Here is a 56,868-nt window from a genome sequence, read left to right on the forward strand (position 1 = left end):
TTTTTGGAAGCAGAAACCGCCACAGGAAATAATAGAAATCAAGGCAAATGCCTAGGAACAAAACTCGGGGCACTTCAAGGGCAACTAGCGCCCCACGCACCAATGATTGGTCCTCAGCAATGAGAACGCGGATGGGATTAGTCATTGCCTGAGCCTCCGGCGGTAGTAAGAGGGAGAAAGTCCGTGTCGCCATTCATAGTAACCAAGGCCAGAGTACAGCCATTGCGGTGCGCAAAGAGCAGCTGTCCGCCAGCATCTGTTATACGTTTGCGCAAACCGACAATCCCACCGTGGGCACGAGAAAGACTTTCGTCAGCGTCAAACCCGCAGCCGTCGTCTACCACTTGGAGTTGGTGGTCTGTCACCTGGACCCAACAGTGCGCTGCGCCTGAGTGGCGGACCACGTTTGTGCTCAGCTCGCGCAGAGCCCAGGAAAATTCGGCGTCGTAAAGCCCAGCGGTTTTGGCCGCAGACGGCAATTGCGCCACAATGCCGGCAGTGTCGAGAGCCCTTTGAGCCGCGTGGATTTCTCCTTCAAAAGTAGGCATGCGCATCCGGGCTACTGTGGAGCGGACTTCCGCCAAGCCTCTCCGAGAAAGCGTGCTCACCTCCTGGAGCTCCTGCTGCGCCCGTTGCGGATCCGAATCTATTAGACGCCGGGCAAGCTCTGATTTGAGGTTGATAACGGTTAAAGAGTGGCCCAAGAGATCGTGAACATCGGTAGCGATGTCCTCGCGTTGGCGTGCCAGGTCCAATTCATGTTCCAATTCAGCGCGGCTATCTTCGCGCTGGGAAATTGTACCTAACAACACTAGTAGTATCGGCCAGACGAAGAGGACTATCAGAGCCCAGTCGGTGCTTTCAGGAGCGAAGAACCACGTGGTGGTGGCGAGCACGGTCCCCATTAGCAGGGTAAGCGCTAATGCTCGGCGTAGAGAAAGGTTAAAGCCGATCAGCGCCGCAAGGTAGGGCACAAACGTGACGGCTATTATCCCGAAGAAACAAATTGATATCGCTGCGATGGCCGCGAGTGACACCCAGTAGAGCCCGATCCGCTGTCCTAACCGCCATCCGCGTGGGTAGTAGCCCACAGCGCCGAAAGAAAAGAAGTAGACGGCACTAAACGCTAAAGCGCACGCAGACGCCCCAATTCGTTCAGCGAGCGTCGTTCCCGGCGCGGCAAAGGTCATCACCAACCCGGGAATGAGGAAGACCAACCATACGCTGGCGAAAAGAGCGCTATTTAGGCTAAAACCGCGCCACGGATCGCGAAAGGGGCCCATTAACGGCGCGCCTTGTCGCGGGAGCGCAGCACCAGGCAAGCGGTGAGAAAGATGGTCGTCCATACCGCGAAGTTTAACCATGCGGCCCACATGGGGTGCGACACGGTGCCTTCCTCCCCGCTAAGAAACTGCATGCCTTCTGCAAGGGGCCACTGGGCGAGCACAACCGGGCCAAAGAGGGGAGTGAAGCGGCCCAATTCCATCAGCGGCTCAGTAAGCGGAGTGAATACATTGGCGGCAAAGAGGAAGAGGACAACGGAGGTCGAGGCGATTGCGACAGAATTGTCGGTGGGCAAAGCCATGGCCCACACCAAGCCATAAAAGCCAAAGGGAATGGAAACTAGGACGCAAGCAATGAAGGCTAAAATCCACTGGTGTGGTTGCATCGAGGCTTGTGTCACGGCGCCGGTGATAAATACCGCGGTGATGGGGAGCAGTGCCTGAAAGCCGATTGATATGAGGTTTGCCCACAGAAGCTGTCGTGGGTGCAGAGGAGTGAGGGCTAATTGACGCGCCCACCCAGTCTTCGCATCTGTCACAGCGGAACCAGAGGCGGAGACGGAACCAGCGACGCCGCCGTAAAGGGCCATGCTGATCATCTCTAAGGCGGCGAAGTTTCCTCCTTTAAAGGGGGCATCACCAAAATCCATCATGGTGCCAAAGAGGAGGTAAAAAAATACCGGCAAGATGGTACTGAAAAAGAGGGGAGTAAGGTTGCGACGAAGGCGCAGCAGGTTGTGAGTGGCAAACCGGAGAGTACGCGCACTGGTCGTTGCAGCTTGTGTGGTCATGGCATGTTCCTTTCGCGAAGTAGCCAACGGAGCGACGGGCTAGGACTGGGACGCTGTCAAAGCAAGAAATGCGTCCTCTAAGGAGTGTTTGCGAATAGTCAGGTCATGGGCCGAGGTGTGGTTGAGAAGGTAATTCGCAAGTACATCGGAGTCACGGGTGGTCATCCGGGCGTGAGTGCCAGACAAGGAAATCTCGGCGACGGTGGGTAGCTCTTTCGCATTTAAAGGTGTGCCGTCGAACTTTGCCTCGACTATGCGCTTGCCTGACTGTTCGCGTAGTTCTGTGGCCTGAGCATCTGCGCGCAGCTTTCCTTCATGCAGGAGGATTATCCTTGCTGCAAAATTGTCTGCCTCTTCGAGGTAGTGCGTAGCGAAGACAATGGTGCGTCCCTGTTCTGCTTGTCTGTGCATGGTGGACCAGAACTCGTAGCGCGCTTGAGCATCCATGCCAGCTGTAGGCTCATCGAGCAATAAAATGTGGGGATTGCCTAAAAGAGCGAGGGCGAATCGCACGCGTTGTTGCTCGCCACCAGAGCATTTTCCTACTGGGCGGTGCAGGATCCGGTCTAGGTCTGCTTGTTTGGCAACTTCTCCGATGGGAAGGGGATGGGGAAAGGCAGAGGAAATCATCTTTAGTGTGTCCAAGACTGTGAGCTCGGGTAGCAGGCCACCGGTTTGCAGCACGGCGCCAATCTGTGCCGCGCGGATCGCGGTGTGCGGTGTGTGTCCGAGCACGGAAACGCTGCCGGAGGTGGGGGTGGTAAGCCCGAGGATGAGGTCAAAAAGGGTGGTTTTGCCTGCTCCATTGGTGCCTAGTAGGCCTACGATCTCGCCTTTGGCGATGCTGAAGGAAATTTCGCTGAGCGCATGGACGGGATGGGAGGATCTCGTGGCGAAGGTTTTACTGACTCCGGATACGTCTATAGCCAGCGGTTGTGCGGTTGATGGATCTGTAGTTCTCATACCTGGAAAGTATCCGTAGCCAGCAAAAATGATGAATAGGATCTGTCAGCACATTTTCATGACAAGTGTCATGACGCGGTAAGGTAGGAAAGTGCTTACTACTCTCGCAGCGGCTACTGGACTATTCGTGGCCACCAACATCGATGACATTGTGGTGTTGTCCCTCTTCTTCGCCCGTGGAGCTGGACGCAAGGGCACGACGCCCGCGATTCTGCTAGGTCAGTATTTGGGTTTTCTCGGCATACTAGCGGCCTCTGCCGTTGTCGGGCTGGGCTTTAATGCTGTTTTGCCTGAGGAATTGATTCGCTACTTTGGTCTCATTCCATTGTTTTTAGGCCTATGGGCAGCGTGGCAAGCATTCCGGGGTGAGGACGACGATGAGGACGTTTCGGGTAAAAGGCTGAGCGCCCTGGTGGTAGCCGGGGTGACTTTTGCCAACGGTGGCGACAATATCGGCGTCTATGTACCAGTGTTTACCACCTCTACGCCGGCTGAGGTAGCGATCTATTGCGTGGTCTTTTTAATCCTCGTGGCGCCCCTAGTGTGGGCAGCGCGGTTTGTGGCCACGCGGCCGGGCATTGCAGAAGCACTGGAAAAGTGGGAAAGCGTGCTGTTTCCCACGGTCCTCATTCTACTGGGAATTGCGATCTTGCTTGCAGTGTAAACGCGGAATAGAAAAAGCCGGCACCTTCACGGTGCCGGCTGAATATTTGTCGGGCTAACAGGATTTGAACCTGCGACCCCTACACCCCCAGTGTAGTGCGCTACCAAACTGCGCCATAGCCCGCCGTCGAACTGTGCGACTTGTCTAGATTACATCAGTAGGATTCTACTGTGAAATTTGGGGTGTAACCTGCGCTAAAACTCGCCGCTGGAGTACACCCAAGCGCCGCCGACGCGGCGAAACGAGGAACGCTCGCGTTGTGAGCCAACGGCCGCGCCTTTATAAAAGGCCTCAAACTCCACCACGCCGGAACTATCGAGCAATCCGCCTGCTTGGGTATCCAGGATATCGAGGCGATAAAACCGGACGGGAGAATCAGCCAAGTCGAGTGTTACAGGGCGAGTATCGGGATCCCACGTACGGAGGAGATAGGCTTCGTCTCCAGTAACAAAGGCGCTAAAGCGCGAGCGCATGAGCGCCTCCGCAGTGGGGGCGTTGGTGCCGGCATGGTACTTGCCACAGCACTCGCCGTAGGTCAGGCCGGTGCCGCACGGGCAGCGGCGCGAGGGATCAAAGGCTGCCATTAGTGCGCGTCCACGTCCACGATGGTGACGTTGCCGAGCATGCGCTCAACATCGGTGTCCTTCGCGGCAGAGCGCAGGGCGGACTTTTCTTCCGCTGACAGTTTTCCGGCAAGCTCGATGCGGCGTTCGAAGCTAGCGGGGCCGGTTTGGGTGATGCTCACGTGGACGTCGTCAAGCGCAAGCCTCTTGCCGGCATCCTTGATTGCTTGGGTGGCGGCCGTAGCCAGCGCGGACATAACAAGGCCCTCTGCGGTAAAGCCCTTACCCTTGCCGCCATTCTTCTTCGTGCGGTCGGCACTGAGGTTGTGGTCATTATGGCGGACGACCACGCCGAATTTGGTGCCGGTGGCCGGCTGCGCAACGGCGGCGTCGGTTCCTACTTCCTCCGGGCGGTAATCAGGAACGATAAACTGCTCGGCCCACGCACCGATGAGATCCGCAGCGCGGGCTGCCGTGCCCTGCTTGGTGAGCAGATGATCGGTCTTGTCCAGGGAAACCAAGGATTTGGGGTAGCGCGTGAGCAGGAAGATATTTTGCGCATTGTCTATGCCCACCGTCTGGTCAATGGGTGAGTGCAACACCATCAACGGCTTGCGGAGCTTGGGCAGGTACTCCTCGGGGTTAGTATCTGCCAAGTCCTCGAGGAACTTGCGGGAAATGATAAGGCCGCGGCCGCCGAGGATTACTTCCACCTCGCCGTTGGCGTCGACCTCGCCAATTTTGTCCGCATAGTGAAGCACGGAGTGGGCAGGATCAAAGGGCGCGCCAATGGTGGCTACCGCCTTAAGTGATTTCATGGTGGTGGCCGCCTTCAATGCAGCGGCGCCACCGAGCGAGTGGCCCATGAGCAATTGTGGGGCAGAGTAGTTCTCCGTCAGCCAGGCGGCAGCGGCATGGATATCATCAACATTTTGGCTAAAGGTAGTATCGCCAAATTCTCCGGCGGACTGGCCAAGACCGGGAAAATCGAAACGCAAAGTGGCGATGCCGAACTCGGTGAGCTGCTTCGCGGTGCGGGCAGCACCGGGAGTGTGGCGCGAGCCGGCGAAGCAATGGGCAAAGATGGCATAGGCGATCGGGGGAGAATCCGGGAAGTCGATGGTTCCGGCCATCTCGGTTCCCCGGCTCGAAGGCAGCTTAACATTGACGGATTGCATGAGAACTACAATAACGGGCCTCTTACCCGCAAGCCATACCAGGTTGACTACAGTCGATAGGAGCAATCCAAATAAGGAGGATGAGGTATGGGCGCGTTCGATTGGTTCTGGAAAGCAATGGGCTCGCAAAGCGAGCGTAACGATAAGAAATCCAAGGCCATCGTGGGTTCAGCCGATGAAGCGGCTCGGGCATTGGGCCAGCAAGACGACGCAGCTGTAGCCCAAGCTGCACGCGATGCCGTTGCAGGCGGCGAGATTGCGGATAAGGCGCAGTTCCTCGCGGCCCTAGCAGTAGCGTGCGAGCGCACCCTAGGGATGCATCCCTTCAATGTGCAGTCCCAAGCCGTGCTGCGCCTGCTTACCGGAGACGTCATCCAAATGGCCACCGGCGAAGGCAAAACTTTGGTGGGTGCCATGGCGGCTACGGGTTTCGCGTTGACTGGCAAACGCGTCCACGTTGTCACCGTCAATAACTATCTTGCCGCCCGCGACGCCGAATGGATGCGTCCTGTCGTGGAGTTCTTTGGATTGAGCGTTGCCTCGGTTACGGAGGGCATGACACCGGATGAGCGACGCGCTGCGTACGCGCAGGATATTATCTACGCACCGGTCAACGAACTGGGCTTTGATCTGCTCCGTGATAACCAGATTACCGATCGCTCCCACACGGTGCAGGCCGCCGGCGACGTTGCCCTCGTAGACGAGGCCGACTCTGTCCTAGTGGATGAGGCCCTTGTGCCCCTGGTGCTGGCTGGAAATCGGCCAGGTGAGGCCCCCACCGGGCACATCACCAATGTGGTATCCCGCCTGCGCGAGAAGCTGGATTACTCCATCTCTGAGGACGGCCGCACCGTTCAGCTGACCGAGAACGGTGCCCGCCGCGTGGAGCAGGAATTGGGCATTGATTCGCTCTATTCGGAGGAAAATATCGGCACCATCTTGGTGAAGGTCAACCTCGCCCTGCATGCCAAGGCCCTGCTTATCCGGGACATCCACTACATCGTGGTCGATGGCAAGCTGCAGCTTATCGACGCCTCCAGGGGCCGCGTTGCCGACCTACAACGCTGGCCTGATGGGCTCCAAGCGGCAGTAGAAGCCAAGGAAGGCCTAGAGGTTTCCGAAGGCGGACGCATCCTCGACACCATCACGCTGCAAGAACTTATGCGACGTTACCCACTTGTGTGCGGCATGACGGGTACCGCGGTGGAGGCGACCGATCAACTGCGGCAGTTCTATGATCTTCATGTATCCGTGATCGACCGCAATAAGCCGCTGCAGCGCTTTGATGAGCAAGACCGCATTTTTGCGACCGTCGATGATAAATCCGCCGCCATCGTGGAGGAAATAGCCACCATTCACGCCACGGGGCAACCCATCCTTGTGGGCACGCAGGATGTAGCCGAGTCGGAAGATCTGGCGGATGCTCTCCGCGAGCGGGGCATTGACGTCAATGTACTCAACGCCAAAAATGATGAGCAGGAGGCACAGATCGTCGCCGAGGCCGGCGATATTGGACGCGTCACCGTCTCTACTCAGATGGCCGGGCGCGGCACCGATATTAAGCTGGGCGGTGCTAACGAAGCTGACCATGATGCAGTAGCGGAGTTAGGTGGCTTGGCGGTTATCGGTACCTCCCGCCACCGCACCGCCCGCTTGGATAACCAGTTGCGCGGCCGTGCGGGTCGGCAAGGCGATCCGGGCCTATCCCTATTTTTCGTCTCCCTCGAAGATGATGTGGTCCAGCAAGGCGGCGACGGCGAGACTGTGCGTGCTCAACCGGCAGAAGATGGGCGCATTGAATCCAAGCGAGTAAGTGATTTCGTGGCACACTGCCAGCGCGTGACCGAGGGTCAACTACTCGAAATTCATGCCCAGACCTGGAAGTATAACCAGCTCCTAGCTGATCAGCGCATCATTATTGATGAGCGCCGAGCCAAGCTGTTGGATACTGATCAAGCGTGGCAGGAACTATCCCAACGTGCTCCGGAGCGTGCAGCAGAGCTATCAGAGGTTCCAGAGGAAGCCCGCATCAAGGCCGCGCGCGAAATCATGCTGTATCACTTGGACTTGGCCTGGGCCGACCACCTAGAGCTCATGGACGATGTGCGCGAGTCGATCCATCTGCGCGCCATCGCCCGAGAGACTCCCATCGACGAGTACCACCGCATTGCGGTGAGGGAGTTTAAGGACTTGGCTCAGAGGGCCGTAGACAAGTCTGTGGAGACTTTCCGTACAGTGCTTATCGACGCCGCCGGGGCACACCTCGATGACGCCGGCCTCGCTCGTCCGAGTGCTACATGGACCTACATGGTGTCCGATAACCCCCTTGCGGGCAAAGGAAATTCCGTGCTGAGCGGCATCGGAAACATTTTCCGGTGAAATAATTCCCCGCGAAGGGGTCACGGATTCAAATGAGTCGCTAGTATTGTTATAAGTAACTCGTAACTAATCCCCGGAGGTAACAATGAGCGAGAACACCGGAACCCCGGAACCACAGGTAGAGACCACATCTGTATTCCGCGCAGACCTGCTCAAGGAGATGGAAAACAGCGCGAATGGCAATGATGCTACCGTTGCCGGCACCGACAATCTGGCGGAAGGTCAGGCCCTCCTCGTGGTAAAGCGTGGCCCGAACGCAGGTGCCCGCTTCTTGTTGGATCAGGCGACTACTACCGCCGGCCGCCACCCTGAGGCAGACATCTTCCTCGATGACGTTACGGTGTCCCGCCGCCACGCGGAGTTTCGCAAGAATGATGACGGCAAGTTTGAGGTAGTTGATGTGGGATCCCTGAACGGAACCTACGTTAACCGCGAGCCCCGCAACTCCCAGGTGCTCGAGGTAGGAGACGAAATCCAGATTGGCAAGTTCCGCTTGGTTTTCATCGCTAACCAGAGCTAATTTTTTTACGTAGACTAGCCGCGCTTCCTTACTAGGAGGGGCGGTGTAGTCTACTTATGGCACGATAAGAACTTTCAGTACCCCTAAGAGATAGACACAGTGAGCGCAGCAGATTCTTCGGCAGCAGCAGTACGCCGCACCAGCCCTAAAGCTAAGAAGCCAAAGACCATGTCCATTGGCGTGGTTTTGGAAACGCTGAATCAGCAATTCCCAGACGTCACGGTGTCTAAGATTCGCTTCCTCGAATCTGAGGGGCTCATCAGTCCACAGCGCACGGCCTCTGGCTATCGCCGCTTCACCCAAGAAGACGTGGACAGACTGCGGTATATTCTCACCACTCAGCGCGATAACTATACGCCGCTGAAGGTTATCCGCGAGCAGCTAGAAGCCATGGATTCCGGCCAGGTGACCGCCATTGTTTCTGCGGGAAATGCAGAAACCCTACTCTCGCCGCAGCAGTTTAGGGCCCCTGTGGTCACGCGCCTGACCGATGTAGAGGTAGCTACCCAAGCTAGTGCCAGCGAAGATGATGTAGCTTCCTTGGTTAAATATGGCCTCATCCGCCCGGATGCCGCAGGCTTTTTCAATACCGACGACGTAGCCATTGTCTCTGCCGCGGTGGCCCTCAAAGCTTTTGGTTTTGGCGCCCGTGAACTCAAGTCCCTGCGTAATAACGCCCGCCGGCAGGCTGATTTGATTTCCCAGGCGGCAGCTCCCGTGGCACACTCAAACTCTGATACCGCGCATCAGAAGGCAGAGGAAATCTCCCAGCAAATGACCGCTCTAGTGGTCTCCTTGCACGCAACTCTGGTGAAGTCGGATCTGCGCGACGAATACCACTCCTAATACACACGTAATCCCGCGTTTGTGGGAGAGTGGTATTTATGAGTGATGTATCCCTAGAGTTTCACGGTATCCACCAGGTAGGCCCCGAAGACGATGTGTGCGCTGTGCTGCGCTGGCCGGAAGAGAACCGGTTGATCCCCGTGTGGATCTCCCCGATTGAAGGCATGCAACTAGCTGCCGCTTTAGACGGCCACCAGCCTAATCGTCCCACCTCGCACGATCTTATCTGCGAGGTACTAGAGGGCACTGGCGGGGTAGAGGCCATTGAAATTGCCAACTACCACCAGGGAACGTTCATGGTAGATATTAAGGCTCCGAACGGAGAGGTTTATGACTCTCGGTTGAGCGACGCACTTGCCGTATCCGAATATTTCCACGTCCCCATTTCAGCCGAGGCGGATCTCCTTGCCCAGGTTTCCGTATATGCCAGTGATGCAGACGTGAAAGAGTACTTCGACCTGGAAATTTCCACCCACGCCGCAGGCGATAATCTACCAGCCAGCGAAAACAATGATTCCTCGACCTCGGCGTCGGGAAATGCCCAGGCAGATGCGGATTTTGAAGCCATGATGAGGTCTTTGGGTATGGAGGAAAAGGATTTCCTATCGGGGGATGACGACGAAAAAAGTTAATGACACGCGTGTGACTAATGGTGACAATGGGGTTGAAGAAGTCTAAAGTTGTACTTGACAGTTGAGCAATCAGCGCTTGACGGGCGTATGCGCTTGGCTTTTAATTGATCTTTAGAACTTCCAACAAACCCCATTGGAGTAATTACGTGAGCATTAACGAGGACTCCCAGTCCGAATCCACCTACGTACAGGAATCGCTTTTTGACGTCGGACCCGACGAAGAGGTGGGCTACCGCGTTCCCATCGCTTGCCAAGTTGCCGGCATCACCTACCGCCAGCTGGACTATTGGGCACGCACCAACCTGGTCAACCCTTCCATCCGCACGGCGCGCGGCTCCGGCTCCCAGCGCCTGTACTCCTTCAAGGATGTACTGGTGCTCAAGATTGTGAAGCGCCTCCTGGATACCGGCATCTCTCTGCAAAATATCCGATTGGCAGTTGAGTCCCTGCGGGATCGTGGTGTGAACGACCTAGCAGAGCTCACCCTCGTATCCGACGGCACTACCGTTTATGAGTGCCGTTCCAACGATGAGGTCATTGACTTGCTCGCCGGCGGCCAAGGCGTCTTCGGCATTGCAGTTCCGGGCATCTTGAAGGAGCTGTCCGGCACCATTTCTTCCTTCCCTTCGGAGCGCATCGAAGACTTCGCCGAAGACAATGTAGTCGGCCTCGACGAGTTGGCCGCTCGTCGCAAGCGCAAGAGCTCCTAGGCTCGTCCACACCGAATCCACCCTCCTTCCCAGCTCACGGGGAAGCAGGGTGGATTTTTGATCTCTTTCGCAATGAGTGCACCATCCAAGACAGCCTATTCCGCGCTGTGTGGCCTCGCGGGATCGAAGTCCAGCCCAGGCTTAGTACCCGAGCCGACTCTGTGTTTATATCTGGTGCAGTGCCCGTAGTTCCGCGGTGTAGGAGAGCACTAGTCACAATAGGCTGACAAGAAAGGCACCGAACGAGGCGTCGTTCGGTGCCATAGGCAAGGAAGAGTTGCGTATTAGACCCCTGCGGCCTGATTAATTGCTCCAGAGACCGTCGCCTCATCGGCTGAGTCAACAGAGGTGAAGCTATCAGCTGCGGACTTCAGTGCGGCATCGACATTGCCTTCACCGACATGAACGACGCTGAGGGAAACGGCCCTGGAGGCGGCGTCGTCAAGAGCGGACGTGAATTGCGCATCATCCATGTCCTGCTCGGTACCAGTAGTTACCACGACCACGCGTGCTTTCTCGCCAGTTCCTGCTGCTTGATCGGCGGCATTGGCGATAGCTGCTACAACGGCGCTGCGTGTTTGTGGAACACCGCCAGTTCCAAAGCCACCGAGCGTTCCGGATACAGCGTTGCCATCACCAAAGCCCAGGTTTTGGCGAAAGCCAACCGTGGCGGTCTCAGCGATAGGAGAGGAGTAGTTCCACAACGAGACTGCCCCGCCGTCTGCGGCTAGATCAGAAGCAGTGGTACCCAAGGCTTGGGCCACAGGGCCGTACATCGGCGCCATGGCCGAAGATGTATCCAGAAGCAGGAGCGTATTCGCCGCCATCGTCACATCGGCCTTGGGAGCTGCTGCGGAACTCGTCGCTGCAGCGGAGCTCTTCGGGGAAGAACTCTTGGGGGCAGCGGAGGTGGAAGCACTGGAAGCAGCTGTCGTACTGGTCTCCGGTGCGTCCTCGGTGCTGCTTTCCACTGCGGCGGGTGCGGCGGAGTCTTCGCCGTCGCCGTTGCCTGCGCCGCGCAAGAGGAACGCAACCAAAGCGACTATGGCCAGCAGTGCGACAATAGCCACCGCAATAACCCATCCCGCTACTGCGAAGCTATTTTTCCCGTTTGAATGCCGTGCCATGTGGTGTCTTCCTCCCAAACAAACTGCCGTTGTTAGTGGCTCATTCTAGCGGGGCAAGTGCTTGATCTATCACAGCGACAAGCCGGTCTCGCAGTGGTTTAGCTGTGAGCGCCAGCGTTCTTTGCCTCGAGACGTACTCGGCCTTGCCCTCAGGGGTCTCGATGGGTACCACGCCAAGTCCCCAATCACGGCAGTCATAAGGAGATGCCTCCATGTCAAGGATGCGCGCTTCAATCGCCAAATCCAGACATTCAAGGAAAAGTTCGCCTGGTACGAGTGGTCCCAGCTTCCAGGCCCACTTATATAGATCCATCGTGACGTGTACGCAGCCTGCCTGGTCATTGTTGGGCTGATCTTCACGATGCAGGACAGTGAGGTTAAGAGGCCGAGCGGGAGGGGTAAAGAACCGGAAAGCATCATAGTGAGAACACTTAATTGAGTGCGCATCGACAACCCGGTTGGTGCCGTCCGCACCGAGCCGCAAGGGCAACGAATGACGCGGGGAATCCGTGTGGTAGACCATTGCCCATTCATGCAGACCGAAGCAGTCAAAGTGGACCGGATTGGTAGCGGAACGCCGAAGCAGATTGGAGATATAGCGAACCGAGTCACCTCGACGCTCTAGAAAGCTGGCGAGGTCGACGGTGATGCCTTCTGAGGTGTCGTGGTAATCCCGCCATTCAGCGTGCGGAGGAGTGCCTGCTAGCGCAGTTCCTACACCCGGGTGCCAGCGCTTTAGGTGAGAAGGACGTACGGGGTAGTACTCAAAGAGAAAATCGAAAACAGGGTGGTAGCTGCCAGGATGCCGGAAGCGCTCCAAGCGGTCTGTGGCTTGCTTTTCGTGTTCATGCTGTTGAGCACTCCAGTCCTCAGGGCTCAAGATGCGCATGAGCGTTCACCTCCTTGAGTTAACGGCGTCGGCGGCGGGCGACTTTGCCGCCCGAGCGGCGGCGTTGAGAGTTGGACTTCTTGACAGATTTCGCCGGTTTCTGGGGCGCGCCCTGCCCGGGTGGGGGAAGGGCAGGGCCATTGGGCTTGCGAGCGCCCGTAATCTCCTTAAGGATCGGTGCGCCAGCAGGATTGTCACGGTGAGAAATATCGTGCTCCGTAGCCGTGACCCCGGCTTTCTTAATGAGAGCGGCTACTTCTTTGCGTTGTTCATCCATGACCAAAGTGATCACGGTACCCGCAGCACCACCGCGTGCCGTGCGGCCGGCGCGATGGAGATAGGCTTTGTGCTCTGCGGGCGGATCGACGTGAACGACGAGTGAAACGTCCGCAATATCGATACCGCGGGCGGCAATATCGGTGGCGACCAACACTGGAATGCTGCCATCGGCGAAGCCTTCGATTGCGCGGGTACGCGCGCCTTGGCCTTTATCGCCATGCAATGGATAAGCGTTGATGCCGGAGCGACGCAATTTCTTGACCTGCCTGTCCACGCCGTGCTTGGTACGCATGAACATGATGGTTTTGCCTTGGCGGGCAGCGATGCGCAGCACCACCTCGTTGCGGGCGGGACGCTCGCCGACGAAAAAGAGGTGATGGGACATGGAATCCACTGCAGCTTGCACCGGGGCTGTGGAGTGGACCACCGGGTCATGGAGGAATTGCTCCACCAGCTTATTGACTTCGCCGTCAAGCGTCGCCGAAAACAGCAAGCGCTGGCCTTGCGCCGGAGTTCGGCGCAGAAGCTTGCGTACCTGGGGCAAAAAGCCCATATCGGCCATCTGATCGGCTTCATCTAGTGCAGTAATCTGGACCGCATCCAAATGCAGCTTGCCCTGGTCAATGAGATCCTGGGCACGGCCAGGGGTAGCAACAAGAACATCAACGGGGCGGGCGAGGGAGCGGATATGGTGATTAATATTTACCCCGCCCACGACAGCGAGCACTCTTAAGCCCAGCGTTGCCGCAGGTTCATCAAGGCGCTGGTGAATTTGAGTAGCCAACTCGCGGGTGGGGGCGAGGATGAGCCCACGGGGATGAGCAGGCTTGGATGCACCTGTTCCGGCAAGGCGGGCGAGCATGGGCAGGCCAAAGGTATAGGTCTTGCCCGACCCGGTAGGGCCGCGGCCGAGTACGTCTTTGCCTGCGAGGGCGTCGGGAATCGCGGCTTTTTGAATAGGAAACGGTTCGGTAATGCCTTCGTTGTGCAGAACGTGCACCAGGCGCTGGGGAAGGCCGAGATCGGCAAAAGTAGTCATCGCTTTCCCATCCTATCGGCAGCGTGACGGATTGCCGCATTCAACGGGAAAGACCTGCTCGGAAACGTGATTGGGGCCCCGAAGGGCCCCTGAACACGTCACTGCGAATCTAGTCGGTCTGGGTCAGGCTGCGGTCACCGGACCACTCAATGTGGAAGGTGCCCGGCTTGTCGGTGCGCTTGAAGGTGTGGGCGCCGAAGAAATCGCGCTGGCCCTGAATGAGAGCGGCCGGCAGGCGCTCGGCACGCAGGCTGTCGTAGTAGGAGAGGGACGACGCAAAGACCGGTGCCGGGAGTCCCAGCTGGGTAGCGGCGACGACCACGCGGCGCCAAGGGTCGATGAGGTCTTCCAGCTCGCCCTTGAAGTAGGGATCGAGGATGAGGGCGGGCAAGTCCGCGTTATTGTCATAGGCTGACCGGATGCGATCCAAGAACTTGGCGCGGATGATGCAGCCGCCGCGCCAGATGGTTGCTAGATCGCGCGGGTCAACGTCCCAACCAAATTCTTCGGATCCTGCCTTAATCTCGTCAAAGCCCTGGGAGTAGGCAATAAGCTTGGCGGCATAGAGCGCGCGGCGTACATCCTCGATGAACTCGGCCTTGTCCACGTCCAGGGCCTTGATGGTGCCGGCGGGAAGCTGGCCTTCCTGGGCGGCGCTGCGCTGCGCGGTGGAGGAGGACAGCGCGCGGGCGAAGACGGATTCGGCAATACCGGTAATCGGAACGCCGAGCTCCAATCCATTGATGGCAGTCCAGCGGCCGGTGCCCTTCTGGCCTGCTGCGTCCACGATGACGTCGACAAGCGGGGCGCCAGTCTCCGGATCCTTTTGGGCCAGAACCTCGGCGGTAATTTCAATGAGGTAGGAATCAAGGTCGCCGGAGTTCCATTCGCGGAATACCTCTGCGATTTCGGCCGGCTCCATGCCTGCGCCATAGCGCAGCAGCTGATAAGCCTCGCCGATGACCTGCATATCGGCGTACTCGATGCCATTGTGGACCATCTTGACAAAGTGGCCGGCGCCGTCCGGACCAATGTGGGTTACACACGGGGTGCCGTCCACATTCGCAGCGATGGACTCAAGAATCGGGCCGAGGGTCTCCCACGACTCCTTGGGGCCGCCGGGCATGATGGAGGGGCCATTGAGCGCGCCCTCCTCGCCGCCGGAGATTCCGGCGCCGACGAAATGCTTGCCGCGGGCGGCTACGTCCTTCTCGCGGCGAATGGTGTCAGTGAACAAGGCATTTCCGCCGTCGATGATGATATCGCCATCATCCATGGCCTCGGCCAGCTGATCGATGACCGCATCGGTGGCCTTGCCAGCCTTGACCATGATGATTGCCTTGCGTGGGCGCTCCAAAGAAGCCACAAAGTCCTCGATGGATTCCGAAGGCACGAAGTTGCCTTCTTCACCGTGGGTCTCAATGAGCGCATGGGTCTTTTCAGGGCTGCGGTTATACACCGCTACGGTATTGCCGTTGCGGGCAAAGTTACGGGCCAAATTAGAACCCATGACCGCCAATCCCACGACGCCAATCTGAGCAAGTTCATTCTTATCAGTCATGCTGCCTATCCTACGTCACTAGGATGCGAGGCTGGCATCAATGGCTAGGCTGGTGGACTATGTCGGATACGCAGAAACTCAATGACTTGCTCCACCTCGCGCACACGCGAGTGCTCAATGCAGAAGAACTGGAGTCTCTCAATGCCTTAAACGGCGGCCTTGCGGCATTGCTAGGACTGCAGTTCACCTACGTGGGCCCGCGCGAGGCCCGGGCGACACTGCAGGTGCTGCCGGAGCATCACCAGCCCTGGGGAGTAGCCAACGGCGGGTTGTATTGCTCTATCGCAGAAACCGTGGCCTCCATTGCCAGCGTGGCGGCTGCCGACGCTCCCGCGGTCGGCGTCAATAACTCCAGCGACTTTATTCGATCCACAGGTGAGGGCGAGTTAGAAGCCGTGGCTACGCCAGTGCAGCTAGGCGGCCGCACCCATGTGTGGAGCGTCGAGATGCGGCAAGGCCGCGAGCTTATCGCCCGCACCACCTTGCGCACAATGATTCTGCGCTAGTTTACCCGAGCGGCGGTAAAAGACATGCCGTGGGCGGAAAGCCGCTGCAGATAAGGCTTTCCAAGTCCGGTGGCCGGGGTGAGTACGCCGCCTGCGCGGTTAGTACCGGAGCGCGAATCGAGCAAGCAGAGCGCAGCCTGGCTCAGCATCATGGCGGTGACTTCATAGCCTGGGTCGCCTTGTGCTGACACAGTTGCTCGCCAGCGTTCGCCATCTTCGGTAATGCCGTGGTGGCTGACTTGGAAATGCGCACCGCTAGGTCCGGGTGTGGGCAGAACCTTTTCCACCAGTGGGCGCAGGCGCGACTGAGTGCCATCAAAAAGTAGCTTGGTGGCGAGCGCCAGCCCATAGGCGCGTGCGCGACCGAGAAGACCGGTGCCAGCCCACCATGCTTCCTTGTAAAACAGGCGTGTGCCCCACGCGCGCCCCAGCAGAGCGTTAGAGCGGCGCACCACGCGGGTATTGAACATGGACATGAAAAAGGGGCCTACCCAGCCCACACCGTCGACTTCTTTAATTTCGAAGTCCTTCTGGAGGCCGTCTAAGCGTGGCCCGGCCTTGGGATCCGGGTCCAGGGAGTAAGGATTGTGCAGGTTGCGGGCTACCTCTTTATCCGCGTGCGCGGCATGCGAGACCTGCAGGGAAGACTCGATGGTGCCCGGAGAGATTCCGCCTTTGAGCTTGTCGACGACCATCTGTACTCGTGCAAACGGCTTTCCTGCCGCCTGGTAGAGATTGAGCATGCCAATATCTGAGGGCACGGAATCAAAGCCGCAGGAGTGAACGATGCGCGCACCCGTGGATTGGGCGGTGGCGTGGTGGGAATCGATGCTGCGGCGAATAAAGGGAACCTCACCGCAGAGGTCAACATAGTCCACGCCATGGCGCGCGCAGGCGGCAACGACGTGGCCGCCATACAGGCTGTAGGGGCCGACCACGGTGATGAGCACCTTGGTACCTTCCACCATGCGCTCCACAGCGGCGGCATCATCGGCGGCGGCGATGGCGATGTCCCAGTGCGGATTGAGTTCATCGCGCAGCGCGGCTAGCACCGGTCGGTTCCGGCCGGCCAGAGTCACAGAGGGCGCGTTAATCGAGGCAAGGTAGCGCGCCACCAATTGGCCGACCAGCCCGGTAGCGCCATAAACAGTGATATCGCTCATAGCGCACCAGCGTACCGGAGGGATTAGAGCCAGTGGTTCTTTCGGAACCAAGCCCACAGGCCCACAACGACCAAGATCATGATGATAATCGCCATGGGGTATCCCAGCGCCCAGTGTAGCTCCGGCATAATGTCGAAGTTCATGCCGTAGATACCCGCCACCAGGGTAGGCGCGGCCCACATGCCTACGACCGCGGAAATGGTGCGCATATCCGAGTTCTGTTGCATCGTTACCTTGGCTACCGAGGCGTCGATAAGCGAGGTAAGGCGCTCATCGAAGCTGGATACTTGGTCCTTGACCACGAGCTCATGGTCGTTGACATCGCGCAGGTAGGAGCGCAATTGCTTGGAAATTAAATCCTTGTGGTCCGAGACCATGGATTTCAGTGCCACCGAAAGTGGGTCAATGGCATGCTTCATCTCCAGCACCTCACGCTTGAACATGTAGATGCGGTCTACATCAAACTTGAGGTTCGGGGTAAAGATTTCTTCTTCCAGCTCATCGACCTCGATACTGATAAGGCGGGAAATCTCCGAGTAGCGGTCCACCATCATGTCCAGGATCTTCCAGGCCATGGCCACTGGGCCGAGCTCCACCAAGTCCTGCTCATCTTCCACCGTATATGCCAGGTTGGGTAGCTTTGCCCCGTGGCGGACGGTGATGATGAAGTTGGAGCCCATAATCATCTGGATCTCGCCGGTAGAAATGATCTGGCGCTTATCCGTGACCTCATCATGATCGCGGTAGTTCACCGAACGCGCGACCACGAAGAGCTGATCATCGTAGCGTTCGAGCTTAGGGCGTTGATGGGCCATAACGGCGTCTTCTACGATGAGTTCGTGGATGCCAAACTGGGAGGCCACCTTGGTCATCTGGGACTCATAGGGCTCATGCAGGCCTACCCAAATAAATCCGCGGCCGTATTCCTCTATGGCTTCCAGAGCGGAGCTGGTGGAATACTCCCCGGGAAGCGCCTCGCCATCCACAAAGACGCGGCAATGTTCGATGGCGCGCTCCGGTGGTACCAGCAGGGAAGTGGGCTTACTAGGAGGCTCGGGTTTCTTGCGGCCCCTAAAGGGTGAAGGTACGGATGGCATCTTTTCAGCCTCCTTTGCGCGGTAGTGCGGGTATTTTCCCAATGGGCAGGCGGCGATTTTACGCAGCGGGTAAATCTTACACCGAAGCCGGGTAATATAATCGAATCTATGCCTACGTGGAAAGAAGTAACCGAAGCTAATCCCGAGCACTCCCATAACTTTGCTCGCAAATGGAAGGTGCTGGCTGCACAGGGTAAAGACATCAATGGCGAGGCCCGGCTTATCGACGCCATGGTGGAGCGCAACTCCACCATCCTCGATGCCGGCTGTGGCACCGGCCGCGTCGGCGGCGAGCTGCTTCGCCGTGGCCATAGCGTTGTAGGCGTCGACGTAGACCCCATTCTCATCGAGCACGCTGAGCACGATTTCTCAGAGGGGCAATGGTTCGTGGGAGACCTGTGCGAGGAAGAGGTGCCAGAAGGTCCCTTTGATATCGCCGTGTCTGCCGGCAATGTCATGGGCTTTCTAGCAAAGGAAGGCCGCGAGCCCGCTCTGCGCAATATCTATAATTCTCTCAAGCCCGGTGGTCGCCTCGTCACCGGCTTCGGCGAGGGCCGTGGGTGGGAATTTTCTGATTTCCTCGACATGGCGCAGAAGGTGGGCTACCGAGTCGACTTCACTTTCTCCTCGTGGGACATGAAGCTCTTCTCGGAGCATTCCACCTTCTTAGTCGCCGTTCTTTCGCGCCCTGGGTCGGACTTGCTGGCCTAAAAGCGCCTATCGGCTTGGTCGAAGAAATCCACCTCATGGTGGCTGGCGGTGATATAGGCGCGCTCGGCCCGCAGGCGGGTGCGCTCATCCGCCCCGGCGAGGGCTTGTTCGACGATGTCGAGGCTCGCGCGAACCCCGTTAAGGAAGTCCTCGCCGCCGTACATGGAGAGCCATGAGTGATAGGGGTGCTCAGGGGAATCAAACTCTGCAAGGTGGAGGCCTACCTCTGCATACAGCCAGTAGCAGGGCAGTACCGCCGCAGCGCCCACCACGTAGTCATCCGTATGCGTCGAGCGGATGAGGAAATCCGTATAGGCGCTAGTAACCCGGGAGGCTGCGGTTGTGATATCGCTTTCGAGCCAGCCGCGGTGCAGCTCGGCCTCCACCGCCAAGCAATCATGCGCTCCCTCAGCCCAGTGCAGCTGCTGTGCCGCTTCTGGGGCTTGGCTGGCGAGGCGAGCCAATGCCTTGGAGTAAGCATTAAGATACTGGGCATCTTGGTCGAGGTAGAAGCCAAAGGCATCCTTTTCCAACGCTCCCGTGCCCAAGGCCCGAATAAAGGGCAGTGCCTTGATAGCCTCCCAGTGATCCCTGGCTAGGTTCCACAGGCGTTGCGTGTGTGGGCCGGCCGCGGGAACGCGGGGCTGGTCGACGCTTTCCAGTTCTACCAGCTTGCCGGATAAGTACGGCTGGGGCAGGGCAGAGGCCGCCTGCATGAGACGCTGCGAGCGGTGCAGGTGGTCCACGGGTCCGTGTCCCTTGCCCACGTGAAGCGCATCCGCATTAGCAATCGCCTCGTGCAGCCATTGGGTGGACCACGCCAGAGCTGCTGCGGGGCTATCGCCGGCTCCCAGGCGGGTGGCTAGGGCAGAAGAGAGGGAACAGCCAGTTCCGTGCGTATTCTTCGTGTCCACTCGGCTTGCGGCAACGCGGTGTACCAACCCATCCGCATTGACCACCGCATTGTCGGCGATGTTGGCATGAAGGTGCCCGCCCTTGACGACGACCGCGGTATTAGCAGCCTTTGCCCACGCCTTTGCCGTGGCAATCGCCTCTTCTAGGTCGCTCGCCTCGTCCGTCTGGGTAAGGACTGCCAATTCCTTCAAGTTCGGGGTGATGAGATCCACCTGGGAGCAGAGATCGCGCACGGCCTGTTCTGCTTCCTTCTCCAGCAGGCGATCTCCGCTGGTTGCCACCATTACCGGATCAAGTACCACGGGGACATCGTCCGGCAGGCGCCGCAGGAAGTCTGCGACCTTGGCGGTAATGGCGGAGCCGGCAAGCATGCCAATCTTTACCGCATCAATCTCCACATCGTCGATGACGGAGTCTAGCTGCTCCTGCAGAAAGTCCACCGGTGGTATGTGGACGCTGCGAACACCCTGAGTGTTTTGAGCCACCAACGCCGTCACGACGCTCATACCGTAGCCGCCTGCGGCAGAGATGGATTTCAAATCGGCTTGAATGCCGGCTCCGCCGGTGGGATCAGTACCGGCAATGGACAGTACTCGGGGATAGATCCCTTTAGCCATGGAAAGCCTCCTTAAGGTGGGCGGCGGCTGCTGCGGGGTCCTCGGCCGCCATGATGTCGCTGACTACGCAAATTCCGGCAAACTCGCTGCCCGCCAGCTCGTGCGCATTATGGGTCTTGATTCCGCCGATGGCGACGGACTCGATGCCACGCTCATGTGCGGCGTGAGCGAGTGCTGCGGCCGCAGCCGTACCCATGCCGGCTGGGGCGTTTTTCTTCGTTGCAGTCGAATGCACGGGCCCGATGCCGATGACGTCTGGGCGCGCATCGTCCGCAATAGCAGCAAGCTCCTCGTTACTGCCGATGGACAAGCCAATAAGCTGTCCCTCACCCAGCTTCTCTCGGGCCTCGCGAAAAGCCATATCATCCTGCCCAATGTGCAGGTGGCAGCCGAGCTTTGCTGCCACCTCTACGCGGTCATTGATGAATAGCGGGACATCGCCCAGTACGTCAAGCAATTCGCGTGCGGTGCGCTCGATCTGTTCATCGCTGGCTTCTTTGTCCCGGAGCTGGACAACGGTAACACCGCCGCGTACAGCCTCCTGCACGATGGAAACCACGTTGTCTCGCCCGCCAGCCAGATCTGGATCGGTGACCAGGTAGAGCGTCCAGTCAATAGACACTTAAACCTCCTCTAGGTCAGTGAGCTTGACCAGGCCCTCGATATCCGCGGTCGGAACACCATAGAGCGCATCCAGCCAAGCAACGGCAAAGGAGCCGGGGGCGTGGTGCTTCTCGGCGGCCACGCTTCCCGCCGCACCAACGTGCGCGTGGGCGGCGATAATCGCTTCGAAAGGATCCTCCCACGCTGCCAGATATGCGGCGCAGATAGCACCGAGGGAACAGCCAGTACCGATGACGTTTTGGAGCATCGGGTGCCCTGATTCGAGGTAGACGGCACGCGTTGTAGCGCCGACGTGGACGATAAGGTCTCGCGGGCCGGAAATGGCCACGACGGCGCCGGTATCCCTGGAAAGTGCTACTGCCGAATCCAGGGCGGCTTCCACGCCATCGGTAGATTCGACGCCTCGGCCGCCCCGTCCGGTGCCTGCGAGGGCAATGATTTCTGAGGCATTGCCACGGATTGCGCCCGGGCCAAGTGGCAGCACCTCGCGCATGAAATCGGTGCGGTGGCTCAGGCCGCCGGCGCCTACCGGATCGAGTACCCAGGGGGTGTGGGCGGAGTTCGCCCCAGCGATGGCCTCGCGCATGCCGCCGTATTGCTCTGAGCTGGGCGTACCGCAATTGATGAGTACGCCGCTGGCTACCTGCGCAAATTCGCGCGATTCCTCTGGCGTATCGACCATTGCCGGGCTAGCCCCGATGGCCAGCAGGGCGTTGGCGGTGACGTTGCTGACGACCTTATTGGTCAAACATTGAATAAGCGGCGTGGACTCGCGCACAGCGTCGTGTGCGCGCAGAAAAGCATAATCCACAACTATCCCTTCGCTAGTTCTAACTGAGTGCAGGTTCGATGGGTATTTCTCAGCCGCACCGTGTGTGGCACCCCATGTTGCGTGTCTCAGCCTAACAAAGGTCACGGAAACTATGTGCGAAAACCAGCGTCCGGGTATCCAGTTGTGGAATCGCCGGCGCTAATAACGGGTAGTCCGGGAAAATAAAAATCGCCGCCCGCAGCCTGCGTGCAGCAGGTGGGGCGGCGATGCGAGCGATGAGATATTACTTCTCGTTCTTGTTAATGATATTGCGTGCGATGCGCTGCTGGGTGGTGATTTCCAGATTGCCGCGGTCGCGGGAGAGGATATTGGTTGCCCAGTTAACCAGCACGGCCAAACGGCTGCGCAGACCAATGACGTAGGTCAGGTGCAGGCCGAGCCATGCTACCCAACCTGCAAAGCCACCGAATTCGGTCTTGCCCAGCTTAACGACGGCGTTGAAGCGCTTGACGATGGCCATGGAGCCCTTGTCAAAGTAGTCGAAGGCTTCCTTCTCATTAGCGGTAGATTCCTCATCCACCTTGGCCTGAATGAGCTTAGCGACGTGCGCGCCACCCTGGATTGCAACCTGTGCCAGACCCGGCAGGCGGTTGAGGGAGATCATGTCACCGACCATGTAGACGTTATTGTGCTCGCCTACGGTCAGGTCCTCGTTGACGGAGACGCGACCTGCGCGGTCTGCCTCGACACCAGCCTGCTCTGCAACCATCTTGCCCAGTGGGGAAGCGGCCACACCGGCGGACCAGATCTTGGTAGCACCCGTCAGGGTGGTCTCTTCCTCGGTCTTCATATCCTTGTAGGTGACAGTATCCGCGGTTACGTCGGTCACCATGGCGTTGAGGTGAACCTGTACGCCTTCCTTTTCCAAGGTGCGCTGCGCCTTGCGGCCTAGGCGCTTGCCAAATGGTGGCAGTACCTGTGGGGCGCCATCGAGCAGGTAGATCTTGGCGGAGGTGGTGCCGTAGTTGGAGTAGACATCGTTGAGGGTACGGTTTGCCAGTTCGGCAATCTGGCCGGTGAGCTCAACGCCGGTTGGGCCAGCACCAACGATGATGAAGGTGAGCAGGCGCTCGCGCTCTGCGGGGTCGTCAGTAAGCTCAGCCTTTTCAAACGCCGAGATGATGCGGGAACGCAGCTCCAAGGCATCGTCCAAGGTCTTCATGCCAGGGGCGAACTCGGCGAAGTGGTCGTTGCCAAAGTAGGACTGACCGGAACCTGCGGCGACAACCAGGGAGTCATAAGCATAGGTGCGGGAGAACTCGTCCTGCTCGGCGGTCACCGTCTGATCCGCCAGATTGATATCAGTTACCTCAGCGTTGACGAAGTGGACGTTGTCCTGATCGCGCAGCAGCTGGCGGGTGGAAGGGGCAACCTCACCGGCGGAAATCATGCCGGTAGCTACCTGGTACAGCATCGGCTGGAACAGGTGGTGGTTCTTCTTATCGATGAGGGTGATTTCCACATCGGCGTTCTTCAGCTTCTGAACGGTGTTGAGACCACCGAAGCCGGCGCCAACCACGACGACGTGGTGGCGGCCACCGTTGGGGCGATAAGGGGTATCAGTCATGGATTTAATGCTACCTTCCTTAAGAAAGCTAATGTTTAGTACCCATACAGTCTAAACACTTCAAACAGAACGCGCATACTTAATGACTGATAAACTTCCGCCGCTGCGTTGCAGATTCCGCGGGAAGAACCGGCGCGGCTGTGCGGAGCGCCTAAACCGGGGTGCGCACAAAGCTGACTAAGGTTGTTCCGGATAGTGACTTCCTCCGCCCACCAAGGAGCGCACCTGGCATTATGTCTTTTACCCGCCCTGAGCATTTGAGCTCTATCGATGCAGAATCCTGGCCCAATGTGGCTACGGTTCCCGCACCTCGTTGGCCTGGAATGAAAGCCCGCCGGGCAGAGGCTGAATTTGCCAAGGCCTGCGATGATGCCGGTCTAGAACTTGACCTCGAAGCCAAAGGTGGACCAGATCTCAAGGTGGGGCATGATGCCTTGTTCGAGCGTATTGCCGCTAGCGGTTGGCTGGGATTTGCGGAAAGTTATATGGCAGGAGAGTGGACCGTCACCTCCTCCTCGCAGCTGGTAAAGGTGCTCGGCCGCCTATTGGGAGCAGGCTACCTCCCCAAGGCCAAAATGCTTGGTACTGGTAAGTCGGAGCCAGGGGAGCTGCCGCTGGAATTGGTTCGGCTTTATGCCGGCGATGGATTAAGCCATGTAGGTGGGATATTTTCCAGTGGTGTACCGACCACCATTAGGGAAACGGTGGAAAGCTATAGCCCCAAGGCCGGCCGCAAGGAACCGAAGAGCCACTTCGTCGATGTCACGACGCTGAGTGAGCCCACAAGTGTGGACAGGGATGATCTGGGAGATGCACAGCGCCGCGCAGCGGATTGGCTGCTAGACGCTACCCGTACCGGCGCCGGAACCCACCTGTTGGTGTACCCGGCTGCCGGAATGCAGCCCGCGATGCGGGCGACTAAGCGGCGCGCTACAGTAGACGTTTTGACAAGTGATGTGGACCAAATGAGCCACATGCGCGAGGCCCTCGTACTAGAGGGGGCAGACGATTCCATCCATGTCGAGCGCATTCCCGGCGTCGTCCCGAACCCCAAGCAGTGGCACGGGCACTATGACGCCATCGTCACCGTAGAAAAGATAGAACAACTCAGCCCTAGTGAGCGCAAGGAGTACATCCGCGCAGTCGACCGCTTCTTGACGCCTAATGGCCGGGCAGGAATCCAGTCCATCGTGGCGACCGAGTCGATGACTGAGGCCGGTAGGGCCTCGCTTCAGGCTTTGCGAGCCTATGTGTGGCCGGGGTTGGACTATCCGCTCACCACCGAAATGCACCAGCTAGTAGATAAGAACTCGAACCTGCGCATCGTGTCCGAAACACACGTGGGCACCCATTACCTGGAGTCCCTGCGTCAGCAGCGATCCTTTTTTGATGGGCACCTACGGGAGGCAGCGGCCGCTGGATTCGACCCAGTCTTCCGCCGCTTGTGGACCTTCCAATTTGCCCTCCGCGAGGCCCTTATGACGCTCGGGATGATTGACTCGGTGCAATTTGGGTTGGCCCACCGCAACCGCGGGGGTCGGCGTTAGGCGGGCGGCCGTAAGGCGGGTGGCCCTTAGGCCAGCGGCAGCTCGTCGAAGTTCTTCATCAGATCCGCGCTGGGCACAAAGAAATTGGTGCCTGTAAGCGCGGTGGAAAAGTCCAAGATGCGGTCGTAGTTTCCCTCCGGCTTGCCAATGAACATATTGCACAGGCGCTCCATGACGTTTTCTGGGTCCTTGGCATAACCGATGAAGTAAGTACCCATCTCACCCGCGGCGAAAGAGCCAAAGACCATGTTCTCGCGGTAAATATCTTCCTCTAGGTCATTGAGGGCTACGTGAGAATTAGTGGGCTTGGTATCGTCATCCAACTCGATATCGTCGGCCTTGGTGCGGCCGATCACCTTTTCTTGCTCCTCGGTGCTCAGCTCGTTCCACTTGGCTAGGTCGTGGATATATTTTTGGACGGTGACATAGGAGCCACGGGGGTAGTCGGCGTCGTCGCCAAGCAGCACGGTATCTAAAGCCTCTTCGGCGAGGGGATTGGCGGTGCCATCCACAAAGCCCAGCAAGTCGCGCTGGTCTAGGTACTTGAAACCTTGGGTCTCATCGATAACCCTGGCGGCATCGCCCAGCTGATCCAGTACTTGGCGGGCCATCTCATGACACAGGTCATAGTTATTTGCACGGAAGTGGAGAAGAATATCGCCTGGCGTGGCCGGGGCCTTATGCGCGGCGTCAATTGCCTCAAATTCCTTGAGGCGTTCCGGCATCGGTGCGCTGGTCAGACGCGGCCACATGGAAGCACCAATGCCGACTACGGTATAAAGCTCGCCTTCGTTGTAGCGGAAGTTAACGGACTTAAACAGTCCGGCAAACCCCGTGAGCATATCGCGAGTGGCTTGCTCACCGCCGTCCTTGATCTCAAGGACAAGAAAGAGAGCTGCGCGGGAAGGCTTATCTACTACGTGCTGAATTGTCATGGTGTCAATTTTACGCACTCGTCTGCCTTTCAGGACGCCAGCGGGGTGGGATTGCCCCTTGGTGGAGGCCATCTCAGGACCGCGACAGCAAGCCATGTACGACGATAGAGCAAAGAGAGGGAACCGCACCCATCTTTAAAGTGACATAATGTACATTATCGGACAATTACGGATATCCGAAGGCCATCGTGTATCGCTCCCATATGCGCCCGAGCGCTAACTCATCTTTCCGGCCCATCTATTGGACCCCGGTTCAGCCTCCTTCAATTTCCACGCGATGTTACGGCGCTTTGCTTGGCGGCGCCCCGCGGCCTTTGCCGCGCCCTCCGCCGGCTGCCAGACTCAGGCGCATGTATCGATTCCGGCTTGTAGCTCATTGGAGTTCAGCTCTGTGACAGCCGGCCCCATCTGTCTTTCCGGACCTCTTCATTCCGGGGCCAACTATTAGTGGCGGCGTTTTGCTCGGCGACCGAAAATACTGATATCGGCAAAGATATGCCCTTCTAGCGGGGTCAACTACACCACTATATAACGTCACACTGACGTTATTCGGGGAAGTTCCCCCAACACCGTGAAGGCCTAACTAGCGATTCCGGTAAGCACTCCACAGCTGCCATATAGTCAACAGCGCCAAAAGAACCGAGATGGCCACAATGACCCACATATGTTGAACGGCTACGAAAATAGTAAAGCCGATGACGACGACGAGGCGCAGCCACATAAACGGGATAATCTGACGGGAATTCACAGGCTAAGCCCCCGCTAGTTCTTCTCGAAAGAAATGCGGAGATTTACTTCGCCGTCTTCCTCGACCTTTGCGGCGAGCATCTCCGGGGTCTCTACGCCGTAATCAAGGCGATCAACTGGCACGGTACCGCCGATAACTATCTGGTCTCCATCGCGAAGGACGTCAAAATCTTGAGTGATCTCGTGCGTCTTATTCTTGATCGTCAGATCGCCGGTGAGCTCAACCTTGCCAATGGTGCCGTCATCAGGGACGTCGGCAAGCGAAGCCGGCTTAGTCAGCTCAAAAGAAGACTCTGGGAACAGCTGGGTCTCAAAGAGCTTGGACTTCATGTTCTGATCGCGGACCTTCTTATCCGTGGTCAGCTCGTCCATATCAACAGTGACCGTGGCGGTTTTCAGGGTGGAATCAGAAATATCCGCCTGGCCGGTTACCTCCGTGGTTGAACCCGATGTGGTGGTCTTTTCCGCAGGTAGAACCTCATTAAAGGTAAAACCAACCGAGGTATGGTTATTAGCACGGCCCTTGGCTACCTCCCAGGCGCCATCGAGCTCCGTTGATGCGGCCTTTGCGCCGTCGGCGGAAACTGGTTCGGTCTTTACTCCGGCGCCCTTGAGGAGCGAATACACCATCGGGCCAATGGCCACGGCGGTGAGCAACACAATCAGCACCACAAAGATTGTGATGACGAGCTTGCGGTTATAAAAAAGCTTTTTCATCTTCTATCGAAGTCCTTCTAGGCGTCGCGCCAGGGCAACAAGCTCTTCGCACAAACCGGCAAGCTCCTGCGCACTAGCGCCTTCCTCCGCGGCGGTATTGATATCTTCTGCGGAACAACGTAGTTCAAAAAGTCCGTCGCGCAAACTCTCTGCCTTGTCTGGAGTAAGGATCACGGCATTGGCGGGAATTCCCGTGCCACTGACGTTATTTCTTTGCTCATAAGCCCGCTGCTTGCAGGAGGCGCTGCAAAACTTCCGTGGCCGTCCCCTACCGCCTTGGTCAATGTCCTTCCCACACCATTGGCAGGAACCGACGTTGCGTTCACGACTAGCTGTACGGATCACCCGATACACTTTAGTTCATTTTGGGCGGGCTGGGAACAAAGACGCGTGGGTGTTCGTTATAATTAGTAGCTCTTAGGCGAAGTTTTGCTTCGCACTCAATCAGGGATCTCTTTGAAAAGGATGATGTTGCATGGCAGATCGCGTACTCCGTGGCAGCCGTATGGGCGCAGTCAGCTACGAAACCGACCGCGACCACGACCTCGCACCGCGCCAGATGGTGAAGTACCGCACCGAAGACGGCGAGATTTACGAGGTGCCTTTCGCGGATGATGCTGAAATCCCTGAAGAATGGATGTGCAAGAATGGCAAGCTGGGCCACCTGGTAGAAGGTGAAGGCGTTGAGTCTAAGCCCGCTAAGCCACCACGCACCCACTGGGATATGCTGCGTGAGCGCCGCTCCATTGAGGAGCTCGATGAGCTGCTTGAAGAGCGCATTAACCACCTGCGCTCCCGCCGCCGTTCCGCAGCCCGCCTCCTGAAGGAACAGCAGGAGCAGCAGCAAAAGAACTCTTAAAGTTCTGCGGCAGCAAAAGGCCCGTACCTCCCTACTCTAACTAAGGGACGGTACGGGCCTTATGCGTTGCGGTTGCGCCTACTTCTTGAGCTGCGCAATCTGGTGCTTTGCCAGATGCCCGATCTCGCTGGCGAAGTCAGAGACCCAGCCGGCGCCCTTACGGGCCTGAACGCCTAGATCGTGAATGGAGCCGTCCTTGACTTCACGGTTGACCAACTGGGACACGGCGCCACCGAAGTCCTGCAGCTGCTCAGCGCGATGGGCAACGCCCCACTTGGTGACCTCGAGCAAGGAATCCTTCACGAAGGAACCATCAAGCTTAGATTCGCCATATTCGCGCTCGGTAAAGGTAATGGGAACCTCGCGGACGTCAAAGCCAGCCTTGACGGCACGGAAGGCCAGATCAACCTGGAAGATGTAACCGGCCTTGGACAGCTCATCAAAGTCGATGGACTCGAGCAGCTCGCGGCGGAACGCACGGTAACCGGCGGTCATATCGGACAGCCCAGCGCCCAGCGCTACGGAGATGTAAATATTGCCCAAACGGGACAGGTATTCGCGGGACGCTGGCCAGTTGACGGTCTCGCCACCTGGAATATAGCGGGAGCCGATAACTAGGTCCGCGCCCTTGTCCACCTCTTCCAACAACAGGTGAAGCTGTTCCGGGGCGTGGGAGCCGTCTGCATCCATCTCACACAGCACCTGGTAGTCGCGCTCCAATCCCCACTCAAAGCCGGCGATATAAGCGCCTAGCAGGCCACCTTTGCCCTCGCGGTGAAGAACATGGATGTGGTCATCTTGCGCTGCGAATTCATCGGCCTTGTCACCAGTTCCATCGGGAGAGTTATCGTCCACGATGAGGATATGGACCTCTGGGACGGCCTCACGGACGCGTCCAGTAATGAGAGGAAGATTTTCGATCTCGTTATAGGTCGGGATGATGACCAAGGTCGAGGATTCAAGCGTGCTCACAGTGTTTATGCTCCTACGTATGTATCTGTGCCGGAGCGGCGCGGGGTGCGTCGCAGGCGGTTTGTGCGCAAAGCTACCAGTGCGCAGACTGTTCCAATAATAACCATGAGCCATTGCAGGGGCGAACCAAACCTCACGGAAAAGGTCTCGCCGCTACGCAAGGGCAACTGTTCTACTAAGGCGTCCGCCGTGAAAATATCCGTGGACTGGCTAACGCGTCCATCCGGGTGAACAATGGCGGATACACCAGAAGTCGCCGCCACCACCACGGCTCGGTCCGTCTCCATCGCACGCAACCGGCTCATGGCCAATTGTTGGTAGGTCATATCGGAATAGCCAAAGGTGGCGTTATTGGTAGGCGTCGTCAGCAGTTGCGCGCCATTTTTCACCGACTCCCTAAAGGCGTTATCGAAGGAGACTTCGTAGCACGTTGCCACGCCAACCGGCACGCCCGCCATGGAGACCACACCTGGGCCGTTACCGGGCTTAAAATCGCCGGCGAGGTCCACATAGTCAGAAAACTTGGCAAAGAAATCCCGCATGGGCATGGTTTCACCGAAGGGCTGCAGGTACTTCTTATAGTGATGGTCTCCCACCGTATGTCCGGGAGCAAAGACCTGCATGGTGTTGCGGGCTCCCACCTCATCCCGCGTGGCGGTGCCAACCAAAACAGGTGCGTCTATCGCATCGACGGCACCACTGATCGCCGTGGCTGCCTTGCCGTCACGGAATGGGTTGATATCGGAGGAGTTTTCGGGCCAGATGACTAGGTCAATGTCCTTTTCGCGTGCGGCCAGCTTCTTTGTTTCTGCAACGTGGTTGTTGAGGACCGCTTGGCGTTGCCCGGCAAAGTCTAGGCCTATACGAGGTACGTTTCCTTGGATTGCGGCAACCTTTGCTTCCCCGACAGTGGAATCGTCTCGGTTGATTCCCAAGCCTGCCACCGTCGCGCTTGCAAGGGGAAGGATAGCCGCCAAGAGAGCGATACCCTTAGTCTTCCAACCGCGTTGAATTAGCAGCGCAGCGAGACCGCAGCCGCACAAAACTGTGGCCGCGGTAATGAGCGAGGTTCCGCCCCACGGCGCCAGGTTGGCTAGCGGTCCGTCGACTTGTCCCCAAGCCAATTTCACCCAAGAGAAACCGCCGAAAGGTACCGAAGAACGCAGCACCTCCACCGCGAGGTAGAAGAACGGGAAGGCAATAAAACCGTATTTCCACCGCGCTACCGCCGCGCCGCCAAGGCCCAGCACAATGGCGTATACCGAAAGCCATACGGCCAAAGCGATGTATGGCCCGCTGCCCACCAATTCGCCGATCCAAGGCAGTGTTAGCAGGTACAGCACGAGCGAATGCGCGACTGCAAGAAGCGCGCCTACGCGGGCGGAAACGTGCCTAGTTCCCCACGGCAGCAAGCTCGCGTACAGCAAGCCCACGCCCACAATGGCAGCCCACCACCAGCCACGGGGCTCTATGGCGGCATACGTGAGCAGGCCTGAAAGACCCGCCACTACGAGGCGGGCAAGAGTCAGCATCACTAGTTCTTTCCGCCCTTGGACTCGCCTCCGGAGGGTCCGAAGTCATCTGGATCCAGGTTCTCACTCCAGCGGCGAATTTCCTCCTCATCCAACACCTCATGCGGGCCAGCATCCTGCGTGCTGGGGTGCCCATTTTGGGTTGCTTGGCCACGTCCAAAGGAGCCAAAGTCGCCATAAGAGTCGTGCTGCTGCGCCATTGGGGTGGCCTCGTAGATTTTAACGCCCATGTTTTCGATCTTGCGGTACAAAGAGGCCGCCATCATCGTGCGGAAGACGGCGCGGGTCGGCGAGAAGATAAAGAGGGCTCCGAGGATCGTCGTCAAGAAGCCCGGCAAAGAAAGCAACATGCCGCCTACCAAGGTAAGGCCCACATTGCTGGCGGTCTTGCCCACATTGCCGCCGCGAACCACGTATGTACCGTCTCCAGTGCGTTCGACCTGCTTTCCCATCAAACGGCGCACTTCAATGCCAGCGATGGACATTCCGAAGAACATGGTGACAAAGAGTGCGATAAGCGCCCAGCCAACACCGATCCATTTAGAGACGGCCCAGAAGGTCAGGGTCTCTGCGACCATGTAGAGAGCAAAATACATAAACGGCATGGTCTCAGTCTAACGAGGCAGACTGATAAAGTGCTGGCAACACTCATGCGCGAAGCTGCAGCCGTGGCAGGTTAGACTAGTGCGCATGTTTACTCCTGCGCTTTTTGAAGACCCCCAGTACGGCACGTGCATCCGCATCCACGTTGCCGGCGGCAACACCCACGCCCAGGATTGGGTCACTTTGGCGCAGTGCGCCAGTGCTTGTGCGGATGGGTATGTCTACATCGACCGGTTTTCCGCAATCGAGCTGCGCGGTATTAAGGATGCAGAGGCACTCAATCAGCAGCTCCAGCAGTTGCAATTGCGCGCCACGGCGATGCCGGTGCTGGCTTCGCCTTTGTCGGCGGAGGCCAAGCAAACGGCCCAGGACATCGCCGCTGAGCTGGGAGCGGCGGAAGGCGGTCCCGGACTGGCCGTTATCGCCCACGACGACGTACCGACCGGCGCGGCCGCAGTCAGCCTTAGCATCGGCGGGGACGGAGCCCTGCGCCTTGAGTGTTCCCCGCTTGGCGACGCCCCCTCTGCCCCACTGACTCCACAGGCTGCTGCCCAGCACTATGAGGAGGTACTCCAGAACTCGGATTCCGCTGAGCATAATGCCTCCGCTTTGGCAGAGCCCGGCCCTATTGGTTGGCTGGATCAGCATTCGCCCGCGGGCGTTGTCGATCTGGGTGCGGGCGTGCACCGCGGCGCCATCCCTGCCGAGTTTGCGCAACTTATCGGCCAGTTGGAGGTAGACATCACCGTCACCCCGTGGGGCGGATTAGTCTTTCACAATATTGCCGAGGGTGATGCCGAAGTGGTGCTGCGCGTACTCGCCCCACGCGGTTTTATCTTCGACATCAACTCTCCTCTGCTACGCGCAGAGTAACGAGAGCGCAAGGTTTAGCGCGGCATGTGCCGCCAGAGTGGGCGCGGTACAAGCCGCATGACCCACGCTAGGCCCTGCAGAGCCCGAGGAATCCACACGGTGCGCGAACGCGGCTTACCGCGCCGTGCATCGCGGTCAATGCAGTCGACTACTGCCTCGGCCACATCTGCCGGACGCACGGAAAGTGGCGCCGGCTTCATTCCTTCCGTCATGCTGCCAATGACAAAGCCAGGGCGCGCAGTAATAAGGCCTACCTGGCTGCCGTGCAGCTTGTCCGCCAGCCCCTGACAAAAGGCATCAAGACCAGCCTTGGTAGATCCGTACACGTAGTTTGCCCGGCGGGCCCTCCAGCCTGCTATCGAGGAAAAGGCAACGATATGGCCGCGGTCCATTCGCTGCGAAACCAGCGTAAGCAGTGAAATCTGCGCGGCATAATCGATTGTGGCGATGTCGACCGCGTGGGAAGCATCGCGTTCTGCCCGCTGCTGATCGCCCAGGATGCCAAAGGCGACGACAGCAAGCTCAAGGGGGCCTGCCAGCTCTATGGCGCGATCGACCACACCGGCATGGGACGGAAAATCTGCGGCGTCGAAATTAAGCAGATGCACGCTGCGCGCACCTGCCGCCCTGAGCTGGCCTTCCATGCGCTCCATTCCGTGAGTGCCACGAGCGGCGAGCACAATATCGTGGCCTGGGGCTACTCTCCTAGCGATTTCTCCGCCAATATCGCTGCGGCCGCCCAGAATCAGTACGCCAGCCATTAACGGACGTCACGCGGAGCTTGGTTGAGGGACTCGTAGCCATCATTGGTCAGCACCACGATGTCTTCCAAACGCATACCCCACTTGCCTTCCAAGTAAATACCCGGCTCAATGGAAAAGGCCATGCCCTCTTCCAAGGCGAGATCGTTGCCTTCCATAATGAAAGGCTCCTCGTGCGTGGACAGGCCGATGCCATGTCCGGTGCGGTGGACAAAGTAGTCGCCCCAGCCGGCTGCCGAGATCGCCTGGCGGGCAATGGCATCGATGTCTGCGGCGGTGCTGCCGGGGTGGGATGCTGCGCGGGCGGCAGCTTGGGCGTCGGCAAGCACGGCATAGGCATCCTGGAAATCCTGCGGGGCCTTGGAAAACTCCCCGCCCACAACGTAGGTGCGGGTGCAATCGGAGTGGTAGCCGGAAGGCAAAGTGCCTCCGATATCGACGACGACTGGCTCGCCCTCAGCCAACACGCGATCCGAAAAGCTATGGTGCGGGTTGGCGCCATTCGGGCCCGAGCCGACGATGACGAAATCGATAACGGAATGCTCCTGCAGAATGAGCTTTTCCAGTTCGTGGGCCACCTCGGCCTCGGTGCGACCGGCCTGCAAAAGCTGCGGTACCTGCGCGTGGACCGCGTCAATGGCATGGCCGGCCTTGCGCAGCTCAGTGATTTCAGCCTCGTCTTTGCGGGTAAAAAGCTCGGCTAATGCATAAGTGGCCAGTTCATAGCTGGCGTGTGGAAGCAGATTTTGGAAACGCAGCACGTGGTCTGCAGTCAGCGACTGTCCCAGCGCTACCTTGCCTAGTCCGTCGCCTGCGCCATGCAGTGCAAGCTCATAAGGATTTTCTCCGTCATTCCAGCCACGCAACTCTACATCTAGCTCACCTACTGGAGCAGCCTTGATATCGGTGATATCGGTATTAGGCGCGGCGATCCATGCATTGCCCTGCTGCGGCACGACCAAGACCGTCAAGCGTTCGTGGGAAGAAACCCAGGAGCCGGTGAGGTAGGCAAAGTCTGGTCCCGTACCAATGAGGAGCAGATCGATGCCCTTGTCTGCAGCCGCCTTTTGGGCGGCGTGCAGACGCTGGGCGTAGACATCAGCGGAAAAAGTCTGAGTATCAGTCATACCCAAGAGTCTACTCGTCCGCGCCGCGGATTTTAGGCGCCTATGGCTACGACACCGCGCTGAATTGCGTCGATGGCCCGGCGGGCGTTGCGCTGAATTTCCCCGTCGTACCCCGTCTTAGCCACCTGTTGGAGCAGGTCAATAACTTGGCGGCACCAGCGGACAAAATCACCGGGGGTGAGCTCGGCGCCGGCTTCATTTGCCGCAGCCATGCAGTAGCCCAAAGGCGCCCCAGCCGCCCATTGGTGTACGGCCAAAGCGAATCCGGCCTCTGGTTCACGGGTGGGCGGCAGCCGGTGGCGCTGCTCATCAGCGGTAAGTTCGGTGTACACGCGCCACGTGGCATTCATAGCGTCAGCCATGCGCTCGGTGGCTGCTTCCGGTTGCCCACTGGTGGCCTTGCGGTTTTCGAAACAGCACAGGGAGGCAACGCCGGCCAGCTCTGCAGGATCGAGTTCATCCCAAATTCCGCGCTTGAGGCATTGAGCCACGAGCAAATCGGATTCGCTGTGAATTTTGGCAAGGCGCTCGCCTTCCTCCGTGATCACCGGCGTGCGATCGGCACCGGCCCCGGTGAACTCGACGTAGTCCATCTCTGCGAGGAGGTCCACGATGCGCTCGAAGGTGCGGCCCAATGTATCCGTGGCTTTATTGACCTTGGACTGCAGCTTGTCCCGATCACGCTCACGCCGTGCAAGCTTTTGTGCCAGGCCCGCCAGCTGTTCGCGGTCAGTAGCCGGCCACTCGTGAGCTGGATGAGCACGCAGTGCGTCGCGCAACTGACCTACCCGCTTATTTGGCCGAGCGCGGGTGTGCGACTTCATGCGCTTAGGACGGTCAAAGTGTTCGCGGTGCAAAACATCCTGCACATATCGGGTATTGCGGCGCGGGTTCTTGCGCACCGGCTTGGGGATCTTGATGCTACCGACTTGGATCGGTGGGTTATTGATTCCGGCTGCATCGATACGGCCAGACCACCCGGACTCAGTGGTAATCCACGGGCGGGGATCCGCAGTTTGGTTAGCGGGAGTAACAACCGCGGCGAGAATAGGACGCTTCTTGCCGGGCATGGCAATAACATCGCCCAGCTGCAGGCGCCCCAGTACCGCGATAACCTCTTGGTTTCGTTGATTGGCACTATCGATTTTTGATTGCTTTTCTTCCGCTGTGAGCTCGCGGCGCAGGCGGACATAGTCCATGAGAACCTCGGCGGGATCCTCCCCGTCTTTAGCAGGTGGTGCAAGCGAGGCCACGGCATCATCGAGCTGGTTGCGCAGTTCTTGCACGCGATGCTCGGCGCGTTCAATCTCGCGAGTTTCCTCCACGACGGATCCATCGGCCTGGAACTGCGCGAAAGACTTTTCCAAAAGGCGGAGAGAATCCTCGAAACCAAGCATTCCCAGCAGATTGATCGCCATATTGTAGCCCGGTGCAAAAGTGGAAATGAGAGGATACGTACGGGTAGAAGCAAGGCCAGCTACTTGACGCGGATCCATGGCGGGAGCCCACTGCACGACTGCATTGCCCAACGTATCGATGCCACGGCGTCCTGCCCGGCCAGTCAGCTGCGTGTACTGGCCTGGGGTGAGATCGACGTGCGCCTCACCATTGAACTTGATGAGCTTTTCTAGAACCACGGTGCGCGCCGGCATATTGATGCCGAGTGCGAGCGTTTCAGTGGCAAACACGGCGCGGACGAGCCCGCGTACGAATAGGTCTTCCACGATGTGCCGGAAGGCGGGCAGCATACCTGCATGGTGCGCGGCAAAGCCGCGGGACAGGGCTTCGCGCCAGCGCTTGAAGTCTAGGACCTGCAGATCTTCTTCAGGGATACCCTCCACACCCGCATCGACGATCTCCTTGATCTGCTGCGCCTCCTCTTGAGAGGTAAGCACCATGCGGCTGCGCAGGCACTGATAAAGAGCGCCGTCGCAGCCGGCGCGGGAGAAAATGAAGGTGATCGCCGGAAGCATGTCCTGCGATTGCAATACCTTCAATACCTCTGGGCGGCCTAAGGGGCGATAGCGATCCTGCTGCCGAGCGGCGCCGGAGCGTCCCTTTCCCTTACCGTGGAATTCGCTGCGTCCGCCACCCTTGTGACGCGCACGCGCACGAAAGCCCTTGCCGGATTTATAGTCTGCGCGACCATCGTCGGTATCGCCGGCTTCAAGGCGCTGGATCCTACGCTCTAGCTCGGAGTTGACCTGGCCGCCAGATTCTGGCTCGAAGAGCGGATAAATCTTGCGCCCCAGCATCATCCACTGGTCGAGGGGAACTGGGCGGTGTTCGGAGACGATGACGGTGGTATCGCCGCGCACGGTAGAAAGCCAATCGCCGAATTCTTCCGAATTAGACACTGTGGCAGATAGGCCGATGATGGAGACATGATCCGCGAGATTGAGTATGACCTCTTCCCACACTGCGCCGCGGGAGGCGTCAGCCAAAAAGTGGATCTCATCCATGACCACGTGGGTTAGACGATCCAGAGCCGCGGATTCTGCGTAAATCATATTGCGCAGCACCTCTGTGGTCATGACGACGATCTCTGCATCAGAGTTGATCGATACGTCACCGGTGAGCAGGCCTACGGCTTCTTCGCCATGCTCTTCCACCAAGTCGTGGTACTTCTGGTTACTCAAGGCTTTAATCGGCGTCGTGTAAAAGCACTTGGTTCCCCGGCTCAGCGCCAAAGAGACAGCAAATTCGCCCACGATGGTTTTGCCGGCGCCAGTAGGCGCGCAAACCAGTACGCCATGACCGTCCTCCACGGCCTGGCAGCCCTTTACCTGGAACTCATCCAACGGGTATGGCAGGGCTGCGGTAAAAGAATCCAGATGAGTTTCAGTCATGACTCCCCAGGCTACCCGTGCCTAGAGTACATCGTCGAAAAAGCCGCCGCTGGTCGACGAAGTCCCACTGGCGCCGGTGCTCCATGTCTGCTGTGGCTGCTGCTGTGCCTGTTGTATTGGCTGTGAAACGGGTTGAGTAGATCCCGGTGAAGGGTTTACTCTGCTCGGCGCCTCGACAGGGGTTGGCCCGCCGATGACTCCTGGTCCAGCACCAAGCGGCGAAGCAGTCTCATCATCGAGATCCATCCACTCGGGGCGTTCGCGTTGCATGCGCTTGTCATGGAGGCGGCAGAACTGGAATGCGATCTCGATGAGTAAGATGAGTGAACCAGCCAGTACCACCATCGAGAAAGGGTCCTGGCCTGGGGTGACGAAGGCGGCGAAAATCATCACGACGACAATGATGATGCGACGCTTGTCTTTGACGTGTTCATATTCGAGCACGCCAATAAGGTTCAGAGACACGATAAGCAGTGGGATTTCAAAGCTAATGCCAAAGATAAGCAGCAGGGCCAGGAGGAAGTAGAAATATCGCTCACCGGTCAGGGCCGCTGTTTGATACTCGGCGCCGATGCCCATGAGGAATTCCAAACCCACGGACAAGATGAAATAGGCCAGCACGGCACCGGCAACGAATAGGCCCACCGCGGCGCTGACAAAGCTCAACGTGTAGCGGCGCTCGTTCTTATGGAGACCAGGCACAACGAAGGCCCAGACCTGGTACAGCCACACCGGCGAGGACAATACGGTGCCAGCCAAGGCACCTACTTTTAGGCGCAACAGGAGCATTTCAAACGGGCTGGTGGCCAATAGTCGGCACTCGCCGTCCGCGCTGAAGGATGCTCGCTTATCGGGGGGCAGCGCACAATACGGTTCTCGTAGAATTTCACCCAACGGAGATAGCCCGAATGGTGCTCGCTGGTACCAAATGAACCCAATGATGGCCCCGACGACAACCGCTAACACGGAAATAATGATGCGACGGCGCAGCTCCTGCAGGTGCTCCACCAAGGTCATCTCCCCGGTGGGGTTCTTCTGCTTGCGCGAAAAGCGCAGCTTACCCTTCACGCTCTTGTTTGCTTTCTGGGGAGATAGAGGCTGTGACTGTGACGACATCAGTGTGGCTCTTTCAACGCAAAGAAGCGAACACTTCCCTACTGCACGGATTGCGGGTGCATATCCGCGCGCTGTAGGGGTGTTCGCGCGGCGACAGGTTAGGGGCGTTTACTGCTGAGTGTTGGTGTTGTTCTGCTGGCCCGGCTGCATGTCTGGGCGGTTCCAGAACTCCTCATCAGACTGCTGCTTCTGGTTCAGCTGTGCCTGAGACTGAGAACGCTGGGCTTCCTCGGAATGCATCTCATTGACCTCAGACTTGAAGATGCGCGCGGAACGGCCAATAGAGCGTGCCAATTCCGGCAACTTCTTTGCACCGAATAGCAAGACGATGACAAGAACGATTAGGCCAATTTCCATAGGTCCTATGCTCATGGAGAAACCTCTTTCAATTAGTGCACCAGCATGCCGGGAAGCATCACCGCCAACTTATCTGCCGGCGGGCGGGCGCAGTAAACGGGCAAGTAACTGGCTACTGAGTATAGCCGCTCAAGGCGGTGTTTCCTCGCTCCGCAATGAGGTTTACCACGGATTGAGGAGCCACTACCCGCAACCTATCAGCTTGAGCAAGGGCAAAGCGAATAAGCCAATCCACTGATCCCATTGGCATCGTTGCAGCTACTTCCCCATTTCCTAAGTCTTCGCCTAGGCGCATATCGTAATATTCAGCCAGCCACGTGAATTCTTGGTTAACTGCTAGTTGCACGGTGTCCCCATCGCCCAATTTAAAGGGTGAAGAAGCATCAAAGTCGAGGTCTTTCAGGTGCGGTTGGGATTCTTCCTCCACGATGCGAGCATTACTAATGCGGTCGATGCGGAAGGTGCGATGCGCTTGCTTTGCTTCCTCCCAAGCGGCCAAGTAGGCCTCGGAATCGACGATGAAAATGCGGGCTGGATCCACTACCCTTTCGGATTCTGCATTCGAAGAAGCACTCCAGTAGTGCAGCCGGATCCGCTTTCGTTCATCAACCGCCTGGGACAAAAGCGCCTGGATATCCGTCTCTTCAGGGGCTGGAGTAGATAGCGAATCATAAATGGCAACAGTTCTTTCATCCATGATGCCGCGCAGCTTAGCGGCGGCGGATTCGACCGCGCGGGCGTCGATTAGCCCTGGCATCGCCTGCAAGGACTCCAAGGTAAGAAGCAAGGCACCGGCTTCGGTTGGGGTGAGCCGCAGTGCCTGGCTTAAGCCTTGATCATTATGGATGGTTACCCCATCGCGATAGCTAAAGGAGAGATCGATGAGGTCTTCGGTATTGCGCCCCGTGCCGGAGCAAAAGAGGCGATCGAGAGCTTCCTTCAGCTCGCCGGGTTCCATACCTAAGTCCTTGGCCGCTTCCATGGGCGTCTTGTCGGGATGATTCTTGAAGTACGGAATCAGGTTCAAAGAGCGCACGAGCGCCTGGAGCTTCTGTGATCCATCAGCCATGACTAGCGTCCTTCCTGCGGATGTGCTGCCCTGCGCAAAAGGGAAACGACCTCCTGGCGTACTTCGGCTGGTTCCACCACTTGTACCTCCGGCGCATACCCAGCCGCGGTGCGTACGAGCCAGTCCTTATCCACTTTGCGCAGCATCACCGTGCCGTCGGGCTGCTGCTTGCCAGCATCCATGAGCTCCCGCGCCTGCCCCTCCGGGATGACAAGGCGTGCATCCACCTTTTCCCCGCGTTGCAGTGCACGCTCTACCAAGACCTGCAGGTCCACTGTGGGGCTGGTGTGCTCCGCGGGATCGTGCGAGCGTTTGATGTCAGAGACGCGGAGGGCGCGAAAGACGCGCGGTTCGTTGCGGTCCACATCGAATCCCACGAGGTAGATGCGGCTGTCCCGGTTGACCACTCCCCACGGGTCCATGATACGGCGTACCGGCTCAGTAGCCGGATTAGCACGGTAGGAAAACGTAATGCGGAGCTGATTGCGCACCGCAGCGAGCACCGCGGTGATGATTTCTGGGGCGAGTCGCGTGATGTCATTGACCGCCGTGTAAACCGGTGCGCCTGCGAGGTTGCGCGAGGCGCCGCTGGCAGCAATCTTTGTCCAACCCGACAGGGAAAAATCGCTTAAGCCTCCGGTGGTACCCACGCCTCCTGCAATGCCTAGAACCATGGCCTCCTCAGGGGAAAACTCCACCGGAGGAAGCTGGTAGCTGCTCGAGTCAAGGCGATAACGCGCACCATCTTCGCTACCGGAATGCACAATGGGCACCCCGGCGCGCTGGAGGGTTGCGATATCTCGGGCCAGTGATTTGGCGAAGGCTTCATCTGATTTATCGCCGTATCCTGCCACATGCCGGCGAATCCAGGAGGCGGTGCGATCCGGGCTACCGCCGGAGTTGGCGGCGCCCTGTAGCGCGAAAGAGAGGTTGGTGAGTCTTTCTACCGCCTCATCATGCCGTTTCGGCGCGGGGTTGTGTGCTGCCACGTGTTGTGTTGTCTCCCTGGTGCGGCTCGTGTGCTTCTAGCTGTGGTGTAGACGCATATAGTCTAGCAACGCATCGACCCGCTCTTCGTGGGCCACGAAGGGGTCTAGAAGCTCCTCGGTGCGTGGCTCAGGCCGGTTGACCTTAAGGCGCGTCCAGTCAACGGTGACGTTGGCCCCGAGGCTACGGGCAGCGGACAGGAACTGCCCGCGCAGCGCGGCGCGAGTGGTCGCGGGCGCGGTGTCCATGGCGCGTTCGATGTCGGCGTCCGAAATCCACCGATCAATAAGTCCCTTACGCTGCAGTACATGAAAGAGCCCGCGGCTCGGCCGGATATCGTGATAGGTCATATCAATCTGGGCGAGCTTGGGGTGGTCCCAGTGTCCGCCCAGCCGTGCACGGTAGCGCTCGAGCAGTCCCAATTTGATGACCCAGTCGATTTCTCGGTCCACGCCGGAGAAGTCTTGAGTCTCAATGGCGTGCAGCGTGCGCTGCCAGAGATCCACCACGCGCCGCATTTCTGCCGTGGGAGTTCCGGCGTCTTCGCGTTCTTCCAACCATTGGGTTGCGCGCTGGCATAGTTGCTGCTGGACCTCGAGTGCGGTGACGGATCCCCCTCCTGCGAGCGGTAGTTCGGTCGAGCCCGTCATATCGCGCGCGATGGCGCGGATATGGTGAATGGGTTTTTCGATGTCGAACTCCGGTAGGTCAAATCCGGCTTCCAGCATTTCCAGGATGAGCAGCGTGGAACCGACTTTTAGGGCCATGGTGGGCTCGGCCATGGTGGAATCGCCCACGATGACGTGCATGCGGCGGAAGCGCTTGGAATCGCCGTGTGGTTCATCGCGGGTATTGATGATGGGGCGTGAGCGGGTGGTGGCAGAAGATACGCCTTCCCAGACTTGGTCCGCCCGCTGCGAGAGCAGGAATTGGGCGGGCTTATCGCCCTTAGCGGGCTGCACCATGCCGGCGCCGCAGATGAGCTGGCGGGTAATAAGGAACGGAAGGAGTGCCAGCCCCAAATCCTTGAGCACCATGTGGCGGCTGATGAGGTAGTTTTCGTGGCAGCCGAAAGAATTGCCGGCCGAGTCCACGTTGTTCTTAAACAGGTACACCGCGCGCGGGTGCCCTTCTGCGGCAAAGGCCTGTTCAGCTTGTTCGCCCAGCCGGTTGACTATCGCATCGCCAGCGCATTCATAGGCCAGAAGCTGGCTCAAGCTATCGCACTCGGCGGTGGCTACCTCGGGGTGGGATCCGACGTCGAGATACAGGCGGCTCGCGTTGGTGGAAAAGATATTAGAGGAAGAATGTTCCTGAACGATGGGCCGGAAAAGCACGCGCGCCGCTTCATCAGGGCTCAGGACGCGTTCTCCTGGGCCCGCGCTGGTGGTTAAGCCATATTCCGTCTCGATGCCCATGATGCGACGGGCGAAGACGGGGCGCTGGTCACCCACCATTACTGCCCGCCTTTTTGGACATAAGAGCGCACGAATTCCTCGGCGTTGTTTTCTAGCAGCCCATCGATCTCATCGAGCAATTCATCGGTGCCGGCAGTATTGATGCTCAGCTGTGTGGAGGTAAACTCCTCCTCCCCCGTGGAGTCATCGCCGCCGTTACCGCCGGTGACCTGCGACTGGTGGGTTGACATGGTATGAACGTCCTTTCCTTCGCTTCTGCCTCGATGTCTGACTATTAGTTACGGTACTCGGGCTGGATACCGCTGTCAGTTAGTCCCTGAAGAAGATCCTCCACCGTAGGTGCGGCGTCGATGATCTCCTCGCACTGGGCGCGAGTCAGGCTGGTGGTCTCATCCATCGGAACCGTGGCCCAGGGTGCCGCGGTTTCCTCGCCTAACCGCACCGTGAGGCTTTGCCAGCTCGCGGCAATGATGTCTTCGCCGAATTTTTGCGTCACTCGGCCGCGGAAATACGCGCGGGTATCCTCCGGAGGGGTGCTGGCGGCGTCTTCAATCTCTGCAGCGCTAAAGAGCTGCCGCATCTGACCTTTACGCACCAGCGCGTGGTGTAGCGACTTGGCAGGATCGATCTCTGCGTATTGCAGGTCAATCAGGCGCAGCTTTGGGTCGGCCGGATCGATACCGCGGTCGAGGTAGCCCTTGATCAAGCGATACTTCGCCACCCAATCCAACAGGTGCGCGGCCTGCATCGGGTCCTTTGCCAGAAGTGCTACGGCCTCGTCCCAAGCCGCAAGCACCTTGTGATCGGCTTCTGTGCGTGGGGTTACGCGGGCGCGGTATTCAGCGAGGATTTCTAGGGCGGTGAGCTGGCGGGCGTCGGCAAGCTCGAGGCGATGCTGAAGGGAGAGATCGCGGCTGACGCGCGGGACCTCCGCCACGGCATCCTGCAAGCGGAGATCGCTAAAGTCCACACCCTGCTCAATCGCATCGAGCACTAGCGAGGTCATGCCTAGTTTGAGCAGCGTGGAGGTCTGCGACATATTCGCGTCTCCGATGATGACGTGGAGGCGCCCATAGTCCGCGTGCACCGCATGCGGCTCGTCGCGGGTATTGATGATGCCGCGATTGAGGGTGGTCTCCAGCGAGATTTCCTGCTCAATATAGTCAGCGCGCTGAGAGATCTGGAATCCCGGCTCCTCGCCAAATTCGCCGATCCCCATACGCCCGGCACCGATGACTACCTGGCGGGCCACGAAAAACGGGATAAGGGCCTGCGCCATAGTGTCAAAATCCGTGGCACGGGAGTACTGATAGTTCTCGTGCGAGCCATAAGACGCGCCCTTGCCGTCCACGTTGTTCTTGTAGAAACGTAAAGCAGGGCACGGGTCATGGTTGGCAAGGACAGACTTTCCTTGCTCAGTAAGGCCCGCTACGGCCGCTGCTGATTGCAGGAGCGTGGCGTCACCGGCGGCGTCGTAAAGCGTGGCGTCCCAGGCATTGGTGCACTCTGGGGCGGAATATTCTGGGTGTGCGTGGTCCACATAAAAGCGCGCGCCATTGGCCGTGACTACATTGGCTACCCCGATGGCGTTGGGGTCCACCACGGGCACGGTGTGGTAGCGCTTGAGATCGAAGCCGCGGGAATCGCGCAGCGGGTGTTCCTCGGCAAAATCCCAGCGCGAGCGCGCCCCAGTGTGCATCGCGGCATACGCTACCACCGCGTGCGTGGAAGAAATGATGGGCGAATACTCCGGCAGCTCCGGGGTGGCAATGCCGTACTCAGTCTCGGTACCTACAACGCGGCTCATGCGCTCCTCCTAACGGTCAGTAGCTCCACCCGCTCAACGCGGGCACCTGCATGGTCTTGGGAGATGATCTTGGTCCACTCCTCGGGGTTGGTAGAGGTGGGCACGTACTCGGATTCCGCGCGCTCGGTCGCGATAGCCTGGAGCAAATGCTGCTTGGCGATGCCCCCCTCGCGCCCGCCTATCCCCTGCTCACTGCCCGCACGCTGTTGCAGTTCGTCCTTGATAGCCAGCTTCTTGGCGCGGGAGAGGATATTGGCAATCATCGCGCCGGAGACGAAGTCCCGGTAGTGCAATACCTCGCGCTCGCCGCTGGAAAAGTGCAGCTGCACAAAGGGGCGATCGGCATAAAGCTCGTCCACCGCAGTGCCGATAAGTTCCTCTAGCGTGCCCTGGTGCGGCACGGATTCTGCAAAGTGGCGGGCGAAAATCTCGCGGGCACCCTGTTTACTCGGCCGGTTAACCCGGATCTTGATATCGAGCCGCCCGGGGCGCATGATGGCTGGGTCGATGAGCTCCTCGCGGTTGGTAGCGCCAATAACGATCACATTGGAAAGGCTCTCCACGCCGTCAAGTTCTGTGAGCAGCTGCGGCACCACCGTGGTTTCCATATCCGAAGACACGCCTGAGCCACGGGTACGGAAGATCGATTCCATCTCATCAAAAAAGATGACCACCGGCCGGTCGGAACTCAGCTGGGCTAATTCACGAGCGCGCTCAAAGATGAGGCGGATGCGGCGTTCCGTTTCCCCTACGTACTTATTGAGCAACTCTGGGCCCTTGATATTGAGGAAGTAACTCGGCCCATCACTGCCCAGTTGCTGCGCCAAAGAATGGGCCACGGCCTTAGCAATAAGCGTCTTACCGCACCCAGGCGGGCCATAAAGGAGGACGCCCTTAGGCGGCTGTAGCTCGTAGTGGTGATAGAGGTCCGGATGAATAAACGGCAGTTCCACGGAATCGCGGATCTGGGAAATCTGCTCATCGAGCCCGCCGATGTCCTCATAGCGCACATCGGGGACCTCCTCAAGGGAGAGCTGGGAGACCTCCGTCTTTTCCACCTTTTCCAGCGCGATGGCGGCCTTGGGGTCGACCAACACTATCTCGCCTGCTGCCACGCGGGTTTCCTCGCGCAGTGCCTGCGATAGCAACACCACTTTTTCCTCGCCGGAGGAATTTGCCACGATGAGGCGGCTCTCTCCCAGGCGCTCCACCACGGTGGCGAGCTCACCCGTGCGCTCGGGTGCGCACCCTTCCACCACTACGAAGCCATCGCCCAAGCGAACCTGCTGGCCGGCCACTAGGCTGCCCGGTTCCACATTGGGCGAAACCTTAAGCTGCATCACGCGGCCGTTGGTGTAGACCTCCGCGGTGGTTCCCACCTCGCTGTGGGTAGGCGAATAGCCTAAGAAAACGCCGTAGGTCGATGCCGGCTCAGCTAGCGCGTTAAGCTCCGCAAAAAGCTGTTCGAGCTTCCCACGCGATTCTTTTAATAAGCCCGCCAACTTCTGATTGCGGGCAGCAAGCTGGCTAATTTGCCGCTTATAGTCCGTGGCTTCATCCATGCCCACTACTCTAACGCGGCCCAGTCGGCGAAAGAGGGTACTTGCGCTTTAAATTCTGGGCGCTGAGGTGAGCCTATTTCCAGCTTTACTTGCGGGCGCGGCGCTGCGGGCGCGGCGGGGTCACGCCATCGGCCAGGCGGCGGGTCCAGATAAGGAAGGCGGTATGCGCATTCATACGGTGCTCCGGGCGCGTAGCCAGGCCTTCAACCTTCCATTCGCGCACCAGTGATTCCCAGGCCTTAGGCTCGGTAAAGCACTTGAGCTCGCGGATTCCTTCCATGACCTTCATCAACTGCGGCACCGTTGCCACGTAGGTCATGAAGACACCACCTGGAATGAGAAGATCGCGCACGGTCTCCAAGTGCTCCCAGGGCTCGAGCATATCGAGGATCACGCGGTCTACCGGCCCACCCAAGTCCTCGGCGGTGACATCTCCTAAATCGCCGAGGCGCGGCGACCACCACTCGGGCTGCTCGCCAAAGTATTCCTTGACGTTATCTACCGCATACTCGAGGTGGTCATCGCGCACCTCATAGGAATACACATGCCCCTCTGGCCCCACGGCGCGCAGCAGGGACATAGACAGCGCACCGGAGCCAGCGCCGGCCTCGAGCACGCGCGCGCCCATGAAGATATCGCCCTCTACCAAAATCTGCGCCGCATCCTTGGGGTAGATCACCGCGGCACCGCGCGGCATGGATAGCACGTGATCCACCATCAGGTGGCGGAAAAGCAGGAAGGAGGAGCCAAGGGTGGACTCAATGACCGAGCCCTCGTCCATACCCACGATGTCATCATGGTTAATGATGCCCTTGTGGGAGTGGAACTGGCCTCCTTCTTCCAGAATAACCGTGTAGTGGCGCCGCTTGGCGTCGGTAAGCTGCACGCGGTCGCCATAGGCAAAGGGGCCGGAATAAGCCATGTCTCAAGACTCCTCGAGGTTGCGGTTACTATCCCACCAAGTATGCCTCAAGTGCCTGCGCGAGCCATACTTGGTCCCGCTCGCCCACCATTTCCCGCGCCGAGTGCATAGACAGCATGGGCACGCCCACATCCACAGTATCGATGCCCAAACGCGTCGCCGTAATGGGACCGATGGTCGAGCCACAGGGCACATCATTATTGCCCACAAACCGCTGCACCGGTACGCCTACCTTCTCGCACGCTGCTTCCCACAGCGCCACCGTGGTGGCATCGGAGGCATAGCGCTGGTTGCCATTGATCTTGGTCACCGGGCCCTTGCCGATGATCGGATGGTGCGTGGGATCGTGCTTGCCCACGTAGTTGGGGTGCACCGAATGGGCTGCATCGGCCGAGACACAGCTCGAGTGCGAGAACATCTGGAAGCGTTCCTCCTCGTTGGCCCCCAGCGCTCGTGCAGTGCGGGTAAGTACATCTGCCAGGATGGGACCGCCCGCGCCGTAGCGCGAGCTCGAGCCCACCTCTTCATGGTCAAAGGCCATCATGACCAAGATATCCTTGCCTTGGTAGACCTCGGCGGCCTTTTTCATCGCTTCCAAAGAGGCGTGTACGGAAGAAAGGTTATCCATGCGCCCAGCCGCAATGAACTGCTCGCCCGCGCCAAAGACTTCGCCGCGAGCGGCATCGGCCGTAATCAGGTTGAAGGAAGCAATATCCTGCTTGGCGACGCCCGCCTTCTCCCCCACTACCTGCAAGATGGATGCCTCCGGGTCACCCACGCTCAAAACCGGCTGCATGTTGTGCTGACGGTCCGGCTTGAACTCATCCTTGCGGTAGAGGTGGATTGCCAGGGACGGAAGGCGCAGTACCGGGCCAGTATTGACCAGGTGCCGCGTGCCGTCCTTGGTGACAATCTGCCCGGCAACGGTCAGCTCCCGGTCAAACCAGGTATGCAGCAGCGCACCGCCATAGATTTCTACTGCCACCTGCTGCCAGCCGGCTGCGGAAAAGTCCGGCGTGGGCTTAAGAACCAAGCCCGGCGAATCTGTATGGGATCCGACGATACGGAAACCAGAATTCTTATCCGCGCCCTCTGGCACGTACCACGCCGCTACCGCGCCGCCGCGCACCATGACGTGGCCGCCTGGCGCAGCGGACCACTGCGTTCCCTCATCCTGTACCTCAAATCCCGCCTCGCGCAGCTGGCGGGATACCTCATCAGCAGCGTGGTACGAAGAAGGAGAAGTAGCAATGAAATCTAGGAAATCTGCGGTATAACTCATACCTCCTAGCTTGCCACGAATCGCGCGGCGATAGGCTAGATACACCATGGCTACTTCATCTACACCCCGCCCACTGGCCCTGTCGCCCTCGCGCGCCTCCGACTATAAGCAGTGCCCGCTGCTCTATCGCTTTCGCGCCATTGACAAGTTGCCCGAGCCCAAGACCATCGCCCAAGTCAAAGGAACCCTTGTGCACGCCGTTTTGGAAGAGATGCACAAGCTACCGCGCGAAGAGCGCACCTATCCTGCCGCGGTGAAGATGATTAAGCCCTCCTGGGCAGAGATGACTGCCAAAGACGAGGAACTTTTAGAGCTCGTGCCAGAAGAAGACACCTACGACTTCTTCGTCGCTGTCAGGGAACTGCTCAAAGGCTATTTCCAGATGGAAAATCCCCAAGGCTTTGATTGCCAAGAAACAGAGATGTACGTCAATACGGTCCTGCCCAATGGCGTCCCCGTCCGCGGCTTCATCGACCGCGTGGACCGCGCCCCAACTGGCGAGGTCCGAGTCGTGGATTATAAAACCGGCAAGAAGCCACTTCCCCGCTATTCCCAGGATGCACAATTCCAGATGCGCTTTTATGCGCTGGTCTACTGGCGCATTCTAGGCACCATTCCCCACCAATTGCGCCTGATGTACCTCAAGGTCTTGGACTCGATGTTTCTTAGCCCAAACCGTGAGGAACTCGAATACTTCGAGCGCGATCTCGGCGAATTGTGGGCCAAGATTGAGGCCGATGGGCGCGCCGGGGACTTCCGCCCGAAGCCATCCAAGCTCTGCGGCTGGTGCGCCCACCAGGATCTCTGCCCCGAATTTGGCGGCACTCCGCCGCAGTACCCGGGCTGGCCGGGTTCCGCGGCGGATACGAAGGACTAGCGCCCCACCTGCCTAGAAAAGGCCCGAAATGGTGCCCTGCTTATCGACGTCGATATTATTGGCCGCAGGCTTCTTCGGTAGTCCCGGCATCGTCATGACGTTGCCCGTGAGCACGACGATAAATCCCGAACCGGTGCGTGGCAGCAATTCGCGCACGTGCAGCGTATGGCCTTCCGGCGCCCCCAGAGCAGAGGCATCATCGCTGAAGGAGTACTGCGTCTTAGAGATGACCACCGGCAGCTTGTCCCAGCCATTGTCTTGGATGTACTTGAGATCCTTGAGCGCCTTTGCCCCGTATTCCACACGGTCTGCGCGATAGATCTCGCGCGCGATGGTCTCGATGGAGGCCTCGATTCCCTCCTGCGGATCGTAGAGCTGCTTGGCTCCTCCCTGTAGGTTCTCCAGCAAGGTCTCTGCCAGCTTGGTAGCGCCCGCGCCACCCTCGGACCAGACATTGGCTTCCTCCAATGCCACCCCAAAGTCTTCGGCCCACTGCCGCATGAACTCGCGTTCTGCCTCGGTATCGGACCAAAATAGGTTGAGCGCAACAACTGGCTTGATCCCGAACTTGCGCAGGTTTTCTACGTGGCGCTCTAGGTTGACTATGCCCGCCTTGAGGGCATCCAGGTTTTCCTCAGTGAGCTTATCCTTGGCCACACCGCCGTTGTATTTCTGCGAGCGGATGGTGGCAACGACCACGGCGCCAGCAACATCTAGGTCGCCAAAGCGCGCCTTAATGTCGACGAACTTTTCTCCGCCGAGGTCGGAGCCGAAGCCGGCCTCGCTTAAGACGATATCGCCAAATTGCAGTGCGGTGTGGGTTGCCAACAGGGAGTTGCAGCCGTGCGCAATATTGGCGAATGGCCCACCGTGCACCAAGGCCGGCACGCCGCCAAGGGTCTGTACAAGGTTCGGGTTGAGGGCATCACGCATGAGCGCCGCGAGCGCACCTTCCGCATTCAAGTCACGGGCGGTAACGGGGCGCTGATCATAGGTGAACCCAATAGTGATATCGCCGAGGCGCTTCTTTAGGTCCTCGAGGTTCGTGGCCAAGCACAAGATGGCCATGATTTCGGAGGCCGCGGTAATGGTGAAACCGGTTTCTGCAGGCACACCGTGAGCCGGCCCGCCCAGGCCGGTCACCACGCTGCGCAGGGCACGGTCGTTGACGTCCATGCACCGCTGCCACGTCACGCGCCGCGGGTCGATGCCCAAGGCGTTGCCTTGATGGATGTGGTTATCAATGATGGCGGCCAGGGTGTTGGTTGCAGAGGTAATGGCATGAAAATCGCCGGTGAAGTGAAGGTTGATGTCCTCCATGGGGACAATCTGTGCATAGCCGCCACCAGCCGCGCCGCCCTTAATACCCATCACTGGTCCTTGGGAGGGCTCACGCAGGGCAACGATGGCCTTCTTACCCAACTGATCCAGGGCGTCGGTAAGGCCAATGAGCACGGTGGACTTGCCCTCGCCGGCAGGTGTGGGCGATACGCCGGTGACAAGCACCAGCTTGCCTTGGTTTTCCTTGGAATAGTCCACCTTGGTGATATCGACTTTGGCTTTGGTGGTGCCATAGGGAATCACGGCGTCGGCAGGAATGCCCGCCTTGGCCGCAATCTCCGCGATTGGCTGCAGGTGGTGGGCTTGGGCAATTTCAACATCGGATGGCTGAGTAGTCATGGTCTTAGCTTACCGAGCTCGGGAGTTAAATAACCCGCATTTTTCCAAGAAAGTGAATTGAATCAATCTGCCTGTCCACGCTGCGATCCAAAAAGGCGCCCTACAGGGCGCCTTGCGGGTGGACTTGTCGTCTATCTCTTACAGGATGACGAGGCCAAATGCGTACCCCAAGAGGACAGAAACCACGATGCTGACCGTGCCTGGGATGAGGAATGGGTGGTTGAATACAGCCTTGCCGATTCGAGTCGAACCTGTATCGTCCATCTCCACCGCTGCCAGCAGCGTTGGGTAGGTCGGCAGGATAAATAGAGCCGAGACGGCCGGGAAAGCAGCGACTGCGGTAAGGGGACTTACGCCCAAAGCCAGGGCGGCTGGCATGAGGGCCTTGGTTGTAGCGGCCTGCGAGTACAGTAGCGCTGCGGCGAAGAACAAGACCACCGCGAGCAGCCACGGCGAAGACTCAATAACGCTACCAGCCATAGACTGAATATCGTCCATGTAGTGGTTGATAAGGCTGGTACCCAACCAAGCAACGCCTAGCACACAAATACATGCGGACATACCGGACTTAAATACCGGCGTATTGAGAACATCCCCCGCCGGGAACTTCGACATCATGACGATGATGGTGGCCGCGGTGAGCATAACCGTCATAATTGCCTCATTACGTGGCAGGGTTGGCTCTGCAATTAGCCCGACCTGCTCCGAGGTCAGCGTGGCCCATGCCATCACGATGACGATGGCTACCAAGAACACCAGAACAGAAGCCTTGGCGCCCTTCTGCGGCTGGAAGTTCTCGGCGCCCAGTGGTTGCTTAACCAAGCCTTGCGCCTTGCGCTCCTGGTACACCGGGTCATCATCTAGTTCCTTGCCAAACTTATTAGCAATCCACGCAGCTGGGAAGATAGACAGGAAGGTTGCCGGAATGACGACTGCTAGCACCTGCAAATAGCCCGCTCCGGCTGGCTCCAACAGACTGGCTAGGAGAACGACTGCGGCAGATATAGGCGAGGCACAAATTGCCATCTGGGAGGCAACTACCGCAATGGAAAGCGGGCGTGACGGGCGAACCTTGCCTTCTTTAGCTACCTCAACAATGACCGGCAGCGTAGAAAATGCAGTGTGGCCGGTACCGGCCAGCACCGTCATCAACCAAGTAACGATGGGCGCGTAGAACGTAATCCGCTTTGGGTTTTTACGCAAAAACTTTTCTGCAATGTGCACCAGGTAGTCCATGCCACCAGCCCTCTGCATTGCGGCGATGGCGGCAATGACGGTCATGATGATACCGATGACGTCGAACGGGATGTCTTCCCTAGTAATGGGGACACCGGTGAGACCAAGGGCCAACACACCGAGGCCGCCGGCCATACCGATACCAATTGAACCAATCCTCGCGCCCAAGAAGATGGCGGCGAGAACGATGACTATATGAACAATAACCATGGACATACTCCATACGCTCTGTATGCAAACTAAGGGCACGCGTCTCCATACAGAGTGCATGCCGTCCTCAACATCTTCTATTGTGCACCTATCACGTCGATTAATTCACTCGAATTGTCCGTTTGTGTTGATTCCCACATGTATTAAGCGTCTCGTTATAAGACGGTCGGTATCCTTCTCCGCATTCGCCCAGCACAGGGCCGTAAAAGGACACTAGCTACCGCCGATTCCATGCACACAAAAGACCCCTACAGCCTTCGCCAGTTTTCCTTGTACATCAAGAGAAAATGGCAGAGACCGTGGGGGTCTACTATGCGGGGCGCTATGCCCTACTGCTTCTCAAAAGCCGAGTCTTTAGTCCTCGTCGATGAAGAGCTGACCGCGGAACTCTGGGTGCATGAGGTTTTCAACGGACAGAACCTTGTTCAAGGTTGCCTCATCGAGCAGGCCCTTCTCCAGGACGAGTTCCTTGACGCCCTTGCCGGTCTCCAGGGACTCCTTGGCAATCAGGTCACCGTTGTGGTGGCCGATGAACGGGTTCAGGTAGGTGACGATACCAATGGAATTTTCCACGTACGCACGGCACACGTCTGCATTAGCGGTAATGCCGGTGACGCACTTTTCGTGCAGGGCATCCACGGCGTTACCCATGATGCGAATGGACTGGAACAGCGCCTCGCCGATGACCGGCTCCATGACGTTGAGCTGCAGCTGGCCAGCCTCAGCGGCCATGGTGACGACATGGTCATTGCCGAAGATCTTGAAGCAGGTCTGGTTCACAACCTCCGGGATAACCGGGTTGACCTTACCCGGCATGATGGAGGAGCCGGCCTGACGGGCAGGCAGGTTGATCTCAGCCAGGCCAGCGCGTGGACCGGAAGACAGCAGGCGCAGGTCATTACAGATCTTGGCAAGCTTCATTGCTGCGCGCTTGATGGTGGCGTGCAGCAGCACGTAAGCACCACAGTCAGAGGTTGCCTCAATGAGATCGCGGGCGGTCTTCATCTCCAAGCCGGTGACCTCAGACAGAGCTGCGGTGACCTGGTGGCGGTAGCCGGCCGGGGTGTTCACGCCGGTGCCGATTGCGGTTGCGCCCAAGTTGATCTCGAGCAGGCGACGCTGTGCATCGCGCAGCAATGCCTGCTCCTCGTTCAGGTTATTGGCAAAGCCCTTGAACTCATCACCCAAGGTCATCGGAACCGCATCCTGAAGCTGAGTACGACCCATCTTCAGGATGTCCTGGAACTCATTGCCCTTGACCTGGAATGCGGCACGCAGACCATCCATGCGCTCAATGAGGTGATCCACTGCTGCATGCAGACCCAAGCGGAAGCCGGTCGGGTAAGCATCGTTGGTGGACTGGGACATGTTCACATCATCATTCGGGTTGATGATGTCATAGGAGCCCTTCTCCTCACCGAGGTACTCCAGCGCGAGGTTGGCAACAACCTCGTTGGTGTTCATGTTCAGCGAGGTACCAGCGCCACCCTGGAAGACGTCCAGCGGGAACTGATCCATGCAGCGACCCTCTTCCAGGATCTGGTCACAGGCCCAGATGATGGCTTCAGCCTTCTTCTTTGGCAGAACGTGCAGGCGGCGGTTTGCCATGGCGGCCGCCTTCTTGACCTGGACCATGCCGCGGATGAAGTGCGGGATGGTGTTGATGGTCACGTAAGAGATCTGGAAGTTCTCCATGGCGCGTACGGTGTGCACACCGTAGTAAGCGTCAGCGGGAACTTCCAAGGAGCCAAGAAGGTCGGTCTCGGTGCGAGTCTTCTTGCTGGAGTTCTTAGGTGCCTTTTGTTCGGCCACCTTCTGCTGTGCGGCGTGAGTGGAAGTGTCAGCTTCCTTCTTCTTCACGTCCTTTGCTGCAGACTTGGTGTCCTTTTCTTCTTTCTTAGAGGACTTTGCCATGATGGCTCGGCTCCTTTGCCTGTCGAGACTTATATTCGAATGAGTAACCTCAAGCGCTAATGTTAGCCACGACTGAATCTATTTGGGCCGACCCAGAGAAATTGATCCCCCTAAAAGCGGGCGATGCGTAAATCGGAAGCCAAAATCGCTTCCGCACCGAGTTGGGAAAGTCGGTCCATGACTTGGTTGGCTTGTTTCTTCGGAACCATCGCTCGCACTGCCACCCAGTTCTCACGCGCTAACGGCGACACCGTAGGACCGGTCAATCCTGGAGTAATACCAGCGGCTGCGTCGAGGTTGGATTGAGCGATGTTGTAATCGATCATCAGATAGGTGCGAGCGTGCAGAATTCCCTGAATGCGGTCGAGCACTACCTGCTCTTCCTCGGTGACCTCTACCCCCGTGCGCTTAATGACTACCGCCTCGGACTCGATGATCGGCTCCCCGAACGGCGCTAACCCTTGCTGACGCAAAGTAGTACCAGTTGACACGACATCAGCAATAACATCGGCAACTCCTAGCCGGATGGAAATCTCTACGGCCCCGTCCAATCGAATAACATCGGCCTCAATCCCATGTGCGGCGAGGTTTGTGCGGACAAGATTGGGGTACGACGTCGCGATCCGCCGCCCGGCCAGTTGAGAGATATCCCACTCCTCCCCCTGCGGGGCTGCGTACCGGAACGTGGAGCCACCGAAGCCTAACGGCAAAACTTCATCAAAGCTCGCTTTAGAGTCAAGTGCCAAGTCCCGGCCCGTAATGCCTAGGTCTAAGACCCCGCGGGCGACATAGATGGCGATATCTTTCGGCCGTAGGAAAAAGAATTCTACCCCGTTATCGGCATCTACCACGTTGAGCGCCTTGGAATGCCCGCGGCCCTTGTAACCGGCCTCTGTAAGGATTTCCACGGCAGCTTCTGACAATGAGCCCTTATTCGGTACAGCAATCTTGATCATGCGGATCCTTCCATCCTGTGGGGTGTTGCCTAGAGGTACTTATAAAGGTCTTCAGGGGTAAGTCCGCGCTTGAGCATCATGACCTGAGTCCAATAGAGCAGCTGGGACATCTCTTCCGCCAGCTCATCGTCGGACTGATACTCAGCGGCGATCCATACTTCCCCGGCTTCTTCGATGATCTTTTTACCAATGAAATGCTCGCCTTTATCCAGCGCGGCAACGGTGCCAGAACCAGCTGGACGCTGGTCGGCCTTCTCGGCTAGTTCGGCGAAAAGAGTCTCAAAGTTCTTCACGTCTACCTATTGTTCCACAGGTAGATAGAGAATGTAGTGGAACTCTGAATTTCTATTGCCGCGCCGAAATCTTAGCGAACCACTTATAGATGTCAGTGGCCTTAGCTCCCGCGAGGTGCCGCGAATCGCGGAGGCGAGAAATTTCGGTGACCTCGGTCGGTACCTGAACCTGGTCATCTTCGGGCAAACCGATAACCGCACAGCCGGCATCAACTGCGGCGCGCATGCCGGTTGCGGAATCTTCAAAAACTAAGCACTCTGCGGGATCTGCGCCAATGCGGCGGGCGGCCTCGCGGTACATATCCGGCGCTGGTTTGCCGGCAGGAACCTCATCCCCGCAGATAGTATCGACGAAATAGTGCCGCCCCAACGCATTGATAACAGCGTCAGCGACATTGCGCTCGGTATTGGTAGTGACCATCATGGGCACCCCATCCGCTTTCAGTTCCTGAAGCAGTGGAGGGATTCCCGGAGAGATTTCCAGCTGGCGAGCAAAAAGGCCCTTGACATAGTCAAACATTCGGGCGCGGTAACGCTCGCTGTCCCCGGGGTGCAGCACCACCCCCGCATTATCCGCGCAGATTGCCAAGGTGGTATCAAAGGTCGCGCCCACAGTAGCCAGGCGCTGGGTGGGAGTGAGCCGTTTGCCCAGCAGTTCTGAAAGGTAAAACGTTGCCTCCGCCCAAAGGGGCTCCGAATTAGTGAGGGTGCCATCCATATCCCAGAAGATGGCGGCGGGCTTAGTCAGGCCGGAAGCGGCGGTGGAGTGCGGCACGAGAATAAAGCTAGCTTTCTCTATCAGGTAGGAAATAGTTTCGCCGTTCACGCTGTGGGCACACGGCGGCAAAAGCCAGCCGCGCAGTTAGCGCGAGCTGGCGCTTACTAAAGCGGAAGGGTCAGAACTAAAAATCCAGTTCCGGAATCTGCGACAGGGCTTCGTCGTCTGCTCCGGTGGCCGCGCTGGCGTTATAGATAAGCTCAGAGAGCTCTTCCTTTTCCTCTGGCTCGAGAACGGCATCGTGTTGAGCGCGATTAAAATCTGCCAACTTGCGAACGGTCTTGGACAAGACGGTGACCAACTGTGGTCCGTCAGGATCGTCCGGAAGAGCATCCAGCCCATCGAGCATCTGCTCAAGGTGGCCGCGCAGCTCTGGGAGGACGTTGGCGTCAAACGGTGCCTCCCAGAACTCCTTTTCCTCTTCCTTGAGGTAATCGCCGGTGGCGAAGGACTTCAGGTCACTAATGAACTCATCTACGGTGGGCTGGAAATCGGCGCGAATGCTCATGCTGTAGATACTGCCCTATCTTGTCTAAGCCCGCACGCCGAGGAGCGAATTTAGTGCGGTGCGAACCAAATCGGCCGCGCCGTCCTCGTCCGTGCCACGGTCGGCCTCTGCCCACTCATCCACAGCATCGAGCGCGGCCGGGGTATCAAGATCGTTGGCGATTGCGGCACGCAGCTTGGCGACGACCTCTTCGGCCCCTGCCATGCTTCCCGGCTGCTCAAGAGCCTCCCGCCATGCGGCGAGGCGGCGCTTAGCGCCGTCGAGCACCTCGTCGGACCAGTCGCGCTCGTCGCGGTAATGGCCTGCGAAGACGCCCAAGCGGATAGCGGAGGGATCCTCACCCGCTCCGACGAGCTTGTGAACGAAGACGAGGTTGCCCAAGGACTTAGACATCTTGACCCCGTCGAGGCCAATCATGCCGGTATGCACGTAGAACTGTGCCATGCGATCGACGTTGAGGGCGGCCTCGGCGTGGGCAGCGGAAAACTCATGGTGTGGGAACTTCAGGTCGCTACCGCCACCCTGGATATCAAAGGAAGACCCCAAGCGATTGGTAGCGATGGCGGAACATTCAATATGCCAGCCTGGGCGGCCAGGCCCAAAGGGCGAATCCCATGCCGGCTCGCCCTCGCGGTGGGCACGCCAGATAAGTGCGTCGAGCGGATTCTTCTTCCCTGGGCGGTCGGGATCGCCGCCGCGCTCGGCAAAGAAGGTGCGCATCTCTTCGGCAGAGTAATTGGACTCATACCCAAAGCGCTCGGTGGCCTCGATGGAGGCGTAGATATCTGGGTGCTCGGGGTCGTCTACGACGTAGGCCGCTCCGGCGTCGAGAAGCTTCTGCACCATTTCCACGATTTCATCGACGGCCTCCATGGCACCGATGTAGTCCTGCGGCGGGAAAACGGAAAGCAGCTCCAT

Annotated in this window: 55 protein-coding genes and 1 tRNA gene (1 of these 56 only partly in view); 12 read left to right on the plus strand and 44 right to left on the minus strand. The window is 58.5% G+C overall.

All coding sequences use genetic code 11. The features are described from left to right. Nucleotides 1-137: 137 nt before the first annotated feature. From QP965_RS09785 to QP965_RS09795, 3 genes are read right to left on the minus strand one after another with little or no spacing between them, the layout of a single operon-like run. The gene (locus tag QP965_RS09785; RefSeq protein WP_284844805.1) at nt 138-1,283 is read right to left on the minus strand and encodes a sensor histidine kinase; all 1,146 of its coding nucleotides are present in this window, start codon (nt 1,281-1,283) and stop codon (nt 138-140) included. Next, complete coding sequence (locus QP965_RS09790) at nt 1,283-2,074, minus strand: ABC transporter permease (RefSeq protein ID WP_284844806.1); 792 nt, start codon at nt 2,072-2,074, stop codon at nt 1,283-1,285. Before QP965_RS09790 ends, QP965_RS09785 begins: the two co-directional genes overlap by 1 nt. A gap of 39 nt (nt 2,075-2,113) precedes the next feature. After that, nucleotides 2,114-3,037 carry an ABC transporter ATP-binding protein gene (locus QP965_RS09795; protein ID WP_284844807.1) on the minus strand — a complete coding sequence of 308 codons (924 nt, stop codon included), beginning with the start codon at nt 3,035-3,037 and terminating at the stop codon, nt 2,114-2,116. Nucleotides 3,038-3,128: 91 nt separating this feature from the next. Between QP965_RS09795 and QP965_RS09800 the strand changes: the two genes are divergently transcribed. Further along, nucleotides 3,129-3,701: a cadmium resistance transporter gene (locus QP965_RS09800; RefSeq protein WP_284844808.1), complete on the plus strand. Its 573-nt coding sequence runs from the start codon at nt 3,129-3,131 to the stop codon at nt 3,699-3,701. Between the two features lie 49 nt (nt 3,702-3,750). On the opposite strand, the gene QP965_RS09805 is transcribed toward QP965_RS09800, so the two are convergent. The 3 genes from QP965_RS09805 to QP965_RS09815 all read right to left on the minus strand — a co-directional run bounded on the left by QP965_RS09805 (nt 3,751) and on the right by QP965_RS09815 (nt 5,442). Then, nucleotides 3,751-3,824 (minus strand) — tRNA-Pro (locus QP965_RS09805). Between the two features lie 71 nt (nt 3,825-3,895). Further along, on the minus strand, nt 3,896-4,285 hold the full coding sequence (locus tag QP965_RS09810; protein ID WP_239278844.1) for a YchJ family protein: 390 nt from the start codon (nt 4,283-4,285) through the stop codon (nt 3,896-3,898). Continuing rightward, entirely contained in the window at nt 4,285-5,442 is a 1,158-nt protein-coding gene (locus tag QP965_RS09815; protein ID WP_284768984.1) for an alpha/beta hydrolase family protein, read from the minus strand. The genes QP965_RS09810 and QP965_RS09815 overlap by 1 nt, the downstream gene beginning before the upstream one ends. 87 nt (nt 5,443-5,529) lie before the next feature. Here QP965_RS09815 and secA2 point away from each other — a divergent pair, with 87 nt between their 5' ends. From secA2 to QP965_RS09840, 5 genes are all read left to right on the plus strand, one after another. Then, nucleotides 5,530-7,821, plus strand: a complete 2,292-nt coding sequence (gene secA2, locus QP965_RS09820; RefSeq protein ID WP_284844809.1) for an accessory Sec system translocase SecA2 — start codon at nt 5,530-5,532, stop codon at nt 7,819-7,821. 85 nt (nt 7,822-7,906) lie between these two features. After that, complete coding sequence (gene odhI, locus QP965_RS09825; RefSeq protein ID WP_284844810.1) at nt 7,907-8,341, plus strand: oxoglutarate dehydrogenase inhibitor Odhl; 435 nt, start codon at nt 7,907-7,909, stop codon at nt 8,339-8,341. Nucleotides 8,342-8,440: 99 nt separating this feature from the next. Then, nucleotides 8,441-9,187: a transcriptional regulator FtsR gene (gene ftsR / locus QP965_RS09830; RefSeq protein ID WP_049378120.1), complete on the plus strand. Its 747-nt coding sequence runs from the start codon at nt 8,441-8,443 to the stop codon at nt 9,185-9,187. A 38-nt stretch (nt 9,188-9,225) separates the two neighbouring features. After that, the gene (locus QP965_RS09835) at nt 9,226-9,819 is read left to right on the plus strand and encodes a bifunctional nuclease family protein (RefSeq protein WP_225746973.1); all 594 of its coding nucleotides are present in this window, start codon (nt 9,226-9,228) and stop codon (nt 9,817-9,819) included. 146 nt (nt 9,820-9,965) lie between these two features. Next, nucleotides 9,966-10,529, plus strand: coding sequence for a MerR family transcriptional regulator (locus QP965_RS09840; RefSeq protein WP_204609122.1), 564 nt, complete (start codon nt 9,966-9,968; stop codon nt 10,527-10,529). 284 nt (nt 10,530-10,813) lie between these two features. Here QP965_RS09840 and QP965_RS09845 read toward each other — a convergent pair whose 3' ends face one another. The 4 genes from QP965_RS09845 to gnd form a co-directional block, all read right to left on the minus strand. Next, a complete protein-coding gene (locus QP965_RS09845; RefSeq protein WP_284844811.1) occupies nt 10,814-11,656 on the minus strand; it encodes a hypothetical protein in 843 nt (280 codons plus the stop codon). A gap of 40 nt (nt 11,657-11,696) precedes the next feature. Continuing rightward, a complete protein-coding gene (locus QP965_RS09850; protein ID WP_284844812.1) occupies nt 11,697-12,545 on the minus strand; it encodes a 3-methyladenine DNA glycosylase in 849 nt (282 codons plus the stop codon). Nucleotides 12,546-12,564: 19 nt separating this feature from the next. Then, complete coding sequence (locus tag QP965_RS09855) at nt 12,565-13,863, minus strand: DEAD/DEAH box helicase (protein WP_284844813.1); 1,299 nt, start codon at nt 13,861-13,863, stop codon at nt 12,565-12,567. A gap of 109 nt (nt 13,864-13,972) precedes the next feature. Continuing rightward, complete coding sequence (gene gnd, locus QP965_RS09860; RefSeq protein ID WP_284844814.1) at nt 13,973-15,424, minus strand: NADP-dependent phosphogluconate dehydrogenase; 1,452 nt, start codon at nt 15,422-15,424, stop codon at nt 13,973-13,975. Between the two features lie 59 nt (nt 15,425-15,483). On the opposite strand from gnd, the gene QP965_RS09865 reads away from it, so the two are divergent. Beyond that, entirely contained in the window at nt 15,484-15,930 is a 447-nt protein-coding gene (locus QP965_RS09865) for a PaaI family thioesterase (RefSeq protein ID WP_239278834.1), read from the plus strand. Here QP965_RS09865 and QP965_RS09870 read toward each other — a convergent pair. Next, nucleotides 15,927-17,093, minus strand: coding sequence for a saccharopine dehydrogenase family protein (locus tag QP965_RS09870; protein WP_239278833.1), 1,167 nt, complete (start codon nt 17,091-17,093; stop codon nt 15,927-15,929). The genes QP965_RS09865 and QP965_RS09870 overlap by 4 nt on opposite strands. A gap of 23 nt (nt 17,094-17,116) precedes the next feature. Beyond that, nucleotides 17,117-18,190: a magnesium and cobalt transport protein CorA gene (locus QP965_RS09875; protein WP_239278831.1), complete on the minus strand. Its 1,074-nt coding sequence runs from the start codon at nt 18,188-18,190 to the stop codon at nt 17,117-17,119. Nucleotides 18,191-18,298: 108 nt separating this feature from the next. Between QP965_RS09875 and QP965_RS09880 the strand changes: the two genes are divergently transcribed. Continuing rightward, entirely contained in the window at nt 18,299-18,901 is a 603-nt protein-coding gene (locus QP965_RS09880; protein WP_239278830.1) for a class I SAM-dependent methyltransferase, read from the plus strand. Here the strand turns inward: QP965_RS09880 and QP965_RS09885 are convergent. The 4 genes from QP965_RS09885 to QP965_RS09900 form a co-directional block, all read right to left on the minus strand. Beyond that, on the minus strand, nt 18,898-20,433 hold the full coding sequence (locus QP965_RS09885) for a bifunctional hydroxymethylpyrimidine kinase/phosphomethylpyrimidine kinase (RefSeq protein ID WP_284844815.1): 1,536 nt from the start codon (nt 20,431-20,433) through the stop codon (nt 18,898-18,900). The two genes, QP965_RS09880 and QP965_RS09885, sit on opposite strands and share 4 nt — an antisense overlap. Then, the gene (thiE, locus tag QP965_RS09890) at nt 20,426-21,055 is read right to left on the minus strand and encodes a thiamine phosphate synthase (protein ID WP_284844816.1); all 630 of its coding nucleotides are present in this window, start codon (nt 21,053-21,055) and stop codon (nt 20,426-20,428) included. Before thiE ends, QP965_RS09885 begins: the two co-directional genes overlap by 8 nt. Beyond that, complete coding sequence (gene thiM, locus QP965_RS09895) at nt 21,056-21,868, minus strand: hydroxyethylthiazole kinase (protein ID WP_284844817.1); 813 nt, start codon at nt 21,866-21,868, stop codon at nt 21,056-21,058. A gap of 244 nt (nt 21,869-22,112) precedes the next feature. Continuing rightward, nucleotides 22,113-23,456 (minus strand): NAD(P)/FAD-dependent oxidoreductase, encoded by a 1,344-nt coding sequence (locus QP965_RS09900; protein WP_005324756.1) that lies wholly within the window; start codon nt 23,454-23,456, stop codon nt 22,113-22,115. A gap of 233 nt (nt 23,457-23,689) precedes the next feature. On the opposite strand from QP965_RS09900, the gene QP965_RS09905 reads away from it, so the two are divergent. Then, nucleotides 23,690-25,003: an SAM-dependent methyltransferase gene (locus tag QP965_RS09905; RefSeq protein WP_284844818.1), complete on the plus strand. Its 1,314-nt coding sequence runs from the start codon at nt 23,690-23,692 to the stop codon at nt 25,001-25,003. 26 nt (nt 25,004-25,029) lie between these two features. Here QP965_RS09905 and QP965_RS09910 read toward each other — a convergent pair whose 3' ends face one another. The 4 genes from QP965_RS09910 to QP965_RS11605 all read right to left on the minus strand — a co-directional run bounded on the left by QP965_RS09910 (nt 25,030) and on the right by QP965_RS11605 (nt 27,546). Further along, nucleotides 25,030-25,938, minus strand: a complete 909-nt coding sequence (locus QP965_RS09910) for a Dyp-type peroxidase (RefSeq protein ID WP_284844819.1) — start codon at nt 25,936-25,938, stop codon at nt 25,030-25,032. A gap of 583 nt (nt 25,939-26,521) precedes the next feature. Continuing rightward, nucleotides 26,522-26,686: a hypothetical protein gene (locus tag QP965_RS09915; protein WP_284768999.1), complete on the minus strand. Its 165-nt coding sequence runs from the start codon at nt 26,684-26,686 to the stop codon at nt 26,522-26,524. A gap of 14 nt (nt 26,687-26,700) precedes the next feature. Next, on the minus strand, nt 26,701-27,402 hold the full coding sequence (locus QP965_RS09920) for a YceI family protein (RefSeq protein ID WP_284844820.1): 702 nt from the start codon (nt 27,400-27,402) through the stop codon (nt 26,701-26,703). 3 nt (nt 27,403-27,405) lie between these two features. Further along, a complete protein-coding gene (locus QP965_RS11605) occupies nt 27,406-27,546 on the minus strand; it encodes a hypothetical protein (protein WP_448343282.1) in 141 nt (46 codons plus the stop codon). Nucleotides 27,547-27,877: 331 nt separating this feature from the next. Between QP965_RS11605 and QP965_RS09930 the strand changes: the two genes are divergently transcribed. Next, nucleotides 27,878-28,261 (plus strand): RNA polymerase-binding protein RbpA, encoded by a 384-nt coding sequence (locus QP965_RS09930; RefSeq protein ID WP_023021567.1) that lies wholly within the window; start codon nt 27,878-27,880, stop codon nt 28,259-28,261. Nucleotides 28,262-28,339: 78 nt separating this feature from the next. On the opposite strand, the gene QP965_RS09935 is transcribed toward QP965_RS09930, so the two are convergent. Genes QP965_RS09935 through QP965_RS09945 form a run of 3 tightly spaced genes read right to left on the minus strand, consistent with a single transcriptional unit; the run spans nt 28,340 to nt 31,370 of the window. After that, on the minus strand, nt 28,340-29,233 hold the full coding sequence (locus QP965_RS09935; RefSeq protein WP_225746958.1) for a polyprenol monophosphomannose synthase: 894 nt from the start codon (nt 29,231-29,233) through the stop codon (nt 28,340-28,342). Between the two features lie 5 nt (nt 29,234-29,238). Next, nucleotides 29,239-30,765, minus strand: a complete 1,527-nt coding sequence (gene lnt / locus QP965_RS09940) for an apolipoprotein N-acyltransferase (protein WP_502869262.1) — start codon at nt 30,763-30,765, stop codon at nt 29,239-29,241. 2 nt (nt 30,766-30,767) lie between these two features. Then, nucleotides 30,768-31,370 carry an FxsA family protein gene (locus QP965_RS09945; protein WP_284844822.1) on the minus strand — a complete coding sequence of 201 codons (603 nt, stop codon included), beginning with the start codon at nt 31,368-31,370 and terminating at the stop codon, nt 30,768-30,770. A gap of 85 nt (nt 31,371-31,455) precedes the next feature. On the opposite strand from QP965_RS09945, the gene QP965_RS09950 reads away from it, so the two are divergent. After that, nucleotides 31,456-32,241, plus strand: coding sequence for a precorrin-3B synthase (locus QP965_RS09950; protein WP_284844823.1), 786 nt, complete (start codon nt 31,456-31,458; stop codon nt 32,239-32,241). Nucleotides 32,242-32,255: 14 nt separating this feature from the next. Here the strand turns inward: QP965_RS09950 and QP965_RS09955 are convergent, their stop codons facing one another. The 13 genes from QP965_RS09955 to QP965_RS10015 form a co-directional block, all read right to left on the minus strand. Beyond that, nucleotides 32,256-33,002, minus strand: a complete 747-nt coding sequence (locus QP965_RS09955) for an SDR family oxidoreductase (protein ID WP_284844824.1) — start codon at nt 33,000-33,002, stop codon at nt 32,256-32,258. Next, nucleotides 33,002-34,129 (minus strand): M24 family metallopeptidase, encoded by a 1,128-nt coding sequence (locus QP965_RS09960; protein ID WP_284844825.1) that lies wholly within the window; start codon nt 34,127-34,129, stop codon nt 33,002-33,004. Before QP965_RS09960 ends, QP965_RS09955 begins: the two co-directional genes overlap by 1 nt. 32 nt (nt 34,130-34,161) lie before the next feature. Beyond that, nucleotides 34,162-36,978 (minus strand): DEAD/DEAH box helicase, encoded by a 2,817-nt coding sequence (locus tag QP965_RS09965; RefSeq protein ID WP_284844826.1) that lies wholly within the window; start codon nt 36,976-36,978, stop codon nt 34,162-34,164. Nucleotides 36,979-36,999: 21 nt separating this feature from the next. Continuing rightward, nucleotides 37,000-38,094, minus strand: a complete 1,095-nt coding sequence (gene tatC, locus QP965_RS09970; protein ID WP_502869263.1) for a twin-arginine translocase subunit TatC — start codon at nt 38,092-38,094, stop codon at nt 37,000-37,002. A 108-nt stretch (nt 38,095-38,202) separates the two neighbouring features. Beyond that, nucleotides 38,203-38,466 carry a Sec-independent protein translocase subunit TatA gene (gene tatA / locus QP965_RS09975; RefSeq protein ID WP_269945208.1) on the minus strand — a complete coding sequence of 88 codons (264 nt, stop codon included), beginning with the start codon at nt 38,464-38,466 and terminating at the stop codon, nt 38,203-38,205. 97 nt (nt 38,467-38,563) lie between these two features. After that, nucleotides 38,564-39,520 carry a helix-turn-helix transcriptional regulator gene (locus QP965_RS09980; RefSeq protein ID WP_284769007.1) on the minus strand — a complete coding sequence of 319 codons (957 nt, stop codon included), beginning with the start codon at nt 39,518-39,520 and terminating at the stop codon, nt 38,564-38,566. Nucleotides 39,521-39,522: 2 nt separating this feature from the next. Further along, a complete protein-coding gene (locus tag QP965_RS09985; RefSeq protein ID WP_284844827.1) occupies nt 39,523-40,509 on the minus strand; it encodes a helix-turn-helix transcriptional regulator in 987 nt (328 codons plus the stop codon). Between the two features lie 36 nt (nt 40,510-40,545). Then, nucleotides 40,546-41,964: a Pup--protein ligase gene (gene pafA, locus QP965_RS09990; protein WP_284844828.1), complete on the minus strand. Its 1,419-nt coding sequence runs from the start codon at nt 41,962-41,964 to the stop codon at nt 40,546-40,548. Next, complete coding sequence (locus QP965_RS09995; RefSeq protein ID WP_239278812.1) at nt 41,964-42,155, minus strand: ubiquitin-like protein Pup; 192 nt, start codon at nt 42,153-42,155, stop codon at nt 41,964-41,966. Before QP965_RS09995 ends, pafA begins: the two co-directional genes overlap by 1 nt. A gap of 44 nt (nt 42,156-42,199) precedes the next feature. Next, a complete protein-coding gene (gene dop, locus QP965_RS10000; protein ID WP_284844829.1) occupies nt 42,200-43,732 on the minus strand; it encodes a depupylase/deamidase Dop in 1,533 nt (510 codons plus the stop codon). Next, nucleotides 43,729-45,294 (minus strand): proteasome ATPase, encoded by a 1,566-nt coding sequence (gene arc, locus QP965_RS10005; protein ID WP_284814781.1) that lies wholly within the window; start codon nt 45,292-45,294, stop codon nt 43,729-43,731. Before arc ends, dop begins: the two co-directional genes overlap by 4 nt. An 85-nt stretch (nt 45,295-45,379) precedes the next feature. Continuing rightward, nucleotides 45,380-46,216: a tRNA (adenine-N1)-methyltransferase gene (locus tag QP965_RS10010; RefSeq protein ID WP_005324783.1), complete on the minus strand. Its 837-nt coding sequence runs from the start codon at nt 46,214-46,216 to the stop codon at nt 45,380-45,382. 28 nt (nt 46,217-46,244) lie between these two features. After that, nucleotides 46,245-47,498, minus strand: coding sequence for a M18 family aminopeptidase (locus QP965_RS10015; RefSeq protein WP_284844830.1), 1,254 nt, complete (start codon nt 47,496-47,498; stop codon nt 46,245-46,247). A gap of 46 nt (nt 47,499-47,544) precedes the next feature. Here QP965_RS10015 and QP965_RS10020 point away from each other — a divergent pair, with 46 nt between their 5' ends. Beyond that, complete coding sequence (locus tag QP965_RS10020) at nt 47,545-48,375, plus strand: RecB family exonuclease (RefSeq protein ID WP_284844831.1); 831 nt, start codon at nt 47,545-47,547, stop codon at nt 48,373-48,375. A gap of 12 nt (nt 48,376-48,387) precedes the next feature. Here the strand turns inward: QP965_RS10020 and QP965_RS10025 are convergent, their stop codons facing one another. The 8 genes from QP965_RS10025 to mshC form a co-directional block, all read right to left on the minus strand. Beyond that, entirely contained in the window at nt 48,388-50,055 is a 1,668-nt protein-coding gene (locus QP965_RS10025; protein WP_284844832.1) for a formate--tetrahydrofolate ligase, read from the minus strand. A gap of 138 nt (nt 50,056-50,193) precedes the next feature. After that, nucleotides 50,194-51,501: an anaerobic C4-dicarboxylate transporter gene (locus QP965_RS10030; protein ID WP_284766484.1), complete on the minus strand. Its 1,308-nt coding sequence runs from the start codon at nt 51,499-51,501 to the stop codon at nt 50,194-50,196. Nucleotides 51,502-51,855: 354 nt separating this feature from the next. Continuing rightward, on the minus strand, nt 51,856-53,415 hold the full coding sequence (aspA, locus tag QP965_RS10035) for an aspartate ammonia-lyase (RefSeq protein WP_239274247.1): 1,560 nt from the start codon (nt 53,413-53,415) through the stop codon (nt 51,856-51,858). Between the two features lie 110 nt (nt 53,416-53,525). Beyond that, a complete protein-coding gene (hisG, locus tag QP965_RS10040) occupies nt 53,526-54,371 on the minus strand; it encodes an ATP phosphoribosyltransferase (protein ID WP_284766485.1) in 846 nt (281 codons plus the stop codon). A 29-nt stretch (nt 54,372-54,400) separates the two neighbouring features. After that, nucleotides 54,401-54,664: a phosphoribosyl-ATP diphosphatase gene (locus QP965_RS10045; protein WP_204609052.1), complete on the minus strand. Its 264-nt coding sequence runs from the start codon at nt 54,662-54,664 to the stop codon at nt 54,401-54,403. Between the two features lie 52 nt (nt 54,665-54,716). Then, complete coding sequence (locus tag QP965_RS10050) at nt 54,717-55,439, minus strand: HAD family hydrolase (protein WP_284844833.1); 723 nt, start codon at nt 55,437-55,439, stop codon at nt 54,717-54,719. Nucleotides 55,440-55,566: 127 nt separating this feature from the next. Continuing rightward, the gene (locus QP965_RS10055; RefSeq protein ID WP_005324796.1) at nt 55,567-55,950 is read right to left on the minus strand and encodes a hypothetical protein; all 384 of its coding nucleotides are present in this window, start codon (nt 55,948-55,950) and stop codon (nt 55,567-55,569) included. 24 nt (nt 55,951-55,974) lie between these two features. Next, on the minus strand, nt 55,975-56,868 hold the 3' portion of the coding sequence (mshC, locus tag QP965_RS10060; protein WP_284844834.1) for a cysteine--1-D-myo-inosityl 2-amino-2-deoxy-alpha-D-glucopyranoside ligase. It continues 345 nt past the right edge of the window; only the last 894 of its 1,239 coding nucleotides appear in the window; its start codon lies off the right edge, out of view; its stop codon occupies nt 55,975-55,977.

Source organism: Corynebacterium sp. MSK074 (assembly GCF_030229735.1).
Lineage (GTDB): Bacteria > Actinomycetota > Actinomycetes > Mycobacteriales > Mycobacteriaceae > Corynebacterium.

Bases quoted from the DNA above. Each gene is read 5' to 3' on its own strand.
- QP965_RS09785 (WP_284844805.1), bottom strand. From the start codon at position 1,283: ATGGGCCCCTTTCGCGATCCGTGGCGCGGTTTTAGCCTAAATAGCGCT.
- QP965_RS09790 (WP_284844806.1), bottom strand. From the start codon at position 2,074: ATGACCACACAAGCTGCAACGACCAGTGCGCGTACTCTCCGGTTTGCC.
- QP965_RS09795 (WP_284844807.1), bottom strand. From the start codon at position 3,037: ATGAGAACTACAGATCCATCAACCGCACAACCGCTGGCTATAGACGTA.
- QP965_RS09810 (WP_239278844.1), bottom strand. From the start codon at position 4,285: ATGGCAGCCTTTGATCCCTCGCGCCGCTGCCCGTGCGGCACCGGCCTG.
- QP965_RS09815 (WP_284768984.1), bottom strand. From the start codon at position 5,442: ATGCAATCCGTCAATGTTAAGCTGCCTTCGAGCCGGGGAACCGAGATG.
- secA2 (WP_284844809.1), top strand. From the start codon at position 5,530: ATGGGCGCGTTCGATTGGTTCTGGAAAGCAATGGGCTCGCAAAGCGAG.
- odhI (WP_284844810.1), top strand. From the start codon at position 7,907: ATGAGCGAGAACACCGGAACCCCGGAACCACAGGTAGAGACCACATCT.
- QP965_RS09835 (WP_225746973.1), top strand. From the start codon at position 9,226: ATGAGTGATGTATCCCTAGAGTTTCACGGTATCCACCAGGTAGGCCCC.
- QP965_RS09845 (WP_284844811.1), bottom strand. From the start codon at position 11,656: ATGGCACGGCATTCAAACGGGAAAAATAGCTTCGCAGTAGCGGGATGG.
- QP965_RS09850 (WP_284844812.1), bottom strand. From the start codon at position 12,545: ATGCGCATCTTGAGCCCTGAGGACTGGAGTGCTCAACAGCATGAACAC.
- QP965_RS09855 (WP_284844813.1), bottom strand. From the start codon at position 13,863: ATGACTACTTTTGCCGATCTCGGCCTTCCCCAGCGCCTGGTGCACGTT.
- gnd (WP_284844814.1), bottom strand. From the start codon at position 15,424: ATGACTGATAAGAATGAACTTGCTCAGATTGGCGTCGTGGGATTGGCG.
- QP965_RS09865 (WP_239278834.1), top strand. From the start codon at position 15,484: ATGTCGGATACGCAGAAACTCAATGACTTGCTCCACCTCGCGCACACG.
- QP965_RS09870 (WP_239278833.1), bottom strand. From the start codon at position 17,093: ATGAGCGATATCACTGTTTATGGCGCTACCGGGCTGGTCGGCCAATTG.
- QP965_RS09875 (WP_239278831.1), bottom strand. From the start codon at position 18,190: ATGCCATCCGTACCTTCACCCTTTAGGGGCCGCAAGAAACCCGAGCCT.
- QP965_RS09880 (WP_239278830.1), top strand. From the start codon at position 18,299: ATGCCTACGTGGAAAGAAGTAACCGAAGCTAATCCCGAGCACTCCCAT.
- QP965_RS09885 (WP_284844815.1), bottom strand. From the start codon at position 20,433: ATGGCTAAAGGGATCTATCCCCGAGTACTGTCCATTGCCGGTACTGAT.
- QP965_RS09900 (WP_005324756.1), bottom strand. From the start codon at position 23,456: ATGACTGATACCCCTTATCGCCCCAACGGTGGCCGCCACCACGTCGTC.
- QP965_RS09905 (WP_284844818.1), top strand. From the start codon at position 23,690: ATGTCTTTTACCCGCCCTGAGCATTTGAGCTCTATCGATGCAGAATCC.
- QP965_RS09910 (WP_284844819.1), bottom strand. From the start codon at position 25,938: ATGACAATTCAGCACGTAGTAGATAAGCCTTCCCGCGCAGCTCTCTTT.
- QP965_RS09920 (WP_284844820.1), bottom strand. From the start codon at position 27,402: ATGAAAAAGCTTTTTTATAACCGCAAGCTCGTCATCACAATCTTTGTG.
- QP965_RS09930 (WP_023021567.1), top strand. From the start codon at position 27,878: ATGGCAGATCGCGTACTCCGTGGCAGCCGTATGGGCGCAGTCAGCTAC.
- lnt (WP_502869262.1), bottom strand. From the start codon at position 30,765: ATGCTGACTCTTGCCCGCCTCGTAGTGGCGGGTCTTTCAGGCCTGCTC.
- QP965_RS09945 (WP_284844822.1), bottom strand. From the start codon at position 31,370: ATGCCGTTTATGTATTTTGCTCTCTACATGGTCGCAGAGACCCTGACC.
- QP965_RS09950 (WP_284844823.1), top strand. From the start codon at position 31,456: ATGTTTACTCCTGCGCTTTTTGAAGACCCCCAGTACGGCACGTGCATC.
- QP965_RS09955 (WP_284844824.1), bottom strand. From the start codon at position 33,002: ATGGCTGGCGTACTGATTCTGGGCGGCCGCAGCGATATTGGCGGAGAA.
- QP965_RS09960 (WP_284844825.1), bottom strand. From the start codon at position 34,129: ATGACTGATACTCAGACTTTTTCCGCTGATGTCTACGCCCAGCGTCTG.
- QP965_RS09965 (WP_284844826.1), bottom strand. From the start codon at position 36,978: ATGACTGAAACTCATCTGGATTCTTTTACCGCAGCCCTGCCATACCCG.
- tatC (WP_502869263.1), bottom strand. From the start codon at position 38,094: ATGTCGTCACAGTCACAGCCTCTATCTCCCCAGAAAGCAAACAAGAGC.
- tatA (WP_269945208.1), bottom strand. From the start codon at position 38,466: ATGAGCATAGGACCTATGGAAATTGGCCTAATCGTTCTTGTCATCGTC.
- QP965_RS09980 (WP_284769007.1), bottom strand. From the start codon at position 39,520: ATGGCTGATGGATCACAGAAGCTCCAGGCGCTCGTGCGCTCTTTGAAC.
- pafA (WP_284844828.1), bottom strand. From the start codon at position 41,964: ATGGTGGGTGACCAGCGCCCCGTCTTCGCCCGTCGCATCATGGGCATC.
- QP965_RS09995 (WP_239278812.1), bottom strand. From the start codon at position 42,155: ATGTCAACCCACCAGTCGCAGGTCACCGGCGGTAACGGCGGCGATGAC.
- dop (WP_284844829.1), bottom strand. From the start codon at position 43,732: ATGAGCCGCGTTGTAGGTACCGAGACTGAGTACGGCATTGCCACCCCG.
- arc (WP_284814781.1), bottom strand. From the start codon at position 45,294: ATGGATGAAGCCACGGACTATAAGCGGCAAATTAGCCAGCTTGCTGCC.
- QP965_RS10010 (WP_005324783.1), bottom strand. From the start codon at position 46,216: ATGGCTTATTCCGGCCCCTTTGCCTATGGCGACCGCGTGCAGCTTACC.
- QP965_RS10015 (WP_284844830.1), bottom strand. From the start codon at position 47,498: ATGAGTTATACCGCAGATTTCCTAGATTTCATTGCTACTTCTCCTTCT.
- QP965_RS10020 (WP_284844831.1), top strand. From the start codon at position 47,545: ATGGCTACTTCATCTACACCCCGCCCACTGGCCCTGTCGCCCTCGCGC.
- QP965_RS10025 (WP_284844832.1), bottom strand. From the start codon at position 50,055: ATGACTACTCAGCCATCCGATGTTGAAATTGCCCAAGCCCACCACCTG.
- QP965_RS10030 (WP_284766484.1), bottom strand. From the start codon at position 51,501: ATGGTTATTGTTCATATAGTCATCGTTCTCGCCGCCATCTTCTTGGGC.
- aspA (WP_239274247.1), bottom strand. From the start codon at position 53,415: ATGGCAAAGTCCTCTAAGAAAGAAGAAAAGGACACCAAGTCTGCAGCA.
- hisG (WP_284766485.1), bottom strand. From the start codon at position 54,371: ATGATCAAGATTGCTGTACCGAATAAGGGCTCATTGTCAGAAGCTGCC.
- QP965_RS10055 (WP_005324796.1), bottom strand. From the start codon at position 55,950: ATGAGCATTCGCGCCGATTTCCAGCCCACCGTAGATGAGTTCATTAGT.